This window comes from Janthinobacterium sp. GW821-FHT03A03 (assembly GCF_059421435.1).
Genome location: NZ_JBWKUZ010000002.1, coordinates 619,675 through 663,518 on the forward strand (window position 1 = coordinate 619,675; position 43,844 = coordinate 663,518).

Below are 43,844 nucleotides of genomic sequence, written 5' to 3' on the forward strand. Positions count from 1 at the left end.
GGCTGGACTTTCCGCGAAAATGGCAAGAACGTGATTTTGAAGGTGGCGGGCAACATGGTCTGCAACGACGGCGAAGTGCTGCACGACTGGGCGCTGGCCGGCAAGGGGCTGGCATGGCGTTCGATGTGGGAAGTGGGCGCGGAGATCGAATCGGGGCAGCTGGTGACGGTGCTCGACCAGTTTGCCGCGCCGGGCAACGACATTTATGCCGTGTTCGCCCAGCGCCGCCATTTACCGCTGCGCATACGGGCGTTCGTGGATTTTTTACGGCACAGTTATTCGCAGCCGGACTACTGGCGCGAACGCGCTATTTGAAGACGCGGGACCAAACCTGCCGCGCGGCGCTTGTCACGGGGCGATTGGGCGCCGTGACGCTCGCGGCCTAGACGTGGGTGCGTAGGCCGGCGTTGGTCGGCTTAGCGCAGCGTAAGCCGACAACTGCCAGCACGGTAGCGACAGAGAATGCGAGCATACATGTCGGCTTACGCGCAAGCGCTAAGCCGACCTACCAGACAGCCGCGGAAGCGAAGCCAAGCGACAATGCACGCGCCAAACATCCGCAAAAGCCCACAAAACCCCTGCCTGAAGGAAATTCAGGCGAAAAAAAATCCCCGGAGACCGAGGATTTCTTTATTTCGTTTGATCCAGCGTATTAGATTGGCTGAATGTTCGAAGCTTGCTTGCCTTTAGGGCCAGCGGTCACTTCAAAAGAAACGCGTTGGTTCTCTTGCAGGGACTTGAAGCCGTTCGACTGGATAGCCGAGAAGTGAGCGAACAGATCTTCGCCGCCTTCGTCAGGGGTAATAAAGCCGAAACCCTTCGAATCATTGAACCATTTTACGATGCCAGTTGCCATTACAATTTCCTATTTCAGTTAAGTTGGGCTTGCGCCCGTTATATCGTTTGAAGCAAGAAAGAAATGACAGACAAACTGCACTACTACCTCGAATCCAACGATGCCCAATTATACCAACAAAACTGAGAAAAACCATTCTTTCGCAAAATAAACTTGCGAACACTGCTTTAATAGCCAAATCCCCGTCTTGCGGCGCCCTGTACCAGCGGCATGGACACACTATATCCTAATCTGCGACGTGGATGCTTTGCGTTGCATCAAATGAATCATTGCAACCACAAGATCGAAAAATGGTCACTCAAGTGCTGAAATGGGTGGCGGCCGCATCGCGCTCCGCCCAGCGCAGCAGCGCCCCCACCTGCCCGCTCAGCGCCGGCCACTCGGCCAGCACCTGTCCGGGCGCGTTGAGCTGCAGGCGCACCAGCTGCTCGATGCGCCGGCATTCCTGCCCCAGCGCGGCAAAACCGAAGGTGGCGGCCGAGCCGGCTACCGCATGCAGGGCGCGGTGCAGCTGCGTCAGCGGTTCCAGGCGCGGCCCTTCGCTGTCGCAGCGCGCTTGCGCCTGCGCGATCGCCTGCATCAGGGCCGGCACGCCAGCCGCATATTTATCGTTCAGGGCGCGCAAACGGGCGCGAAAATCCGGGTCGATCAAGGTTGCCATCGCGATACTCGCCGTCTATGCGCTTACTTGGTGCCGAAGATGCGGTCGCCGGCGTCGCCCAGACCCGGCACGATGTAGGCGTGCTCGTCGAGGTGCGAATCGAGCGAGGCGCAGAACATCTTGACGTTCGGGTGCGCGTTCTGGAACACGGTCACGCCTTCCGGAGCGGCCACCAGGGCCAGGAAGATGATCTGCTCGTCCGTCACGCCGCGCTTCTTCAGCACGTCGACGGCGTACACGGCCGAATTGCCGGTCGCCACCATCGGGTCGCACAGGATGAAGGTGCGCTCGTTCAGGTCCGGCAGGCGCACCAGGTATTCCACGGGCATGTGGGTAGCCGGGTCGCGGTACACGCCGATATGGCCGACCCGGGCCGATGGCACCAGGTTCAGCAGGCCGTCGCTCATGCCGATGCCGGCGCGCAAAATCGGCACGATGGCCAGTTTCTTGCCGGCGATAACGGGCGCATCGATGGTCACCAACGGCGTCCTGATTTCGCGCGTGGTCAGCGGCAGGTCGCGCGTGATTTCATAGCCCATCAGCAAGGTGATTTCCTTGAGCAATTCACGGAAGGTGCGCGTGGACGTGTCGTGCTCGCGCATGTGGCTCAGTTTGTGCTGGATCAAAGGGTGATCGGTAATGAACAAATTCGGGAAGCGCGGATCTTGTTTCATATTGTTTTTCTTTCTCTGCTCTGGCGCGGCGGCAAGCATGGCCGCAAGCGCGCTGTGTATCGATAAAATGATGGATTGCAGCATTATCCCAGCCCGCGGCCCGCCTGTGGCCGGAATTTTGAAATAATTGCGGACGGCGCCCGTCAATACTCGCGCAGGGCGCGCGCCAGGATGGCCGCGCAATCGGTGCCGGCCGGCAAGCGCCCATATGTGCCGCCCGGCGCCTGCACCAGCCGCGACTCCATGAAGGCCTGTGCGACAAACGGCGGCGCATGGCGCAGCAGCAGGCCGGCCTGCACGGCCAGCACGATGCGCTCGGAAAGTTGCCTCGCGCCAAATTCGTCCATTTGCGGGCCGTCCAGGTCAGCCAGCAGGCGCGTGCGGTAGCCGGCAAAGGCGGCATCCGCGTCGCCGGCCAGCGCCAGTTCGGCCGCCAGGGCGTCGCGCGCGGCCGGCGACTTGCCGAAGGCGCGCAGGACATCGAGGCACATGACGTTGCCCGAGCCTTCCCAGATGGAATTGACGGGCAGTTCCCGGTACAGGCGCGCCAGCGGCGCGTCTTCTACGTAGCCGGTGCCGCCCAGCACTTCCATGGCCTCGGCGCCGAAGCCGGGGCCGCGCTTGCAGATCCAGTATTTGCCGGCCGGCGTGAGCACGCGCGCCAGCGTCGCCTGCTGCGCATCGTCCTTTTCGTCGAAACAGCGGGCCAGGCGCAGCGCAAACGCCGTGGCGGCCTCCGATTCGAGCGCCAGGTCGGCCAGCACGTTCTGCATCAGCGGCTGCGCGACGAGCGGCTTGCCGAAGACGGCCCGCTGGCGCGCATGGTGCAGCGCCTGCGTCAGGGCGGCGCGCATGATGCCGGCGCTGCCCAGCACGCAATCGAGGCGCGTGTGGCTGGCCATTTCCAGGATGGTGGGAATGCCCCGCCCCGGCGGGCCCACCAGCCAGCCGTAGGCGTTGGCGAACTCCACTTCCGACGAGGCATTCGAGCGGTTGCCCAGCTTATCCTTCAGGCGCTGCACGCGGATGGCGTTGCGGCTGCCGTCGGGCAGGTAGCGGGGCAGGAAAAAGCACGACAAGCCGCCCTCGTCCGCCTGCGCCAGGATCAGGTGGGCGTCGCACTGCGGCGCCGAAAAGAACCATTTGTGGCCGACGATGCGCCAGGCGCCGCCGGCCTGCTCGCCGAACAGGGCTTGCGCCTCGGCCGGCGGCACGGGCGTGGCCCGCGTGGTATTGCTGCGCACGTCGGAGCCGCCCTGCTTCTCCGTCATGCCCATGCCGACCAGGGCGCCCCGCTTCTGCTCCACGGGCAGCGAACGGGGGTCGTAGTCGCGCGACAGGATCTTCGGCAGCCAGCGCGCGGCGATTTGCGGCAGATCAAGGGCCTGGCGCAGGGCCGGCACCGAGGCATACGTCATCGTCACGGGACATTGCGCGCCGTTTTCCACCTGCCCCACTAATAGATAGGCGGCCGCGCGCGCCACCTGGGCGCCGGGGCCGGGCGCGGCCCACGGCGAAGCGTGCGCGCCGGCGCCCACGAGGATGGCCATCAGTTCATGCCAGGCCGGGTGGAACAGCACCTCGTCGATGCGCCGGCCGGCGCGGTCGAACTGCTGCAATTCCGGACCGTGCCGGTTCGCCTCGCGCGCCAGCGCATACGTCCCGGCGCGGCCCAGCTTCTCGCCCAGCGCATCGAGTTCCTGCAGCGCCGCGCCGCCGCCCTCGCGCAGCAGGGCCTCGATCAGGGCCGGATCGCTGGCGAACAGATTGACGTTTTCGAACGGCGTCGCCTGGTTGAAAACTTCATGCGTGTCAAAGGCATTCATGGGTATCTCCATCGCGATTTGTTATCATGGCGCCTTGCCGCGGCAGGCGCACCGTCCTCATCGTCTGCCAGCCAGACTAGCGCAAACGCGCCAGCGGGGCAAGCGCGCCACCGCCGGGTGTTTGCGGACGGATTAAAAGCATGCTGATTTTTTTCATGAAAGACAGGAATATTTACAAAACCTGAAGCAATGTTGCTCTATTTCATGTATTGCTGTGCTTTTCAATGATACATTTCGTGTGGATCGCGTTCCCGTAGTCACTCTTGCCCGATACCCGGGCGCACTGCAATATGCATTATTTCCGTTGGCGCCATGCAATACGCAGGCGCCGGCACTGATAAAGGTTAAATCCAGCACGATGTTTTCCAGTACCCCATCCGCCGCCCACCGCGAGGCCCGCCACGAGTTGGACAACCTCATGGAAGAGGCTGGCGACGTCGTGTTCCGGCTCGATGCGGACGGCCTGATCCTGTTCGCCAGCAGACGCGCGGCCACCCTGTTCGGCGCGCCACTGGGCCTGTCCGGCCATTTGCTGCTGCCATTGGCGGCCGAAGCGTCGCGCGCGGCGCTGCAGGCGGCGCTGGAAGACGCGCTGGAAGAACCGGGGCGGCTGGAAGTGCGGCTGCAGACGCCGGACCAGGAGATCTGGTTCGAGCTGCGCCTGTCTTCCTATATGAACGCGGCCGGCGTGGCCGAATTGCTGGTGGTCGGGCGCGACACCTCGGCCCAGCACAATACGGAAGAACGCCTGCGCCACATGGCCACGCACGATGCGCTGACCGGCTTGCCGAACCGGCTGCTGCTGTCGGACCGCATCCGCATGGTGATCGCCCAGGCCGCCCGCTCGGGCCAGGGCTTTTCCGTGGCCACCATCGGCCTCGATGGCTTCAAAAAGGTCAACGACGGCCTGGGGCACCCGGTCGGCGACGCCGTGCTGCGCCTGGCCGCGGCGCGCCTGCGCAAGACCCTGCGCGACAGCGACACCCTGGCCCGCGTGGGCGGCGATGAATTTGTCGCCGTGCTGCCCGGCAGCGCCACCGACGCGCAGATCAAGCTGGTGACGGGGCGCCTGCTGGCCACCCTGCAGGCGCCGTTCGAAGTCGAGGGACATACGATCTACGTGGGGGCGTCCGTCGGCGTATCGATTTATCCGCTGCATGCGGAAGACGAAGTGCGCCTGGTGGCGCTGGCCGATGCGGCCATGTCGCGCGCCAAGGAGACTGGCAAGGCCCGCTGCCTCGTCTACAGCCCGCGCCTGAATGGCCCGTCGGAACACGACATTTCTCTGGAAGCGGCCATGTTCCACGCCGTGCGCGAAGGCGAATTCCTGCTCTTCTACCAGCCCATCGTCGACGCGCACACGCGCCAGATCCAGGGCTTTGAAACCCTGATGCGCTGGAAGCACCCTACCCTGGGCCTGGTGCCGCCCGCGCGCTTCATCCCGATCGCCGAGGCGAACGGCCTGATCAACCTGCTGGGCGCCTGGGCCCTGAAGGCGGCCTGCGTGCAGCTCAAGCAGTTCCAGGAAGTGGCCAGGCGGGCGCTGTACATTTCCGTCAACATCAGCCCGCGCCAGTTCCGCAACGATAAATTCCTCGACGTGCTCGACGACGCCATCGCCTTTTCGGGACTTTCGGGCGAACACCTGGTGCTGGAGATCACGGAAGGCACGCTGATGATCGATCCCGTGCATGCGGAAACCATCCTGTGCAAGATGACGGAGCGCCGCGCGCGCATCGCCATCGACGATTTCGGCACCGGCTATTCCTCGCTGGCCTACCTGAAGCGCTTCCCCATTTCCGTGCTGAAGATCGACCGCACCTTCATCAAGGACTTGCCCGAATCGAGCAAGGACGCGGCCATCTGCAACACCATTCTCGACCTGGCCAAGCACTTGAACCTGTCGGTGGTGGCCGAAGGCGTGGAAACGGAGGAGCAGATGCACTTCATGGAGTCGCGTGGCTGCCAGTACGTGCAAGGCTACCTGACGGGCAAGCCGATGCCGGCCCACGCCGCGCTGTCGGCCTTGAGCGAAAAAACCTATGCGGCGCTGGTGCCCACGCCGTCTGCCAATGAACCGCGCGGAGGTGTGCAATGAATCCCGGTCATTTCACGGCGCCGACCCAGCTCGGCAAAAACACCCTTGACCTGCTGTGGGCGCGCACGCGCCAGCAGGGCGACATGCCCGGCTTCGCCAAAGCCATCAGCGCCATCCTGGGCGCCATGCGCGGCGAGGATGACCACGAATTCGACATCACGCAAACGGTGCTGTCCGACCCTGTCCTCACGCACAAGGTGCTCAGGCTGGCCAACAGCGGCATGTACTCGGCCTTCGGCCAGCGCGTCAACACGGTATCGAAAGCCGTGCTGGTGCTGGGCATCGACGCCATCGGCCACCTGGCGCTGGGACTGAAGCTGATCGAGGAGCTGTCGCAGGCGTCGCCCGACTCCGTCAGCGCCCACGTGGAAATGGAAAAGGCCGTGCTGGCCGGGATGGTGGCGCAGCAGGTGGCCACCAGCGCCGGCAGCCTGCAGGCCGAGCAGGCCGTCGTCTGCTCGATGCTGCACACCCTGGGACGCATGATGGTGACGTTCTACATGACGGACTTCTGGGCCCGCATGCAGGCGCACGCGGGGCCCGGCAACGAGGCGGCCGCCGCGCGCGAAATCCTCGGCCTGTCGCTGCCGGAAGTGGGCTATGCCACGGCCGCCCACTGGGGCTTGCCGCAGCACCTGATCAACGGCATGCGCCCGATGGACCCGTCGCCGGACAACGCGCCCGTCAGCGGCGCCGACTGGATGGCGGGCCTGTCGACCATGGCGGCGCGCTGCGCCGACTCGCTGTGGCACGACGACGCGGCCGGCGCGGCGCAGGTGCACGCGCTGATCGACGACTATGCGGGCACCCTGGGCATCGCGGCGACGGACCTGGTGGTGGCGGTGGACAAGGCCAAGGCCATGGCGGCGGCCGATCTGTCGATCGCGCCCCTGTCGAAACCGGCGGAACGGCGCGCGCGCCAGCTGGCGTCGACGCGCATGCGCGCCGAGGGCAACCGCGTGCTGATCGGCGGCCTGGCCGACCTGCGCGGCGCCATCGGCAGCGCCAGCCCCGGACAAATGGTGTCGATGGCGCTCGAAACGCTGCACCAGGGCTTCGATTTTTCGCGCTCGGTGGCGTTCGTGCGCAATCACAAGGATCACCTGTATTCGGCGCGCGTCAGCATGGGCGAAGGCATGTCCGACCTGCAGGACCTGATGGTGTTTGGCGACGCGTATGAGCCGAACGTGTTCCACGCGGCCCTCAACAGCGACCGCGTGATCTTCATCGACAATGCGCGCGACCCGAAATTTGCCGCCAAGCTGCCGCAATGGTGGAAAGCGACGCTGTCGGAAGCGCGCAGCTTCGTCGTGCTGCCGCTGTCGGCCAACGGCCACCCCACGGGATTCTTGTACGGCGACTGGGACGACAGCTTCCCGCCGATTCAATTGAACCAGACGGAATTCAACCTGATCAACGATATCCGGGCGTTATTGGTGCAGTCGGTGGAGATGCGCCATCAGCTCGAGCTGGTGGCAAATAAGGTGGCGTGAGAACACCTGACCAAACCTGCTGCGCGTCGGTATAGGCGGCCTGCGATGCTCACCGTACTATCGTACGGTTGCGCTTCTTAGCCACCTCTCCCTTCCGCTCGCTACGGTTTTGTCAGGTGTCGCAAGTGTCGTTGTTAAACGAGAAAACGACCATCCAGGTCGCAGGTCGGATCAGGGCCGCAGGCCCGTGATCCGACAACATTCAGCTTATTTCAACTTAGGCGTCGATACCGACACATCGCCGCATTGCGCGCGGTGCATCAGGGCGTGGTCGATCAGCACCAGCGCCAGCATGGCTTCGGCGATCGGCGTGGCGCGGATGCCCACGCAGGGGTCGTGGCGGCCGAACGTTTCCACCATCACGGGATTGCCCTCCTTGTCAATCGAGCGGCGCGGCGTGCGGATCGACGACGTCGGCTTGATGGCGATCGAGACGCTGACATCCTGCCCCGTCGAGATGCCGCCCAGTACGCCGCCCGCGTTATTGCCGATAAAGCCTTCCGGCGTCAGTTCGTCGCCGTGCTCGGAACCCTTTTGCGCCACCGAATCGAAGCCGGCGCCGATTTCCACGCCCTTGACGGCATTGATGCCCATCATGGCGTAGGCGATGTCGGCGTCGAGCTTGTCGTAGATGGGCTGGCCCAGGCCGACAGGCACGTTTTGCGCGATCACGTCGATGCGCGCGCCGATGGAGTCGCCGTCGCGGCGCAATTGATCCATGGCCGCTTCCATGCGCGCGATCAGATCGGCGTCAGCGCTGGCGGCAAAGAAGGGGTTCGCATGCACGTGGTCCCAGGACTGGAACGGCACGGCAATGTCGCCCAGCTGGCTCATGCAGCCCTTGAACGTGGTGCCGTACTGCTGCAGCAGCCATTTCTTGGCAATCGCCGCCGCGCCCACCACGGGCGCCGTCAGGCGCGCCGAGGAGCGCCCGCCGCCGCGCGGGTCGCGCACGCCGTATTTGTGCCAGTAGGTGTAGTCGGCGTGGCCGGGGCGGAAGCTTTCCGCGATATTGCCGTAATCCTTGCTGCGCTGGTCTTCATTGCGGATCAGTAACGCGATGGGCGTGCCCGTCGTCACGCCCTGGTACACGCCGGAGAGGATTTCCACCGTATCCGATTCCTGGCGCTGCGTCACGTGGCGCGAGGTGCCCGGCTTGCGGCGGTCCAGCTCGGGCTGGATGTCGGCTTCGGACAGGGTCAATCCCGGCGGACAGCCGTCGATCACGCAGCCGATGGCCGGACCGTGCGATTCGCCGAAAGTGGTAACAGTAAACAGCTTGCCAAAAGAATTGCCGGACATAGTAGGAAGTGGTGAGGACTGGAAAACTCAATTCTACCAGCCTGCGGGGCATGCCATGCCGCTAATGCCGCAGCAAGGCCGATATTGCCCCGCTAAAATCGCCATTTTCAAATACCGTGTTTTTTTTCATATAAAAAACACCAAATATGAGTTGCAATCATGCAATTCAAGAAATATTGCCCTACGGAATAGGCTTAAAAAAACATTTTGCTTATTAAATAGCTATATACTTGGACGATGGACCATCAGAAAATGTGCGAGCCTCGGCAGCACCTGAGTGCTACATTTTCGATGCGACCTGAGTGCATCAGAAATGGCCAGGGCTAGGCGCACCGCCGAAGACAGTACGCAAGTATGGCGAGGCGGTGCAACAACGCCATGGACATTTCTGATGTGCTCACATCCCGTACTGAGTCATCCTGGAGAAGCTATACATGCCCGCACCGATCATCCCCCTTGACGCCAACAAGGACGATCACGACGACCTGGTATTCCTCGATGAACAACCAGCGGCGCCGACGACGGCCGCAGCGCGCAGCGTCTGGCGGGTGATGATCATCGACGACGATGAAGACGTCCACTCCACCACCACTTTCGCCCTGGGCAACCTGGAAATGCAGCACCGCCCGCTGGAATTCGTGCATGCGTATTCGGCCGGCCAGGCGCGCGAACTGCTCAAGCATGAAAGCGACATCGCCGTCATCCTGCTCGACGTGGTGATGGAGCAGGACGACGCGGGCCTGCACCTGGTGCGCTACATCCGCGAAACCCTGAAAATGACGGATGTGCGCATCATCCTGCGCACGGGCCAGCCCGGTTATGCGCCGGAAATCGACGCCATCCGCGATTTCGACATCAACGACTACAAGACCAAGTCCGAGTTGACGCGCATAAAGCTGTTTACCACGGTGACGGCGGCCATCCGCTCCTACGAACAGATACGCTCGATCAGCAGCAGCCGGCGCGGCCTGGACCAGATCGTCCACGCCAGCACCCAGCTGATGGCGCTGCACGGCGTGCAGAATTTCTCGGCCGGCGTGCTGGCGCAGATCGCCGACCTGCTGGGCATCCGCGCCGACGGCGTGCTGTGCGTGCAGGACTTGCAGGACAGCGGCGGCAAGGAGCTGCTCGTCGCGGCCTGCACCGGCAGCTTTTCCGGCCTGCCGCACAGCGCCCTGTGCGGCGTGCAGAACCCCCGCGTGATGGCCGCCATCGAGCATACGCTGGCGCAGCGGCGCAATGTGTATGCGCACGACTATGCCACGCTGTATTTCGCCGGCAAGGCCAGCCGCGACGCGGCCGCCTACCTGCTGCTGCCGCGCCCCCTCTCGGCCATCGATGAAAGCCTGCTGGAAGTGTTCTGCAGCAACGTCGCCGTGGGTCTCGACAACGTCGAGCTGGTGTCGCACCTGCATAATGCAGCCTTCTACGATCAATTGTCGAAGCTGCCCAACCGCACGCGCCTGGTGGAAATCCTCGACGCCACCCTGGCCGGTCCGGCGCGCGACGACGCCACCCTGTCGCTGGTCGACCTCGACCACTTTGCCGAAACCAACGACGCGCTGGGCCACCAGTTCGGCGACATGCTGCTCGTCGCCGTGGCGGGCCGCCTGCAAACCCAGCTCGGGCCGCAGCTGACGGTGGCGCGCCTGGGCGGCGACATCTTCTGCGTGCTGGGCGACTCCTCGCAAGTCAATCCGGCCAATATCCTGGCCCTGTTCCAGACCCCGTTCAGCATCGACGGGCAGGACGTGCAATTGTCCGCCACCCTGGGCCTGGTGCGCCTGGGCGAACACACGGGCACGGGCGCCGACGCGCTGAAAGACGCCGACATCGCCCTGAAACGGGCGAAAAGCCAGCAGCGGGCCGGCCACTTCTATTTCTCGCGCAGCATGGGCATCGAGATCCGCGAGCGCGTGCGCATGATGCACGCGCTGCGCACGGCCTTCAGCCAGGACCAGCTGTTTGTCGTCTATCAGCCGCAGATCGACCTGACCACGCGCCGCCCCGTGGGCGCCGAAGCGCTGCTGCGCTGGCAGACGCCGGACGGCAAGTTCATCTCGCCCGACCGCTTCATCCCGATTGCCGAGTACTCGGGCATCATCATCGACCTGGGCGAATGGGTGCTGCGCACGGCTTGCCGTGAACTGGTGCTGCTGCGCGAACAGGGCCACCGCAACTTCGTCATGTCCGTCAACGTGTCGCAAGTGCAGTTCCGCCACCCGCTATTTTTGGAAATGCTGCGCGCGGCGCTGGAAGAGACGCAGGCGCCGCCCGAGTTCATCGAGCTGGAAATCACGGAATCGATGGCCATGGAAGAGCCCGATTTATTGATCAAGATGTTGTGGCAGATCAAGCAGACGGGCGTGAGCATCGCCATCGACGACTTCGGCACGGGCTTTTCGTCGCTGTCCTACCTGCAGCGCCTGCAGGTTGACCGCCTGAAAATCGACCGCGCCTTCGTCACCGAGATCACCGGCTCCGCGCGCGGCAGCAGCATTGCCGAAATGGTCATCCAGCTGGGCCGCAACCTGGGCCTGGCCGTCATCGCCGAAGGCGTGGAAGACGAGCGCCAGGCGCAGATTTTGCAGGCGCTGGGCTGCCCCATGGCGCAAGGTTTCCTGTTCGCCCGCCCCATGACGGCCACGGCGCTGGGCACCTGGCTGAACAACGAGGCGCTGCAAGGGGCGGCGTAGGCGCCGCCTTGCTCCTTTGCAATACAAAACGCCGGCGGTTGCCGGCGTTGTTTTTACTGCATTATTGCATTTCAGTCTGTTGTTTCGGCCGGCCAGTCGCGGATGTAGGCCTTGAGCATCTGGTTTTCAAAGCTCTGCGCTTCGAGCACGGCGCGCGCCACGTCGTAGAAGGAAATGACGCCCAGCAAGGTCTTGGCATTCATGACAGGCAGGTAGCGCGCATGCTTTTCCAGCATGATGCGGCGCACTTCGTTTACTTCCGTATCGGGCGTGACGGTGATCGGGTGATCGTCCATGTGCTTGCGCACGGTGCCGCCGCCGATCTGGCCCGCGTTTTCATGCAAGGCGTTGAGCACCTCGCGGAAGGTCAGCATGCCGACCAGGTCGCCAAATTCCATGACCACCAGCGAACCGATGTCTTTTTCAGCCATGGTATTGGCCGCGTCAAGCAGGGGCTGGTCAGGCGTGACCGTGTAGAGGATGTTGCCCTTGACTTGGAGAATTTCAGATACTTTCATATTGGCCGTCCTGTCCGCGTGATTGGTATTTTAGTTATTCTAAGCCCTTACTGCGACTGTAGCCTATGCCTGCGGAAAAATCCAGCCTTGCGCGTAATCAAATCGAGGGGGATTGCAAGCAACAAGATGCACTATCAAGACGTCTGGCAAAAACGTAGCGAGCCGATGCGCGGCGTGGCCGGGATGCGCAGTGGTTTTGCTTGGACGTCGTCAGCCTCTGCGGCGGAACCAACCGGCAATGGAAAGACGCTGGCGCGCCGTCGGCAGCACTTCGTGCAGCATCTCGCCCGACAGGAACATGGCCATGCGCCCCGCTTGCGGCAAGATATCCACCTGACCGCCATCGGGGTGCAAGCGCAGCGCGCCGCCGTGCTCGGGCAGCCAGTCCTCGTTCAGGTAGAGCACGACGGACACCGTGCGCTTGTCGTCGTCGCGGAAACGGTCCAGATGAGCCCGGTAAAAGGCGCCCGGTGCGTACAGGGCGAAATGGCTTTCGTACTCGTCCAGCCCCAGGAACAATTCCCGGTTCAGGGTCTGGCGCAGCGCTTCCATGTGCTGCAGATAGCTGTCGCAGGCGCCGGACCTGCCCGTTTCCAGCCATGCGATATGGTCGCCGCGGATATCCGGCTGCAGCAGGGGTGCATGGCCGCTGCCCACGCCGGCGCCCTTCATCTTGCCGCTGAGCATGGATTGCACGCACTCGGCGGCCAGCTGGCGGCTCAGTTCGGGGGGAATGAAATGCTCCTGCATGACCCAGCCTGCGTGGCAGAGGCCGTCGACTATGGAAGGTCCGGGTACGGCAAGGTCGCCGTCGAACGGTAATGCGGGCATACGATTTTCCTGGTGGACATGCAATGAGAGTGCGCCTGAAGTCCAGGATTTCGCTGACGTGCCGCTGCCCGCCTCGCGGCGCACGCGCGAGGGCCGGTGCAGCGCGAAAATCGCTGACCCGATATCCTACCACCGCCGCGCCGCGCCAGTCACTTTTTTTCGACTTCAGGTTACCCTGGGCGCGCGCCGCCACGGCGCCATGCGCCCTGCACGCCCGCCCTTTTGTTCCTTCCTGAAAAAGGTTACGATCTTGCCACTATAAAACTTGGCGGAGACACCATGAGCGGCCCGAAATACCCCGGTTTTGACACCTTGTCCCTGCATGCGGGCGCCGCGCCCGACCCGGCCACGGGCGCGCGCGCCACGCCCATCCATTTCACATCCTCGTTCGCCTTCAAGAGTTCGGAGCACGCGGCCTCGCTATTTAATATGGAGCGGGCCGGCCATGTGTACTCGCGCATCTCGAATCCCACCAACGCCGTGCTCGAAGAGCGCATCGCCGCCCTCGAAGGCGGCGTGGCCGGCATCGCCACGGCCAGCGGCCAGGCCGCCATGCACCTGGGCCTGTCCACCATCGCCGGCGCCGGCTCGCACATCGTTGCCTCGCGCGCCCTGTACGGCGGCTCGCACAATCTGCTGGCATATACATTAAAACGCTTCGGCATCGACACCACCTTCGTCGACCCGCGCGACGTGGACGCCTGGCGCCGCGCCATCCGCCCGAACACGAAAGTGCTGTTCGGCGAAACCCTGGGCAATCCCGGCCTCGACGTGCTGAACATCCCCCAGATTGCCGCCCTGGCGCACGAGCACCAGCTGCCGTTGATGGTCGACTCGACGTTTACCACGCCCTATTTGCTGCGCCCCTTCGAGCATGGCGCCGACCTGGTGTTCCACTCGGCCACCAAGTTCCTGTGCGGGCACGGCACGGCCATCGGCGGCCTGCTGGTCGACGGCGGCATTTTTGATTGGCAGGTGGCCTACGACAAGACGGGCCGCTTTGCCGAACTGTGCGAACCGTATGAGGGCTTCCACGGCATGGTCTTCGCCGAGGAATCGACGGTGGCGCCGTTCGCCCTGCGCGCGCGGCGCGAAGGCTTGCGCGATTTCGGCGCCGTCATGAGCCCGCACAACGCCTTCGCCATCCTGCAAGGCATCGAAACCCTGGGCCTGCGCATGGACCGCCACGTGGCCAACACGCGCAAGGTGGTCGACTTCCTGCTGGCCAATCCGGCCGTGGCATCGGTGTCCTACCCGGAACTGCCGTCGCATCCCGACTATGAACTGGCCAAAACCCTGCTGCCGAAAGGCGCGGGCGCCGTCTTCACCTTCAATCTGCGCGGCGACCGCGCGGCGGGCCAGCGCTTCGTCGACAGCCTGAAAGTATTCTCGCACCTGGCCAACGTGGGCGACGCCAAGTCGCTCGTCATCCACCCCGCCTCCACCACGCATTTCCGCGTGCCCGACGAACAGCTGGAACAGGCCGGCATCACGCAGGGCACCATGCGCCTGTCGGTGGGCCTGGAAGACGCCGACGATTTGATCGAAGACCTGGCCCGTGGCCTGAAACTGTCGCAGAAAGGCGCCTGACATGCTGCTCACCATCGACAACACCGCGGCCTACTGCTACACGGGCGGCAAAGCGTTTGATCCCAATCAACCCACGGCCGTCTTCATCCACGGCGCGCAGAATGACCATAGCGTATGGGCCCTGCAGACGCGCTATTTCGCCCACCACGGCTGGAATGTGCTGGCCGTCGACTTGCCGGGCCACGGCCGCAGCGGCGGCGCGGCAAAGGATACTGTCGCAGAACTGGCGCGCTGGGTCCTGGCCGTGCTGGACACCGCCGGCGCGGCCAGGGCCATGCTCATCGGCCACAGCATGGGCTCACTGATCGCGCTGGAAGCGGCGCACCTGGCGCCGGATCGCGTCAGCCACCTGGCCATGCTGGGCGCCACCTATCCGATGAAAGTCTCGCCGGCCCTGCTGGAAACGTCGCTCAACGATGAACAGGCGGCCATCGACATGGTCAATATCTGGTCGCACTCGTCGATCGCGCAAAAGCCGTCGTTTCCCGGCCCCGGCTTTTACGCCATGGGCGGCGCGCGGCGCCTGAAGCAGCGCATCGCCGCCCTCAACCCCGATCACGTGTTTCATACGGATTTTTTTGCCTGCAATGCCTACGCGAACGGCGAAATCGCCGCCGCTTCGGTACACTGCCCGACTTTATTCATTTTCGGCGCGCGCGACATGATGACGCCGCCCAAGTCGACCCGGCTGCTGACAGCGGCCATCGCGCATGGCACGGTGGTGCAGGTCGACAGCGGACATGAATTGATGGCCGAGCAGCCGGACGCCGTGCTCGACGCGCTGTTTGCGTTTGCGCAAACGGCAGCGGCATGAACGCTTTTTTTAGGATAGATGCACATGTTGTTGAATACCCTGTTCGATGAATTGACCGGCCGCGGCAGCGGCACGGAGGCGGAGCGGCATGAACGCTACAACTGGCTGCAACAGCTGCGTTTCAATAACCCGCAGGCGGACGAAAACGGCCCCATGGCCGGCATCCCCGGCCACCACTGGTTCCGGCTGCCGCAGGCGCTGACAGTGGCGGGCCAGGCGAGCGACCTGCTGGTCGGCACCCTGAACGCCCAGTACCTGGTCTTCGCGGGCCGCCACGCGGCCGCGTTTGCGGCCGAACTGGGCCTGCAATACGATGCCAACAACCGCATCGACCGCCCCGGCGGCATCGACGAACTGCTCGACGCCTATGAAGAGCAGGCAGACGGCAGCTGGAGCACCCTGCCGAACGAAGCGCCAGCGCCGCCGCTGGCGGGCTGGGACGATGTGTACTTCCGCGTGCGCGACCTGAGCGACGGCAAGGCCATCCAGAGCGTGACCACCATCGCCTACGAAAGCAGCCGCTTTCCAGGCTACACCCTGCTGGGCACGACCCTGGTGGGCGCCGGCGCCATCGCCCACGACGACGAGACGGCGGCATATTTGCAGCAAATCTTCGCCGACTGGGCCATCCAGCGCGAATGCGCCGATGTCTGTCTGCCAGCGCAGGAACCGTGGCCCCACGCGCCGCGCCAAACGCCGCCCGCGCCTTTCGCTACCCCCTTCGATTTTGCCCGCAACCTGGCCTATCTTGACGTCCTGCTGGCCGCCTACGGACGCGCGCAGGCACAGGCGCAAATCGATGGCGGCGATGACGCCTACTGGGCGTGCGCCGCCGCCAGCGTGGCTTACCAGATATTCTCGCTGCGCTACACGGCCGGCCTGCCCTTGCCTGACGTGGAGACGGCGCTGGAAGCGGCCGTCGCCGCCTGCGAAACGGCGCGCGCGGCCCTGGCCGCCGCCTACGATGACGATGCCTTGCCCGCCTTTGATTTCGAACAATTGACGGATTACGCGCGCAACCTGCAGTTGCTGGGCGCGGCCCTGCTGTTCGGCCGCCACGACCTGGCCAAGCGCCTGGCCGCCCTGCAGACGGCCTTCGATGGCGAAGACGGCGTGGTTGAGGCGCTGCTGTCGACCATCGATGCGCAGCGTCCCGCCGTCGACGAATGGTATTTCGCCGAACCCTATTCCGCCCTGTTCGAGTGCCTGGACGCGGACGACCCAGCGCAGCGACTCGAACACCTGCGGCACTACCTGGCCGGCTGGCATGGCGCGCTGGTGCACGAAGACTGGTTCAACGGCCATTTGCGCGCGCAAGGCCTGGGCGGCTATTACGGCCTGTGGGCCTTCGAGGCAGCCGCCGTGGCCAAACACCTTGGCCTAGAGCGCAGCGCGCTGGCCCACTGGGTGATGCCGCCCACGCCCTGAATGCCCCGTTTACTCTTAGATAAATATCAATGATCAATACCGCAGCCCTGTTCAGTACCGCATTCTTACCCGGCCAGGACGGCTTCGACACCGAGACGATCACGGGCCTGGCTGAATGGCGGCTGGACGTGCCCGTGCTGTTCAAGCTGCTCATCGGCGCCGGCACGCAAGCCGTCGCCTGGCCCATCTACGGCGATGGCGAAGACTGCCCCTGCGTGCTGGCCGCGCCGATGGCGCAGGCGCAGGCGAGCTGGCAAGCATTATCCACGCTCATGGACCGGCCGCGCGACGCGGCCGCCATCGTCGCGCGCGGCGCCATCAGCAGCCTGCTGGCGGGCGGCCAGCCGTGGCTGATCCTCGATTGCGTGCAGCTGATCCCCCACGATATCGGCACGCCGGAATACGCGGCCGGACTCGACGCCCTGCGCGCCGAAGCGCACGCCCTGCATGCCGCCCTGCTGCGCGGCGACAAGGCAGCGCTGGCGCCCCTGCTGGCCGCCGGCGCCGCCTCGCCCGCCACCGGCTACTGGTCGGCCACGGTCGAGGCGCAGCTGGCCGATGTCGAGGAACTCGGCGCGGACGCACTGCCTTTCCTGCAAGGCCTGGAAGTGATGGGATGGGAGGAGGACGCGCTGTGCTATGCAGTCAGCGCCGCCGCTGAACCGGACGTCACCGGCCTGGTCACGCCCTATGGCCGCTGGATCGTGCCGCTGTCGCAGCGCTATGTGGAGCTGGGCGTTTACTACGCGGACGATGGATGGATTACCTTTGCCACGGCGGACGCCCCCGATGTACACGGCGTGCTGGACCTCAACGGCACGGTGGTGCTGCCGCCGTCCCCCGGCGCCCTGTACGTCATCAGCCCGCATCTGGTACAGCAAATCGCCCTGGACGGCGCCAGCCGCTTGCTGCGCCTGCCCGACGGCGCGCTGCTCATCGACAGGGTGGATAACATGTGCCAGCGCGACGACGGCTTGATCGACATCGAGCGCCAGACAGGCGAGACAAACGATGACGACAGGCGCAATGTGCATGGCGTGATCGACAAGATGGGCAAGGTTATCGTGCCGCCCGCTTACTGCTCCGTGCAGGATTTCGGCACGAAGAAAAAAATCGCCATCGTCAGCCAGCGCGTGGCCGGGCGCTTCCTGTTTGGCCTGATCAATAGCCAGGGCGAGCTGCTGGCGCCCTGCCAGTACGAAGCCATCGACTGCGCCACCACCTCGTCGCCGCCCAAATTGCGCAAGAACCTGATCTTCGCCATCGATGCGCAGGGCCTCGCGTGCATGCTGGCCCTGGACGGAAAACCGGCGTTTACGCCCTTGTATCCGCCCGCCCACCATCTGCGCGGCGTGGCCGTGCAAAGCGACTTTTTATACGTGGTCAACGATGGCATGGCCTGGAGCATGGATTTCGCGGGCCAGTTGCTGGAACAGCTCGACACGGTGGAAAACTTCAAGGCGGCCATCGCGGCTCAGTTGAGCGAGGCCATGGGGCTGGGCAAGCAAAAGCCCGAGAAACAGGCCGCCAAGCGCCGCAGCTTTACGCCGGCGCAGATCCTGGCACAGGCCGACCGCGAGCAGCTGCGCGCCCTGGCCGCGATGCTCTTGCTGGGCGATGCGGCACTGGCCGCGCGCTGCGTGGACATCACCCTGGAAGAGCTGGCGGAAGACGACCCGGAAGAGGAATACGAAGGCGATACGCCCGAGGCGGCCTGTTTCTTCCTGCTCTGGTCCACGGCCGCCGATGCGCTGGGCCACGGCACCACCCTGGACTGGAAAGCCGTCGATGAAGTGCCGCGCATCGCCCAGCATATCGGCCTGCCAGCACTGCGCGATTTTGCCTGGACAGAGCGCAAGGATGGCGACGCGATGGCCGACGGCCTGGCCGCCATCGCCGCCCACCTGGCGCCCCATCATCTGCGCCTGGTCAACATGCACGGTGGCGAAGACACGTATTATCTGGGCGTGGTGCGGGCGCAGGACGCAGCCGCGTTCAGCAAGGCGGCCTTGCAGGCGACCCTGCGGCCGGTGCTGCTGTGACGGCTTGCCAGCCCGTCTGCTGATATTGCACCCGGCCGGCAACATGGCGCGCCGTTGCCGGCCAGGGGCGTCCTTACTTGACGGAGCGATCGAACAGCGCCTTGTCAAAACGCAGGGTAATGACTTCGGTATCGTCCGGCTTGCCTGGCTTGCGGCCGTCTTCACCGGGGTAGTTCGTGTCAATTGCCACGACCAGCGTGTGGGCATCGAGGACTTCAACGCTCTCCACCGAGTCGAAAGGCATGCTGAACTTACCCACGGGCATATTGCTCGCCTGCCCGCCGATGCCTTTGGGGTCGGCGATGTTCAGCAAGTCCACCAGCAGCGTTTTCCTGAGGGCGCCATCAGCCTCTTTCTCCTTCAGGTCGACCAGGTACAGGCGCTTGATCACGGCCTTGGTGCCCCAGAAGCCGTCGCGCTCGATCAGCACGAACTTGCTGCCGCCGACATTGCTCATGTCGCCGATCACGACGCCATTATCCTTGGCCGCGCCATCCTTGCGGTACACGAGGTTCTTGCCCGTGTAGCGCATGGCGGCGGGGTCGAACTCGAAGATGTTCAGGTAGCGCTCGTCCGCGGCAACGGGCCGCAGCGATGGGTCGCTTGGCGCCGCTTCCGGCACCGCGTAGAGCAGGCTGCGGTCGGCGTTATAGGCCAGGCTTTCGAAGCCGCGGCTGCCTGACAGGGTGATGCTGGCGCCCTTGGCCAGCACTTCCGGATTGGCCGGGCTGCGCAGGAAGGGATGGGGAACAGGATCGCCCATGAGCGTGCCGTTTTTGTCGAAGTGCAAGATATACGGACCGAACTCCTCGCCCACGAAGTAAGTACCATCGGCGGCGCGCGCGAGCGATTCAATGTCGAAGTCAAAACCGGTCAGCAGGCGGCCCGCGCGAATGCGCGCATCGACGGCGATACCGCTGTCGGAAAAGACCAGCCCGCCGGAGGTGTTGCTCGGGTAGTTGACATAGTCGGCCGTGATTTTCAGATCGACGCCCTTGCCGTCGTTTAAGAAACCCCTGGCGTCGTTGAAGGCCAGGAAGCTGTTGATCTTGATGCTGCCCGGCGTCTTGCTGGCGTCTGCATCCGTGCGGAAGTTGATGCTGACGTTATACAGGCCGAGCACGAAATCGGCCGAATTGCCCTTGGCGCCGTAGCCATTGTCGGCCATGGCAGTCCAGTTGCCGTCGTCATTCCTCAGCAGAGCGGAAAAGCCAGGAATCGGCACGCCATTGGCAAACGGCGGGCTGACGCCAAGCGCCGCGGCCGTGAACTGTCCGGAAATCGGCCCCGGCCAGCGCGCCGTGTCAGGCAACGCTGCCCAGCCGACAAGCTGGTGCGGCAGTCCCTCCCCCTCCTTGGGCACCGCGTCGGGAGCTGCAGAGGAACTGCCGCCGCAGGCAGCCAGCATGCCGCTGACCATCACGATGGCCAAGCCGCGGCACCAATTCAAACCGCTCAAATGACAACGCATATTTGCTTCCTCTACAAGATGAATGGAGAGGAAAGCTTACCGGCCTTCGGTGACCAGTCTATGACATGCGTCGCTATCGCGCGGGGCAGATGCAGGCAGCGCGCGCACCGCCCGGGCCCGTCAATTGCAGCGCACTTCCCCGAAATGCTGCGCCAGGCTCAGGCCCAGTCCCTGCTCCACGGCGTTTTCCACCTGCGCGGCCAGCGCGGCAGCCTCTTCCGCCGCCTTGATGTCGCGCTCGTTGGTGGAGCCGGCCGGATAGCCGGAGTTCACGCGCATGCCGCCGAAGACGAACAGGCGGTAGACGTCGGCCAGCGTAATGCGGTTGACGTTGCCCAGCAAGACCCAGTGGTCGGAACTGTCGGCCACGCGCTTGCCCCACTGCACGCGCACGGCGCCATCCACGTTGACTCGTCCCACCCAGCCCTGCTGCACCATCTTGTCGAGCAGGGTTTCCATTTCCTCGAAGCCCAGGCGCGTGCTGCGGCGGATCTCGGCCGCGCCCACCAGGGCCGAGTCGGCGCAGTGGCAGGCGCGGTGCAGCACTTTCAGGATGGCGACGGCGTCGACGAATTCGCTGCCGGGCGCCGCCTCGTACCACCAGCGCTCGTATTTCACGACGGGCAGCGCCGCCACCAGCAAGGCGCCCACCAGCGTGATCATCCAGCTCAGGTATATCCACACGAGGAAAAGCGGCAAGGCGGCCAGTGCGCCGTAGATGCGCGAATACGTGGGAAATTCCTGGATGAACTCGCCGAAGCCGCGTTTCGCCACCTCAAAGGCCAGCGCTGCCAGCAAGCCGCCCCAGGCCGCGTCGCGCCAGTCCACGTCGCGGTTCGGCACGGCGATGTACAGCAAGGTGAAGGCCAGCATGGTCAGGCCGACCGACACCAGCGTATAAAACACGGCGCCGAGGAAAGGCACGGCGCCCACCACGCCGCTGGTGGCCATGAAGACGCGCGACGTCACCGTCAGCGACACGCCCACCAGCAGCGGGCCCAGGGTGACGATGGCCCAGTAGACAAGCAAACGCTTGGTCCAGCGGCGTTCCTGGCGCACGCGCCAGATGCGGTTGAAGACGCGCTCGATCAAGCCCATCATGCCTACCGACGTGACGATCAGGGCGCCCGCGCCGATGGCCGACAAGCGCGTGGCCTTCGAGGCAAATGTCGTCAAATAACCGAGGATGGTGTTCGAGATGCCCTTGGGCATCACGCTTTGCACGAAATAGTCTTCCAGCGCGTGGCGGAAGGTATTAAACAGGGGGAAGGTGGTGAAAATGGCCAGCGCCAGCGTGAGCAGGGGCACCAGCGCGAACACGGTGGCGAACGTCAGGCTGCCGGCCACCTGCGGCAGGCTCTCCTCGCGCACGCGGCGGCGCGCGAACTGCAGCAGGTCGCGCGTTTCGGACCAGGTCAGGCCGCGCACGGCGGCCAGTCCCATGCTCAGGGCGCGCCACAGGTATTGAAAGATGGGGAATATATATTTTGAAAACATGTGCAAAATCAGAACGGCGCCATGACAGCAGTCGTATCAGGCTGTAAAGCGCCCTATAATACCAATGATGAAGCCAACCAATCTGATTATTCTCGTATTGTTTTATTCACGCCATGGCGCCACGCGCCAGTTGGCCGAGCTGATTGCCCAGGGAGTGGAAAGCGTGCCCGGTTGCGACGCCCGCCTGCGCACCGTGCCCGCCGTCTCCACGGTGGCCGAGGCCACGGCGCCCGAGGTGCCGCCGGACGGCGCGCCCTACGTGGAACTGGACGACCTGCAGGAATGCGCAGGCCTGGCCCTGGGCTCGCCCACGCGCTTCGGCAACATGGCCGCCGCCATGAAGTACTTCTGGGACGGCACGGCCAGCGACTGGCTGGCCGGCAGCCTGTCCGGCAAGCCCGCCTGCGTGTTCACGTCCACGGGCAGCCTGCACGGCGGCCAGGAATCGACCTTGCTGTCGATGATGATCCCCCTCTTCCACCACGGCATGCTGGTCATGGGCCTGCCCTACACGCACCCGGAACTGATGACCACCTCCACCGGCGGCTCGCCCTACGGCGCCACGCACTGGTCGGGCATCGCCGGCGACAAGGCCGTCAGCGACGATGAAAAGCGCCTGGCCGTGGCCCTGGGCCGGCGCCTGGCGGAAAACGCCGTGAAACTGGCGGGCGCATGATGCACGGCGTTCTGCACAAGTATTTTCACTGGGGCGCCATCGCCAGCCTCGCCACCCTGATCGTCTGGTGCCTGGCGTGGGAAACCGTCGTCGCGCCCCTGCATCCGGGCGGCTCCTGGGTGGCCCTGAAAGCGGCGCCCCTGCTCATCCCCCTGTATGGCGTCATCAAGCGCGACGTGTATACCCTGCAATGGTCGTCGATGGTGATCCTGCTGTATTTTACCGAGGGCGTGGTGCGCGGCTACAGCGACACGAACCCTGCCTCGGCCCTGATGGCCTGGGGCGAGGCGGCCATCGTCTGCCTGTATTTTGTCTGTGCCGTGCTGTATCTGCGCCCGTATAAAAAGGCAGCCAGGCGCATGGCCAGGGAACTGCTGGAAAAAGTGAATAAAGTGAGCATCAAGAAATGAGTCTACAGCCCATGCATGACCAAGCCGACTTCCTCGCCGCCTGCCGCGCCCTGCTGGGCGGCAGCTACGTCCTCACCGAGCATGCCGACATGGCACCCTTCCTCACCGACTGGCGCGACCGGTTTACGGGCAAGGCGCTGGCCGTGCTGCGTCCCGCCAGCGTGGACGAAGTGGCCGGCGTGCTGCGCGCCTGCGCGCAATGGAAGATTCCCGTCGTGCCGCAGGGCGGCAATACGGGCCTGGTGCTGGGCAGCATTCCCGACGCGGCCGGCACGGCCGTCGTGCTGTCGCTGGCGCGCCTGAACGCCATCCGCGCGCTCGACCCCGTCAACCGCACCATCACGGTCGACGCCGGCTGCATCCTGCAAACCATCCAGGAAGCGGCGGCCGCCGCCGGCTGTTTGTTCCCCTTGTCGCTGGCGGCCGAAGGCAGCTGCACCATCGGGGGCAACCTGGCCACCAACGCGGGCGGCACGGCCGTCTTGCGCTACGGCAATACGCGCGAGCTGTGCCTGGGCCTGGAAGTGGTCACGCCGCAGGGCGAGATCTGGAGCGGCTTGCGCGGTTTGCGCAAGGACAATACCGGCTACGACTTGCGCGACCTCTACATCGGCGCCGAAGGCACCCTGGGGGTCATTACCGGCGCGGTCATGAAACTGTATCCGCAGCCGAAGGCCTGCATCACGGCGCTGGCCGCCATGGACTCGCCCGCCCACGCCCTGCGCTTGTTAAGCCTGATGCAAGACCATTGCGGCGCCAGCCTGACGGGATTTGAACTGATGTCGCAGTACTGCCTGCAACTGGTGGCCGAGCAGTTCCCCCAGCTGCCGCGCCCTTTCGCGCAGCAGCACGGCCAGTATGTGCTGCTCGAGCTGTCCAGCAGCCAGTCCGAGGCGCACGCCGTGGAACTGCTGGAAGCGAGCATCGGCGCGGCCCTGGAAGAAGAGTTGATCGCCGACGCCGTCGTCGCCAGCTCCGTGGCGCAGTCCGAAGGCCTGTGGCAGCTGCGCGAACATATTCCGCTGGCGCAGGCGCAGGCGGGCAAGAACATCAAGCACGATATCTCGCTGCCGATTTCCCGCATCGCCGACTTCATCGCCGTCGCGGATGCGGCCCTTGAGTCAGCCTTCCCCGGCTGCCAGCTCGTGTGCTTCGGCCACCTGGGCGACGGCAACCTGCATTACAACGTGGCGCCGCCAGCCGGCATGACGGACACGGTATTCCTGTCCAACCAGGACGCCATCAACCGCATCGTGCATGACCGGGTGGACAGCTTTGGCGGCTCGATTTCGGCAGAACACGGCATCGGCGCCCTGAAAAAGGCCGATCTCGCCCACTACAAGTCGCCGCTGGAACTGCGGCTGATGCGCGCCGTGAAGCAGGCGCTGGACCCGCAAAACATCATGAATCCGGGGAAAATCCTGTGAAAGCGCCGTCCATCCTGCTCTGCGCCATGGCCTTGCTGGCCGGCTCCGCCAGCGCGCAGGGCGTCTACAAATGCGTGAAGGACGGCCAGACCAGCTACAGCGAAACGCCGTGCACGGACGGGCAGCTGCAGATCATCGAAGTGCCGCCGCCACCGGCCGCCGTCGACAAGGGCGCGGCCACGCGCCAGGAGCGGGTGGCCAGCCAGCTGGAATCGGCGCGCAGGCAGCGCGAGCAGCTGGAAGACCAGGCGCGCGAGCGGGCCGCCAGGCAGAAGGAAATATATGACAAGCACTGCGCCCAGCTGCGCCTTGAGCAGAAATGGGCGGCGCAGGACGCCGTCGGCGCCGGTGATAAAACCCGCAATGCGGCGCAGCTGAAGGCGCGGCGCGCCGGCGAGCGCCTGGCCGTCGAATGCCTGAATTGAGCGTGCCAGAGGCAAAGCGGACGTCGCAAGGCCTGCTGTCGCGCTGGCTGCTGCTGGGCGAATGGCGCGCGCATCCCGTGCGCGCCGTCGTCGCCATCCTGGCCATCGCCGTCGGCGTGTCGCTGGGCTTTGCCATCCATTTGATCAACGCGGCCGCCTTCAATGAATTTTCCACGGCCGTGAAAAGCCTGTCCGGCCAGGCCGACGTGCAGGTGACAGGGCGCGAAGCGCTGTTCGACGAAGCCGTCTATCCGTGGCTGGCGCAGCGCGACGGCGTGGCCGTGGCCTCGCCCGTGCTGGAACTGCAGGCGGGCGTGACCGGCAAAAGCAGCAACGATGGCGCCCCGCTGCACATCCTGGCGCTCGACGTCTTCCGCGCCGGCTTCATCTCGCCCGACCTGATCGGCGCGCCGGCCGAGGGCCAGCCCTTCGACACCCTGTCCGACGACGCCATCTTCCTGTCGCCGGCCGCCTTGCGCTGGCTCAATCTGGCGCAGGGCGACAATCTGTCCCTGCAAGCGGGGGCGGGCAGCATCTCCCTGCGCGTGGCCGGTTCGCTGCAGCGCGCGCGCGCCGGCCAGCGCATCGCCGTGATGGATATCGGCGCGGCGCAGTGGCGCTTCAACAAGCTGGGCAAGCTGTCGCGCATCGACTTGAAACTGCGCCAGGGCGTCAACCGCGACGCCTTCCAGGCCGCATTGGCGAAGGAACTGGAAGCGCGGTACCCGGGACGCTTCCAGGTGGGCCAGCCCAACGACGACAAGCAGAATAGCCGCAACAATAACCTCAGCCGCGCCTACCGGGTCAACCTGACGGTGCTGGCCCTCGTCGCCCTGTTTACGGGCGCCTTTCTGGTCTTTTCCACGCAGGCGCTGTCCGTCATCCGTCGCCGCAGCCAGTTCGCGCTGCTGCGCGTGCTGGGCATGGAGCGGGGAACCTTGCTAGGCCAGGTGCTGCTCGAGGGCGCCAGCCTGGGCGTCGTCGGCGCTGGCCTGGGCATCGCGGCAGGCTATGCCATGGCCGCCGTGGCCCTGCGCTTTTTCGGCGGCGACCTGGGCGCCGGCTATTTCGCGGGCGTGCAGCCGCAGGTGCAGTTCACGCCCGTCGCCGCCTTCGTCTACTTTGCCCTGGGCCTGGGCGTGGCCTTGCTGGGCTGCGCCGCGCCCGCGCTGGAAGCGGCCCGCGCCGCCCCCGCCATCGCCCTGAAATCAGGCAGCGAGGAAGTGGTGACGACGCGCCTGGCGAAAACCTGGCCCGCACTGGCTTGCCTGCTGCTGGCCGGCGCATTGACCCTGCTGCCGCCCGTGTTCGAGCTGCCCCTGTTCGGCTACCTGTCCATCGCGCTGCTGCTGATCGGCGCCATCGCCCTGATGCCGCAGCTGGCGGCCGTCGTCTTCCGCGCCCTGCAAGCCGCCTGGCTGCGCACGCAAGCGAGCCAGCACGCGCCCGTGCGCAGCCTGACCCTGGCGCGCCTGGCGAACGCCTCGGGCCAGGCCGGCATCGCGCTGGGCGGCGTGCTGTCAAGCTTTAGCCTGATGGTGGCCATGGCCATCATGGTGTCGAGTTTCCGCGTCTCCGTCGACGACTGGCTGCTGCAGATTTTGCCGGCCGACGTGTATGCGCGCACCTCGGCCAGCAGCACGGCGGCCCTGAATCCGCGCGAACAGGATGCCATCCGCGCCCTGCCCGGCCTGGCCAGGGTGGATTTCCAGCGCGTGCGCAGCCTGTCCCTGGCCGCCGAGCGCCCGAACGTGATCCTGCTGGCACGCCCCATCAATCTGCGGGACCCGGGCAAGAGCATGGTGCTGGTGGGCGACACCCTGCCCGTGCCGGCTGGCCAGAGGCCCGTGTGGCTGTCCGAAGCGGCGGCCGACCTGTACCGCCACCGGCCGGGCGAGCGCATCGCATTGCCGCTGGCGGGCGGCCTGCACACGTTCTTCATCGCCGGCGTCTGGCGCGACTATGCGCGCTCCTCCGGCGCCATCCAGATGCCGCTGGACGACTACCGCGCGCTGACGGGCGACATGGACGTGAGCGACGCGGCCCTGTGGCTGGCCAAGGATGCCACGGGCGAGCAGCTGCAGCAGCGCCTGAAAGCGCTGCCCTTCGGCGCCAGCCTGGAAGTGTCGAACCCGTCGGCCATCCGCGCCCTGAGCCTGCAGATCTTCGACCGCAGCTTCGCCGTCACCTATCTGCTTGAAGCCATCGCCATCGTCATCGGCCTGTTCGGCGTGGCCGCCACGTTCTCGGCGCAAACGCTGGCGCGCGCCCGAGAATTCGGCATGCTGCGCCATGTGGGCGTGACGCGCGGGCAGATTTTAGCCATCCTGGCGCTGGAAGGGGGCGCGCTGACGGCGCTGGGCATCGCCACCGGTTTTGTCCTGGGCCTGTTGATCAGCTTTGTGCTGGTGTTCATCGTCAATCCGCAATCGTTCCACTGGACCATGCAGCTGCACCTGCCCTGGCCGTTGATCGCCACCGTGGCCGCGGCCCTGCTGGCGGCCGCCGCCCTCACTGCCCTCATCGCGGGGCGCCAGGCGCTGTCCGCTGGCCCCATCCGCGCCGTCAGGGAGGACTGGTAATGCGCCGTTTGACTTGTTTATTGTTGTTCTGCAGCGCCGCCGCCGTCGCCGCGCCGCCCGCCTTCGCCCCCGTCACGCCGCTGGCGGCCGGCCAGACCCTGCGCCTGCCGCACGATTTCGGCGCCCACCCTGCCTACAAGACGGAGTGGTGGTACGCCACGGGCTGGGTCAAGACCGCCGGCGGCGAGCAGCTGGGCTACCAGGTGACCTTCTTTCGCAGCGCCACGGCTGCCGATGCGATGAATCCCAGCGCCTTCGCGCCGAAACAGCTGATCATCGGCCATGCCGCCCTGTCCGACCCGAAAGTGGGCAAGCTGCTGCACGACGAGAAAAGCGCGCGCGAAGGTTTCGGCCTGGCCTACGCCAGGGTGGGCGACACGGACGTGAAACTCGACGGCTGGCGCATGCAGCGGCAAAAGGACGGCAGCTACCGGGTCAGCCTGGCCGCGCGCGATTTTTCACTGCAGCTGACCCTCGCGCCCACGCAGGCCGTGCTGCTGCAAGGCGTTGGCGGCTACTCGCGCAAGGGCGCCCGGCCCGCGCAATCGAGCTACTACTACAGCGAGCCGCAGCTGCGTACCACGGGCACGATCGCCCGCGCGGGCGGCAAGGCAGAAGCCGTGACGGGCGCCACCTGGCTCGATCACGAGTGGTCGAGCCAGGTGCTTGATGCGGATGCCAGCGGCTGGAACTGGATAGGCGCCAACCTCGACGACGGCGGCGCCCTGATGGCCTTCCAGATCCGCAGCAAGACAGGTGCTAAACTATGGGCGCACGCGACATGGCGCGATGCGTCCGGCAAGATGACGCAGTACGCGCCCGGCGATGTCGATTTCACGCCCACGCAGCTGTGGCGCTCGCCGCGCACGCAGGCCGAATACCCGGTCGCCACCGAGATCCGCACCGGCGCCATGCGCTGGCAGATCAAGCCCTTGCAGGCAGACCAGGAACTCGATTCGCGCCGCTCGACGGGCGCCGTCTACTGGGAGGGCGCCGTGACGGTGGCGCGCGACGGCCAGCCCGTGGGGCGCGCCTACCTGGAAATGACGGGCTACGTGCAGCCGATGAAGTTATAAGCAATTGTGAACATGTAAGACCGGATACAGTACCTACCAAGCGAAAACCAATGACAACCAGTACAGATACAGGCAATACCAGCAGCACAGCGACAAGCGCAGCCCCTTCCCCCGACACCGGCGCCAGCCGTGAACTGAAAAAAGGCAGCCTGGCGGCCTTCAAGGGCTTGCTGCCCTTTCTGACGCCGTACCGCAAGCAGTTCTTCCTGGCCGGTATCGCGCTGGTGGTGGCCGCCGCTTCCACCCTGGCCATCCCCGCCGCCTTCAAGCAGATGATCGACCTCGGTTTCGGCGGCGCGGCCGGCTCGAAAAGCATCCAGCATGTCGACCTGGTGTTCCTCGCCCTGTTCGGCGTGGCGTCCATCCTGGCCTTGGCCACGGCGGCGCGCTTTTATACCGTGTCGTGGCTGGGCGAACGGGTCACGGCCGACATCCGCAGCGCCGTGTACCGCCACGTCGTCACGCAAAGCCCCCAATTCTTTGAAACCACGCAGACGGGCGAAGTCCTGTCGCGCATCACCACCGACACGACCCTGATACAGGCCGTCGTCGGCACCAGCATCTCCATGGCGCTGCGCAACGTGCTGCTGTTCCTCGGCGGCCTGGTGATGCTCTTCGTCACCAGCGCCAAGCTGGCCGGCATCATCATCGGCCTGTTGATCCTCGTCGTCGTGCCCATCATCGTCTTTGGCCGCAAGGTGCGCAAGCTGTCGCGCGATTCGCAGGACCGCATCGCCGACGCCTCGGCCATGGCCGGCGAAATCCTCAACGCCATGCCCACCGTGCAGGCGTTTACGCACGAGAAGATCGAATCGAAGCGCTTTGGCGACTCGGTCGAAGGCGCTTTCATGACGGCCATGCGCCGCATCCGCGCGCGCGCCCTGCTCACCGTGATCGCGATTTTGCTGGTCTTCGGCACCATCGTCTTCGTCCTGTGGCTGGGCGCGCGCGCCGTGCTGGAAGGCGCGATGACGGGCGGCGACCTGGGCCAGTTCATCCTGTACGCCTCCATCGTGGCCGGCGCCATCGGTGCGTTGTCCGAAGTCATGGGCGAAGCGCAGCGCGCCGCCGGCGCCACCGAGCGCCTGCTGGAATTGATGGCCGTCAAATCGGAAATCGAGTCGCCGGCCACGCCCCTGCCGCTGCCCGCGCGCGCCGCGAATGGCGCCGCCTTGACATTGACCGACGTCATGTTTTCGTATCCGTCGCGCCCCGACACCCACGCGCTCGACCACGTCAGCCTCGACATCCGCGCCGGCGAAACGGTGGCCGTCGTCGGCCCTTCCGGCGCCGGCAAGACCACCCTCTTCCAGCTGTTTTTGCGTTTTTATGACCCGCAAAGCGGCAGCATCCGCCTCGACGGCGTCGACATCAAGCAGCTCGACCTGCACACCCTGCGCGATGCCATCGGCATCGTGCCGCAGGATACGGTAATCTTCTCGGCCGATGCCATGGAAAACATCCGCTACGGCCGCGCCGGCGCCAGCGACGAGGAAGTCATCGCGGCCGCAAAAATGGCGGCCGCCCACGAATTCATCGAGCGCCTGCCGAACGGCTACAAATCCTTCCTCGGCGAACGGGGCGTGCGCCTGTCCGGCGGCCAGCGCCAGCGCATCGCCATCGCCCGCGCCCTGCTGAAAAACCCGCCGCTGCTGCTGCTCGACGAAGCGACCAGCGCGCTGGACGCGGAATCGGAACGCCTGGTGCAAAAGGCGCTGGAAGCGGCCATGCTGGGCCGCACCACCGTCATCATCGCGCACCGCCTGGCCACCGTGCAGCGGGCCGACCGCATCGTCGTCATGGAAGACGGCAGGATCGTCGAAACGGGCACGCATGCGTCGCTGGTCGCGCTCGGGGGCATCTATGCCAATCTTGCCGCACTGCAATTCCATCACGTACAGCTCAATCCAGCGGAATAATCATGAACGCACTTTTCCACGCCAACCTGGGCATCACCGATTTCTGGACCTTTTTACTGGGGACCATCTTCATCGTCATCCTGCCCGGCCCCAATTCCATGTACGTGCTGTCGGTCGCCGCCCAGCGCGGCGTGCGGCCCGCCTACCAGGGCGCCTTCGGCATCTTCGCCGGCGACCTGATACTGATGGTGCTGTCGGCCTGCGGCGTGGCCTCGCTGCTGAAAGCCAGCCCGGCCCTGTTCTATGTCGTGAAATACATCGGCGCGGCCTACCTGGGCTGGATCGGCCTGCAGATGCTGATAGGCTGCTGGCGCAAGCTGCGCGCGCCCGCTCCCGCCGAAGGCGAGGCGGCGGCCGCGGCTGCCCCCGTCAAGGAAAGCGAGCCGTTCCGCAAGGCCCTGATCATCAGCCTGATGAATCCGAAGGCCATCCTGTTCTTCATCTCGTTTTTCATCCAGTTCGTCGATCCGGCCTTCCCGAACCCCGTGCTGTCCTTCATCGGGCTGGGCCTGATCTGCCAGGTGATCAGTTTTACCTATCTGACGGCCATCATCTTTGTCGGCGCCCGCCTGGCCGAGACCTTCCGCCGCCGTCGCCGCCTGTCGGCAGGCATGGGCGGCGGCGTGGGCGCCATGTTCATCGGCTTTGGCGCGAAACTGGCCACGGCCACACTGTAACTGTACCGGAGATGCGCCGTGACCGCCTTGACCGAGATTGAACTGCGACAGCGTTGCCACACCGTCCTGCCGGGCCACCGCCAGCCCGCCCCAAGCGCCACCTTCGCCGCCATGGCCGCCTGGTGCGAGACGAACGGCATCGCGCACGACACCTACGGCGAAGGCGCGCTGATCGAACAGTTCGAGGACAAGATCGCCGGCCTGCTCGGCTTCGAGGCGGCCGTGTTCTGCATCACGGGCACCATGGCGCAGGTGACGGCCCTGCGCCTGGCCTGCCAGGACCGGGGGTCTTCCCTGGTGGCGCTGCACCCGACGTCGCACATCCTGCGCCACGAGCGGGGCAACCATGAATTGCTCGACCACTTCAAGGGCCTGATGCTGGGCGACCCGCACCGTCCGTGGACGGTAGACGACCTGCGCGCCGTGCCCGATGCGCTGGGCGCCGCGCAGGTCGAGCTGCCGATGCGTGAAATCGGCGGCCAGTGTCCGTCGTGGGAGGAGTTGAGCGACATCAAGCGGCACTGCCGCGAGCGCAATATCCATCTGCATATGGATGGCGCGCGCCTGTGGGAAGCGCAGGCCGGTTTCAAGCAGCCCCTGTCCGCCATCTGCGACGGCTTTGACTCCGTCTACGTGTCGCTGTACAAAGGCATCGGCGGCCTCGGCGGCGCCATGCTGGCCGGCAGCCGCCCGTTTGTCGAGCGGGCGCGCGAATGGTTCCGCCGCCAGGGCGGCAACATCGTCCACCGCACGCCCTACGTGGTGGCCGCCGCCATGCAGTTCGATGCGCGCCTGGCCGCCATGCCCCGCTATTTCGCGCGCACGCAATGGCTGTACGCGCTGCTGCGCGACTTTCCGGCCATCGCCGTCAATCCCGCCCAGCCGCAGGCCAACATGCTGCACCTGCACCTGCCCCTGCCGCGCGAGCGGGCCATCGCCATCCGCAACCAGGCGGCCGAAGACCACGGCATCTGGCTGTTCGGCCGCGCCAGCCACGCGGCACTCCCCGGGCACAGCGTGGTGGAATGGTATGTGGGAGACAACCTGCTGGAACTGCCGGACGACAGCGTGCGGCATGCCTTGCGCCTGCTGGACCAGGCCATGCGCGCCAGCGCATAATCGCGCAGGCCCGCGCAGGTCGGGTTGGCGCACGGCGCGCAAGCCGACACCGCCACCATCGTGACCAAAAAAAAGCGCCCGGAGGCGCTTTTTTCATTCATGGCCGCCGGGTCGGCCGCCACTACCTGCTTAGAACTTGTAGTTATAAGCGAGACCGATCAACTGCATGCGGGTCTTGAACAGGCCCTTGGTGGTTTCACCGTTGCCGGTGCAGCCAGTCTTGACAGGCGAGCAGTCGTTTGTGTAGTTGACGTCAGCATCCTTGAAGTCGATATAGCTGTAGGCCAGGTCGATCGAGGAATTGGCGTTCAGCTTCCAGTTCGCGCCGATCGAATACTGCATGCGGTCGCTGTCCGGCAAGGCCGGGTGGCGCAGTTCCGCGCTGCGCACTGGCGCCTGGTCGTGGGCGATACCGGCGCGCAGCATCAGGCTGTCGCTGTACTTGTAGTTGGTGCCCAGCGAGACGCGATAGGTGTCTTTCCAGTTCTGGCGGATGCGCTCGGCGCCTTCGGCCGTCGGCGGGAACTGGATGTCCAGGTTCTGCAGGCGCGAAGTACGGGTCCAGGTGACGTCGCCCATCAGGGCCCACTTGTCATCCATCTGGTGGAAGGCGTTGACCGACAGGGTTTCCGGCGTGCGCAGTTCCACCAGCGCCTCGGAATTGACCTTGTTCGATGCCTTGGCGATGAAGGCGTTCACGGCCGGGTTGCTCGTCACTTGCGAGAAATCCCAGATGGTGCTGCCCTTGAGCTTGTGCGAGATCGACGAACGGTAGGCGATGCCGAAACGCGTGCCTTCGTTCAGCTGGTACAGGTAGCCCAAATTGAAGCCGAAGCCCCAGTCATGGCCATCCATCGATGCGTGACCATCATTGATCGGGCCCTGCAGCGCGGCACCGGCAGCTTGTGCGGCTGCCAGGCCCTGGGTCTTGGCGATATTGGCCAGGAAGGCCTGCGATGCGGTCGGCGCAAATTTGCCCAGGAAAGCGACCGAACCAGGCACGTCCACGCCCTGGCCCAGTTCCGCCTTCATGTATTCAGCCGTCACGCCGAAACCGAACGAGTGATGCTGGTCCAGCTTGAACGACACGGAAGGATTCAGGGCGATGGCTTCGAGCTTGATATTGGTGATCGCATAGCGGCCATACCAGTCATTGCCGTAGTCGAGCTTGGCGCCATACGGCACGAACAGGCCCGCGCCGACCGTCCATTGATCGTTGATTTTCTTGCTGGCGTACAGGGCAGGCGCGAATACGGCGTCCGGCGCATAGTCCTTGGTGGCGCTGAACGGCTTGTGATTGTCAGGGACGGGGGCGAAGAAGGACTTCGAACCCGAATCCGTATAGGTCGAATGCGGCACCACCAGGGTGCCGCCGCCGACGAACTGCGTGCCTTCCAGGCGCGACAGGCCGGCCGGGTTGTAGAAAATGGTGGAAGCGTCGGCCGCTTCGGCGCCGCTGGCGTCAGCCGTGCCCTGGGCGGACACGCTTTGCGAGCCGAAACGGTAGCCCGATGCCTGGGCGGTGGAAGCGATGCCGGCGCATGCGACGGCGATGAGGAGGGGCAGATATTTATGTTTCAAGTTAGTCTCTCTTTATTATATGGATGGTCTTCGTCACATTGTCCCGGGCGGCTCAACCTCACCCGTCCTGCACTGTTCTTGCCGCCGTGAACTCCAATCCACTGACGGCATGTGCGAAGCATATAATATTTTCGAAAAAAAAGCGAACGATCGCTCTTTTTACGAAACAGTGTTGTTTTCCTCACCTTGCACGACGCTGTACGGCGGCAATACCGGCGCCGGCAGCGGGATCAAAAACCGCTTGCGCATCAGCGCCAGCATCTGCTCGGCCGGCACGGGGCGCGAGATGAAATAGCCCTGCACTTCATTGCACTGCAGGCCGCGCAGGATATCGAGCTGTTCGCGCGTTTCCACCCCTTCGGCCACCACGCTCATGCCCAGCGCATGCGCCATCGACAGGATGGCGCGCACGAAGACCTCGCCCTGCTCCGAGCGGCCCAGTTCCATGGTGAAGGCGCGGTCGATCTTCAGGCCGTCCATGGCAAACTTCTGCAGCTGCGACAGCGAGGAATAGCCGGTGCCGAAATCGTCGACCAGCAGGCGCACGCCCAGCGCACGGATGGCCGACAGCTGCTCCACGGCGCGGTTCTGCTCATCCATCATGGCCGATTCCGTGATCTCCACCTCGATCATGCGCGCGTCGATGCGGTGGCGCGCCAGCGCGGACGCCAGCACCTGGTGCACGTCGCCGCGGCCGAACTGGCGCGCCGAGACGTTGATGGACACGGGCACCAGCTCCTGTCCTGCCGCCTGCCAGTGCGCCATCTGCAGGCACACTTTTTCGATGACCACCTCGCCCAGCTGCGAAATGAGGCCGCTGCTCTCGGCCACGGGAATGAATTCCAGCGGCGGCACCATGCCGTGCAGCGGATGGCGCCAGCGCACCAGCGCCTCCATGCTGCACAACTGCCCGCTCAGGGCGTCGACCCTCGGCTGGTAGACGACGAGGAACTGGTCCTGCTCCAGCGCCGCCACCAGGCTTTGCTCCAGTTCGCGGCGGTTGCATATGGTTTCGAACAATTCGGGCTGGAAGAAGCGATGGTGGCCCTTGCCCGCCACTTTCACGGCATACATGGCGATATCGGCGTTCTTCAGCAGCACGTCCGTCTCGGCACCGTCGCGCGGATACAGGCTGATGCCGATCGAGGCGCCCATCTTGTGGCGTTCGCTGCCCAGGTAGAACGGCTCGTCGAAGGCGATGGCGATGCGCTGGGCCACCTGCTCGGCGCGGCTGTCGTCCTCCACCGGGTCGAGCACGACGACGAATTCGTCGCCGCCCAGGCGCACCACGTGGTCGCCCGGCCGCAGCACGGCCTTCAGGCGCAAGGAGGCGGCGCGCAGCACCTTGTCGCCCTCGGCGTGCCCCTGCGTGTCGTTGATATCCTTGAAGCCGTCGAGGTCGATGAACAGCAGCGCCAGCATGTGGCCCGTGATGGCGGCGCGCGCCAGCGCCCCGGGCAGGAATTGCTGCAGCCAGTAGCGGTTGGGCAAGCCCGTCAAGCCGTCTTCGTTGGCCAGGCGGCGCAGGTCGCGCTCGTGCTCCTTGGCCGTGCTGATATCCTGCAGGGTGACGGCCAGGCGGTCGCCGCTGCGCACGAGCCGGCGGCGTATCCAGCGCAGCTTGAATGGGTTGCCATCCGGCAATTCAATCTCTTCCTCGGAAAAGCCCGACTGCATGGCGGCCCGGTAATTGTGCATCAGGTCGCGGAAATACGGTTCGTGCGCGCGCGACTGCAGGCGCATGCCCAGCAGCTGCTCGCGGCGCACGCCGAAATAGCCGGCGCCCGGCTCGTTGCAGTCGACGATCTCGAAGTCGGCAATGGCGCAGTCGCCGTCGCGCAGGGCGGCAATGATGTAAAAGCCGTCGCTCGTGCCCTCGGTAGCCATGCGGTAGGCGTTGCGCACGCCTTCGGACTGGTGGTGGCGCCAGGCCAGGCGCAGCGACAGCACGGTGGCGACGACGGTAAAGGCCAGCAGCAGCAGGGTCACGGCCAGGGCGATGCCCGTGTAGATGGTGCGCGTTTCCTCGTAGGGGTGCAGCATTTCGCTGTCGGCCAGGCCCACGACGGCCGTGAATGGATAGGCTTTCAGCGCCTGCCAGCCCACGTAGCGGTTTTGCTTGTCGGAAAAAGCGAAGCGGCCGCCCGACTCCATGGCGCCGCCGTCCGTTTCCAGGAAGCTCGTATCGAGGAAGGGCGCACCGCCATGCGCCCCATGCACGGGCAGCACGCGCGAGCCCAGGCGCATGCTGAACAGCTCGCCCTCTTCGCCCACCATGGCGGACATGCCCAGCTTGCCGAAATTGACGCTGTCATAGAATTCGGAGAAATAGCTGGAATGGATGGAAATGAGCAGCACGCCGTCAAAATTGCCATCCTCGTCTTCCAGCCGGCGCGTGAAGTGCACGAGGGTGTCGGCGGGGCCGGCGGCGGACGGGAGCGCGTTCGCCCGTCCCAGGGCGATGCGCAAGGCGCTGGAATTGCTGCGCCAGTGGCGCAAGAGGAAATCGCTGCGCTCGTTCGTGCGCAGCCGCGTCAGAGGCGCCGTAGCCGTCACGGGGTGGCCCTTGCGGTCGAGGATGGCAACGATGGCAAATTGCGGCAAGGCATACATGCCCTGCGTCTTCAGCTGATCCAGGCGCAGGTGGCCGCGCGAGTTTTCCCATTCATACTTGAGCTGCAGGGTCAGCTGGTCCATCTGCTCCAGGGTGCGCAGCAGATACTGGCTGTAGGCTTTCGACTGCGAGGCCACGCTGTCGAGCGCCTGCTGCTGCGCCACCTTTTTTTCCGCCTCCAGCTGCAGCAGGGTGGCCATCCACAGCACGGCGCACAGGGCCAGGCACAGCATGGGCCAGGCGAGGATCAGGCGCAAGTTAGCCTTGAGAAAGTCGGCCCTGCTCATTTCCACCACGGCGGCGTTATTATTATTTACAAATTGTCGCAAAAACATGGTGCCAGCATCTGCCGTTTCTATATTTCTTTAGGGACACACAAATTACCACAGAGTCATGTTTACAGGGGATATGAGCGTGTAATTATGTGCGTATCCCGCATCCCGCCTGTCGCGCCTGCGTTACAATCACCATCCTTACCGTTGGAGAAATACATGCAGCAATATCAAGATTTGATCAAGACCGTGCTCGAAACGGGCAGCTGGCAAGACAACCGCACGGGCATCCGCACCCTGAGCGTGCCGGGCGCCATGATGCGTTTCGACTTGGCTAACGGCAATTTCCCTGCCGTGACGACCAAGAAACTGGCTTTCAAATCCGTGATCGGCGAATTGTGCGCCTTCCTGCGCGCCTCGCGCAATGCGGCCGAATTCCGCGCGCTGGGCTGCAAGGTGTGGGATCAGAACGCCAATGAAAATGCGCAATGGCTGGCCAACCCCTACCGCGAGGGCGAGGACGACCTCGGTCCCGTGTACGGCGTGCAGTGGCGACTATGGCCCGCATATAAATTGCTGGACGCGGCCAAGCCGGCGCAAATTGCCGACGCACAAGCCAACGGTTACACACTGGTCGCCCCCATCGTCGAAGACGGCGTGCAAAAAGTCTTGCTGTACAAGGCCGTCGACCAGTTGCGAGAATGCCTGGACACCATCATGACGAACCCGGGCAGCCGGCGCATCCTGTTCCACGGCTGGAATCCGGCCGTGCTGGACGCCGTCGCCCTGCCCGCCTGTCACTTGCTGTACCAGTTCATCCCGAACGCCAGCACGCGCGAAATTTCACTGTGCTTATATGTGCGCAGCAACGATATCGGCCTGGGCACGCCGTTCAATATCGCCGAAGGCGCCGCCCTGCTGCATCTGGTGGCGCGCCTGACCGGCTACACGCCGCGCTGGTTCACGTATTTCATCGGCGACGCGCACATCTATGAAAACCACCTCGACATGGTGGAAGAGCAACTCAAGCGCACGCCGTTCCCGGCGCCGCGTTTCGTCATTTCCGAACGCGTGCCCGACTACGCCAAGACGGGCAAGTACGAGCCGGAATGGCTGGAAAAGATCGAACCGTCGGATTTCTCGCTGGAAGGCTATGAACACCACGCGCCCATCAAGGCCGCGATGGCCGTCTGATGGCGGTCTCGCCGCTGGCCGCGCTGCACCGCAAGCTGTTTGACGAAACGGACGGCGTCAAGTTTTCCAAACTGAAAGACCGGCTGCTGAAAAAGCATGCTGCCGACGAGCGGCAAGCCGTGCTCGACATCCTGATCGCCTACGCAAGGGAAGGCCAGCTGCTGCACTGGCGCGCCTTCCTGATGAGCGATATCGTGCATCTGGTGGAAGGCAGCCAGCATGCGGCATTTTTTGCATGGGCACTGGGGCAGCCGGAACTGGCCTACCGGGCCGTCGACGGCTTGCTGAAAAGTATCGGCGTGGAAGCGTATGCGCCGCTGGTGGCGCTGGCGGCGTCCGGCGCCACGCGCCTGGACGTGCGCGCCAGGGCGATCAAGAGCCTGGCCGTGTTCAGCCGCCAGCCGTTTGACCAGGGCTTGCCGTCCGATCCCGGCCACTGGAAGGCGGAACAGCTGCGACTAAGCGCCGTGCTGGCCTGGCAAGCGGACGGCTATCCTGACGGTGCAGGCTACAAGGCGCCCGCCACGCATGAGACGCTGACCCAGCCGCTGTCGCGCCTGGAAATGGCTGCCGCCTTCCTGGAGCGCAACCTGGCGCTGCGGCGCCAGCGCGAACAGGACCTGGCGCAACCGTCGAACTGGCTGACGGTCGCCAGCGCCAAGGACATGGCCGGGATCGACGCGCAATGGGTCTTGCCGGAGATCTACCGCCGCTTCCTGGAATGGTATTCGCCGCTGCGCGTACATGTCGACGGCAAACGCTTCCCCCAGGGCCTGCACCTGTACGGCGCGGCCGAGCTGGTGAAGGCCCAGCACGGCTACTCCGTCCATGCCGTGAGCCTGCGCACAATCGCGGCCTGGCCGCCGAAGCTGGTGGTCATTGCCGATGCCGGCGGCGATCCGTACTGCGTGCACCTGGAAGAAAGAAGCATCGACGGCGACTTGCCCGTGTACCGCGCCGAACATGGCACGGGCGGATGGCGCTTCGAGCTCCATACGGACGATTTCATCGGCTTCCTGCACGAGATCGCGCTGGCGGCCTAGCCCGCGTCGCCTGCCGGTCCTCCCGGGCCGGGACCGCCCGTGCCGCCTGGCCCCCGCCCGCCCGGCGGACCGAAGCGCGGTTCGCGCTCGCCCTCTTTCGCCGCCGGCGCGGCGCCGCCGAGGCGGTACGACAGCCCCACATAAATCATGCGTCCATCGAAGCGCCGCGTGCTCGTCTCGCGCAGGGACGCGCTGTTGATGACGGTTTCCATCTTGTTGCTGCTGAACACATCGGTGACATTCATGACCAGGCTCAATTGCGGCGTCACCGCGTGGCGTAGACTGAGGTTCAGGGTATTGTTCGGCGAACGGTAGCCCTGTCCCGACAGCATCTTGCCTTGCATTTGCAGGGCCAGTTGCAGCTGGTTGGCCGGATCGATCTGGTAATTGAGGCGCGCGCGGCCGCTCAGGGCGTTGGCCGTGCGCGTGCTGCGGTTGCCCAGGTCGTCGGAACTGGTCTGCTGGCTGCGCGCCAGGTTGCCGCTCGTGTTCAGGGTCAGCGACGGCGTGAGCTTGCCGCTGACGCTGAACTCCAGGCCGCTCGAATGGCTGCCCTCGCCGTTTTCGCGCGTCGTCAGCAGCACGTTATCGCTGATAAAGTAGCGGTAATCGACGATAGCGTCCGTGTCGCGGCGGTGGTAGGCGCGCAAGCTGCTTTCCAGGCCGGCGATCTTCGTTTCATAGCCGACCTCGAACGAATCCGTCTGCGTGGGTTTCAGCTTCGGGTTGCCGGCCGACACATTGAACTCATCGCGGTACACGACGTACGGGTTCAGGTCGCCCGCGTTCGGGCGGCGCAGGCGGTGCGCATAGCTGAAGCGCAGATTGCTCTCGTCGCTGACCTTGTAGGTGGCGAACAGGCTGGGAATATAGTTGACGTAATTGTTGCCGGCCTCGACGCCGCCCGTGATCTGGCGCACGGTCAAGTCCGTGTATTCGGCGCGCACGCCGGCCAGCGCGCCCCAGCGCTCGCTCAGGCGCATCTGGTAGGAGCCGTACAGCGCCACGGTGCGCTCGTCCATCTCGAAACGGTTGCTGCGCATGCGGTTGACGGTCTCCAGCAGGCTGCCCGGATGGATGTCCGTATATAGAGTGTCGAAACTGCTCTGGTTGTCGGCCACCTTGTAGCCGAGCTTGGCCGTGCCGCCTGCCAGCGGACGCTCGTAGTCGCCGCTGAAGTCGACGATGCGGTTGCCCGTCTCGCTGTGCTGGCGCGCGCGGCTGTCGTAGGCGTTCACGGGCGCGACCGCGTAGGTATTGGCGTAATCGCTGTCGCTCTCGTTGGTCGACGACGACACGCGCAGGTCGATCTTGAGGGTTTCGCCCGGCAATTCTCCCTTGTGGTCGTAGCGCGCGCCCCAGCCGTAGTTGCGGCTGTCGCCATTGCGCACGGTGCTGCGCACATAGTCGGCGATGGTGCTGCCCGTGCTGTCGCCGTTGATATAGCGGTCCAGCGAGCGCTGGTCGTTGCTGCGGCCATTGTACGAAACGCTGGCGGCCAGGGTGTCGTTGGCGTTCACGTTGTAATTGACGGTGCCGTGCAAACCCAGCGAGTCGTTCAAGCCGTTGCTGGTGGAATGCTGGCTGCTGGGGGCGAAAGCGCCCGTGCCGCGCTCCAGGCGCTCGCGGCTGACCTCGGCCACGGAATTGCGGCCGTCGTGGCGCACATTGATGCCGCCCTGGTAGCCCCACGGCCCTTCGTTGTAGCTGCCGGAGACGGAGCTGTTGTAGCGCCCGGCAATGCCCGCATTCGCATTCACGGTGGCAAAGCCGCCCGGCTTGCGGTTGCGCCGCATCACCAGGTTCAGGATAGGCCCGCCGCCCGCCTCGTTGCCGAACTGGGCGCCGGGATTGTTGATCACTTCCACCGATTCGATATCGTCGGCCGCCATGGCGTTCAGGGTGGCGCCGCGCGCATCGCCCTGCAGCATGGCCGAGGGCTTGCCATCGATCAATATCTGCACATTGCTGCTGCCGCGCAGGGACACGGAACCGTCTGGATCGACGGCAACGGATGGCACATTGTTCAAGGCGTCGGCTGCCGTGCCGTTGCTGCTGCCGACATCGGACTTGACGTCGTAGACTTGCCGGTCGATGCGGCCCGTGGGACGTTCGGCCGTCACGCTGACGGACGGCGGCGCGTCCACGGCGGGCGCCTTGGCAGGCGGCTTGACGACGGTATCACCGGTAATGGTTTGCGCCTGGACAGCGGCGCCGGAGACGAGCAGGCTGCCGCCCGCCAGGCAATGGAAAAAAAGTTTATGCATTTGGCTAAAGATAATCGAGACGCTACGGATGAGGCACTACGCCGCAGCGTGAGAGCACATGCCAAGCATGCCACGATTGCAAGGAGCAAAGCAAATGCGAACCATTGTTATTTACTTCAATTTACAAATCTCCGGCGCTTGTGGCATTCCAGCCTCATGCCATGCAGCTTGCGCTGCCCGGGATATCTCCGCAGCCCGTAAGTGTCGCAAGCACCGTGTTGCCATGGCCGGCACCCGCGTCGCGCACGTATTTGGGGGCCTGGCGCAGATGGGGGCAAGCCGGTCCGCTGCGCGGACATGGCGCGAATCCAATCGCATTGCTGCCGCTTCGCCGGCCGCGCAACGAGCCGTTTCTCGAACATGGCGAAGTAGCGTCAAGTGTTCGCCGGCCTCAAAAACGGTACGCCAGGCTCGCCAGCAAGGTCGGAGTATGGGTCGACGATTCTGTCTGCGACGCCCCTCCGCGGGTACGCCAGGCCAGCGTCACGCCTCCAGTCCATGCGGCGCCTGCGTACCGAACGCCGACGCCAGTGCCGGCCAGCGTGCGCCGGTTGCTCGTGCTCGCCCAGGCGTCCTTGCTGATGTCAATTCGCCCCATATCGTAGAAGACGAACGGCACCGCCGCCCCGCTTGTGTAGCGTACCTCGGCCTGTGCCAGCCAGCCGCTGTCACCGTACGCTTCACCGTTCGGATACGCGCGCACACCGTTCACGCCACCAATGCCCAGCTTCTCAGACGGGTCGAGGTTGTTCCCCGCGCGCTGCACCGAGAGGCGACCATAGAGGTCAATCTTGCTATTGAGGGACTGAAGACGCGCCAGATCGATGTTCAGCTTGGAGAAACCGCCGGCCGTGCGGGCGCTTGCACTGTCCATGGCCTCGCTTGCCTTATCCAGTCCGAGGCGCCCATGCACCCACGAGACGACGCCGTAGGTGATGCCGGCGTAAATGAATTGGTCGCGCACGTCAAACGAGACACTGACCGGCACGACTGTACTTCGCTTGTCACTGGACGACGACGTCGCCCCTTGGCGGTCCTGCAGCGACTTGCGGTCGACGCTTGCCGAGACAATCAGATTGCGCGACTGCGAGCGGATGATGGGATAGCTCATCCCGACGCTCGCCACGTCCGCCGTGCCGCGGGCACCGAGGGCCGCGAAGCTGCCGGCAAGTTCGTAGTACGAATGCGTGTAACTGGCGCGTCCGCGCAAGCCGCTGTAGCCGAGCGGTGCCGCATACGCCACCGATCCGAACCACATTTGGGCGTCCGTATATAGCGCCTGCAGGGAAAGCTGATCACCGAGCATGAACGGACTGTCGGCATCCAGGCTCGCGTGGAGACGCATGCGGCCAGTCGCCCGCGTACCAAAATTGTCTAGCCCCGCTTCCCCCTTATAGCGATGGTCCCTTTGCACATCGACGATCAAGTCGCCGGTGCCGACCTCCTTTCCAGGGCGCATCAGCGGCGCCGTGACAATGCCTGGCTGATCGTTCAATAGCAGGGTCGTGCGCTCCAGCATATGCGCCTCGATCAAGGTGCCCTTCGGCAGTGCCGACAGGAAGCCTTGCGCCCCTGACGTCAATGCTCCATCACCTGTCGCCTGCACAAGACCATAGCGACCTTCGAGGATCTCGATGCGCAGTTCGCCAGCGGACAGGTCCTGTTGTGGCAGGTAAGCTCGCGCGAATGGATAGCCGGCCTGCTGGTAACGGGAGGTAATGTGGGTGGCGAGCGCGGACAGGCCGGCGAAGTCATATGTCTTGCCAGTGACAGGGCCAAGGCCGGCGAGCAGCTCCGTACTCGGGATCTGTGTGTTGCCGTTTATCGTCACGCGCTGCAGCGTTATTTGCATGCCACCGGAAACCTGGTGCGCCGGTTGAGGCGCAGGCAGCACGCGCAGCGTGGGTGCCGCGCGGCTGGTCGGCTGCGGCAGCGTACGCGCATTTTCCTGCAGCAGTGTGCCCGCGTCAGGCACTTGCTGGGCAAGCGCGGGCATGCAGCTCGTGACGAACAGCGTCATCGGCAAAAGAGTGGATGAATGCTTCATGGCGTACTCATGATCAGGGTGTGTCAAAGACTGTTCGGCGCCGGGGCGTTGTCGGTATCGCTGCTTGCGCTGGCAGGCATGCGGATGCCGCCAGATACGACCATCACATCGAGATACTTGACATCACGGTTGGCACCTGCACCTTGGCTCGACGATTGGCGACGCTGCGGGGTGCTGGCCGGTGCTGCATTGGCACCGGCCTCCCCGCCCATAGCAGTCTGCGCTGTGCCTGACTGCGGCGCGGTCACGCTTTCAGCCACGGCGACATAAGCCAGCCCGCCTACCGCGGGCGCGACAAACGACGACGCAATACCTACCGCCTGCGGCGTGATCGTCGCCGCTGCGGCAGTAGCAGATGAGTTTTCCCGGGCCGGTGCCGTCAATATGCTGCCTGTGCTTGAGCTTGACGCAGGCATGACGTAGTTGCCGGCATCGGCACCGATCAACGTGAGACCAGTGACGCTGACCGGAATGGCAATACCGGGGGCTGACTGTGCGAATTTCGCCGTGGCCGACGTGGCATCGAGGTTAATGATATCGTTGGCGACGAGCCCTGCAAGCGTTCCTGGCGTTGAAATCGTCGCCGCCGTCGTGCCATCAGCCGTTTTATCGGCAACGGCGAGACCGCTCACGGTAACAGGCTTCGGCGTGATGGCCGCCGTCACGCTGGCGGGCGCATTCACGCTGTAGTTCGCCGCCAGGCCTGTGCCGTCGCCCA

General features: G+C 64.8%; 33 protein-coding genes (1 of these 33 running past the window's edge). 19 read left to right on the forward strand and 14 right to left on the reverse strand.

What is annotated here, in order from left to right:
- On the forward strand, nucleotides 1-315 hold the 3' portion of the coding sequence (locus tag AC07VI_RS09430; protein WP_086146490.1) for a LysR family transcriptional regulator. It extends 597 nt beyond the left edge of the window; only the last 315 of its 912 coding nucleotides appear in the window; its start codon lies beyond the left edge, outside the window; its stop codon occupies nucleotides 313-315.
- Between the two features lie 337 nt (nucleotides 316-652).
- Here AC07VI_RS09430 and AC07VI_RS09435 read toward each other — a convergent pair whose 3' ends face one another.
- From AC07VI_RS09435 to AC07VI_RS09450, 4 genes are all read right to left on the reverse strand, one after another.
- Entirely contained in the window at nucleotides 653-856 is a 204-nt protein-coding gene (locus tag AC07VI_RS09435) for a cold-shock protein (RefSeq protein ID WP_010398811.1), read from the reverse strand.
- Between the two features lie 298 nt (nucleotides 857-1,154).
- On the reverse strand, nucleotides 1,155-1,517 hold the full coding sequence (locus AC07VI_RS09440) for an Hpt domain-containing protein (RefSeq protein WP_086146489.1): 363 nt from the start codon (nucleotides 1,515-1,517) through the stop codon (nucleotides 1,155-1,157).
- Nucleotides 1,518-1,540: 23 nt separating this feature from the next.
- Complete coding sequence (gene upp, locus AC07VI_RS09445; protein ID WP_086146546.1) at nucleotides 1,541-2,191, reverse strand: uracil phosphoribosyltransferase; 651 nt, start codon at nucleotides 2,189-2,191, stop codon at nucleotides 1,541-1,543.
- Between the two features lie 143 nt (nucleotides 2,192-2,334).
- Nucleotides 2,335-4,017 (reverse strand): isovaleryl-CoA dehydrogenase, encoded by a 1,683-nt coding sequence (locus tag AC07VI_RS09450; protein ID WP_492994568.1) that lies wholly within the window; start codon nucleotides 4,015-4,017, stop codon nucleotides 2,335-2,337.
- Between the two features lie 418 nt (nucleotides 4,018-4,435).
- Here AC07VI_RS09450 and AC07VI_RS09455 point away from each other — a divergent pair, with 418 nt between their 5' ends.
- Together AC07VI_RS09455 and AC07VI_RS09460 are read left to right on the forward strand one after the other, a co-directional pair.
- Nucleotides 4,436-6,115 carry a putative bifunctional diguanylate cyclase/phosphodiesterase gene (locus tag AC07VI_RS09455; protein ID WP_494808782.1) on the forward strand — a complete coding sequence of 560 codons (1,680 nt, stop codon included), beginning with the start codon at nucleotides 4,436-4,438 and terminating at the stop codon, nucleotides 6,113-6,115.
- A complete protein-coding gene (locus AC07VI_RS09460; protein WP_086146486.1) occupies nucleotides 6,112-7,608 on the forward strand; it encodes an HDOD domain-containing protein in 1,497 nt (498 codons plus the stop codon). The genes AC07VI_RS09455 and AC07VI_RS09460 overlap by 4 nt, the downstream gene beginning before the upstream one ends.
- A gap of 207 nt (nucleotides 7,609-7,815) precedes the next feature.
- On the opposite strand, the gene aroC is transcribed toward AC07VI_RS09460, so the two are convergent.
- Nucleotides 7,816-8,910: a chorismate synthase gene (gene aroC / locus AC07VI_RS09465; protein WP_086146485.1), complete on the reverse strand. Its 1,095-nt coding sequence runs from the start codon at nucleotides 8,908-8,910 to the stop codon at nucleotides 7,816-7,818.
- 434 nt (nucleotides 8,911-9,344) lie between these two features.
- On the opposite strand from aroC, the gene AC07VI_RS09470 reads away from it, so the two are divergent.
- Nucleotides 9,345-11,606, forward strand: a complete 2,262-nt coding sequence (locus AC07VI_RS09470; protein WP_086146484.1) for a putative bifunctional diguanylate cyclase/phosphodiesterase — start codon at nucleotides 9,345-9,347, stop codon at nucleotides 11,604-11,606.
- 71 nt (nucleotides 11,607-11,677) lie between these two features.
- Here the strand turns inward: AC07VI_RS09470 and AC07VI_RS09475 are convergent, their stop codons facing one another.
- Together AC07VI_RS09475 and AC07VI_RS09480 are read right to left on the reverse strand one after the other, a co-directional pair.
- Complete coding sequence (locus AC07VI_RS09475) at nucleotides 11,678-12,124, reverse strand: CBS domain-containing protein (protein ID WP_010398828.1); 447 nt, start codon at nucleotides 12,122-12,124, stop codon at nucleotides 11,678-11,680.
- A gap of 210 nt (nucleotides 12,125-12,334) precedes the next feature.
- Nucleotides 12,335-12,955 (reverse strand): 2OG-Fe(II) oxygenase, encoded by a 621-nt coding sequence (locus tag AC07VI_RS09480; RefSeq protein WP_086146483.1) that lies wholly within the window; start codon nucleotides 12,953-12,955, stop codon nucleotides 12,335-12,337.
- 279 nt (nucleotides 12,956-13,234) lie between these two features.
- On the opposite strand from AC07VI_RS09480, the gene AC07VI_RS09485 reads away from it, so the two are divergent.
- Genes AC07VI_RS09485 through AC07VI_RS09500 form a run of 4 tightly spaced genes read left to right on the forward strand, consistent with a single transcriptional unit; the run spans nucleotide 13,235 to nucleotide 18,829 of the window.
- Nucleotides 13,235-14,545 (forward strand): O-acetylhomoserine aminocarboxypropyltransferase, encoded by a 1,311-nt coding sequence (locus AC07VI_RS09485; RefSeq protein WP_492994574.1) that lies wholly within the window; start codon nucleotides 13,235-13,237, stop codon nucleotides 14,543-14,545.
- Nucleotide 14,546: 1 nt separating this feature from the next.
- Nucleotides 14,547-15,359 (forward strand): alpha/beta fold hydrolase, encoded by an 813-nt coding sequence (locus tag AC07VI_RS09490; protein ID WP_086146481.1) that lies wholly within the window; start codon nucleotides 14,547-14,549, stop codon nucleotides 15,357-15,359.
- A gap of 24 nt (nucleotides 15,360-15,383) precedes the next feature.
- Nucleotides 15,384-16,787: a PoNe immunity protein domain-containing protein gene (locus AC07VI_RS09495; protein ID WP_492994576.1), complete on the forward strand. Its 1,404-nt coding sequence runs from the start codon at nucleotides 15,384-15,386 to the stop codon at nucleotides 16,785-16,787.
- Between the two features lie 29 nt (nucleotides 16,788-16,816).
- Entirely contained in the window at nucleotides 16,817-18,829 is a 2,013-nt protein-coding gene (locus tag AC07VI_RS09500; protein ID WP_492994578.1) for a DUF6630 family protein, read from the forward strand.
- Nucleotides 18,830-18,902: 73 nt separating this feature from the next.
- Here the strand turns inward: AC07VI_RS09500 and AC07VI_RS09505 are convergent, their stop codons facing one another.
- Both AC07VI_RS09505 and AC07VI_RS09510 read right to left on the reverse strand, forming a co-directional pair.
- Nucleotides 18,903-20,288, reverse strand: coding sequence for an esterase-like activity of phytase family protein (locus AC07VI_RS09505; protein WP_494808783.1), 1,386 nt, complete (start codon nucleotides 20,286-20,288; stop codon nucleotides 18,903-18,905).
- A gap of 132 nt (nucleotides 20,289-20,420) precedes the next feature.
- The gene (locus AC07VI_RS09510; protein ID WP_226935948.1) at nucleotides 20,421-21,797 is read right to left on the reverse strand and encodes a YihY family inner membrane protein; all 1,377 of its coding nucleotides are present in this window, start codon (nucleotides 21,795-21,797) and stop codon (nucleotides 20,421-20,423) included.
- A 67-nt stretch (nucleotides 21,798-21,864) separates the two neighbouring features.
- On the opposite strand from AC07VI_RS09510, the gene wrbA reads away from it, so the two are divergent.
- From wrbA to AC07VI_RS09555, 9 genes are read left to right on the forward strand one after another with little or no spacing between them, the layout of a single operon-like run.
- Nucleotides 21,865-22,473, forward strand: a complete 609-nt coding sequence (gene wrbA, locus AC07VI_RS09515; protein WP_086146544.1) for an NAD(P)H:quinone oxidoreductase — start codon at nucleotides 21,865-21,867, stop codon at nucleotides 22,471-22,473.
- Nucleotides 22,473-22,883: a DUF2069 domain-containing protein gene (locus AC07VI_RS09520; RefSeq protein ID WP_172404792.1), complete on the forward strand. Its 411-nt coding sequence runs from the start codon at nucleotides 22,473-22,475 to the stop codon at nucleotides 22,881-22,883. Before wrbA ends, AC07VI_RS09520 begins: the two co-directional genes overlap by 1 nt.
- Before the next feature lie 11 nt (nucleotides 22,884-22,894).
- The gene (locus AC07VI_RS09525; RefSeq protein ID WP_226935946.1) at nucleotides 22,895-24,310 is read left to right on the forward strand and encodes an FAD-binding oxidoreductase; all 1,416 of its coding nucleotides are present in this window, start codon (nucleotides 22,895-22,897) and stop codon (nucleotides 24,308-24,310) included.
- The gene (locus AC07VI_RS09530) at nucleotides 24,307-24,735 is read left to right on the forward strand and encodes a DUF4124 domain-containing protein (RefSeq protein WP_086146475.1); all 429 of its coding nucleotides are present in this window, start codon (nucleotides 24,307-24,309) and stop codon (nucleotides 24,733-24,735) included. The genes AC07VI_RS09525 and AC07VI_RS09530 overlap by 4 nt, the downstream gene beginning before the upstream one ends.
- Complete coding sequence (locus tag AC07VI_RS09535; RefSeq protein ID WP_492994583.1) at nucleotides 24,723-27,317, forward strand: FtsX-like permease family protein; 2,595 nt, start codon at nucleotides 24,723-24,725, stop codon at nucleotides 27,315-27,317. The genes AC07VI_RS09530 and AC07VI_RS09535 overlap by 13 nt, the downstream gene beginning before the upstream one ends.
- Nucleotides 27,317-28,393, forward strand: coding sequence for a lipocalin-like domain-containing protein (locus AC07VI_RS09540; protein WP_492994585.1), 1,077 nt, complete (start codon nucleotides 27,317-27,319; stop codon nucleotides 28,391-28,393). The genes AC07VI_RS09535 and AC07VI_RS09540 overlap by 1 nt, the downstream gene beginning before the upstream one ends.
- A 50-nt stretch (nucleotides 28,394-28,443) precedes the next feature.
- On the forward strand, nucleotides 28,444-30,312 hold the full coding sequence (locus tag AC07VI_RS09545; RefSeq protein WP_086146472.1) for an ABC transporter transmembrane domain-containing protein: 1,869 nt from the start codon (nucleotides 28,444-28,446) through the stop codon (nucleotides 30,310-30,312).
- A 2-nt stretch (nucleotides 30,313-30,314) separates the two neighbouring features.
- Nucleotides 30,315-30,989 carry a leucine efflux protein LeuE gene (gene leuE, locus AC07VI_RS09550; protein WP_086146471.1) on the forward strand — a complete coding sequence of 225 codons (675 nt, stop codon included), beginning with the start codon at nucleotides 30,315-30,317 and terminating at the stop codon, nucleotides 30,987-30,989.
- Nucleotides 30,990-31,016: 27 nt separating this feature from the next.
- The gene (locus AC07VI_RS09555) at nucleotides 31,017-32,108 is read left to right on the forward strand and encodes a threonine aldolase family protein (protein WP_492996342.1); all 1,092 of its coding nucleotides are present in this window, start codon (nucleotides 31,017-31,019) and stop codon (nucleotides 32,106-32,108) included.
- Nucleotides 32,109-32,237: 129 nt separating this feature from the next.
- Here AC07VI_RS09555 and AC07VI_RS09560 read toward each other — a convergent pair whose 3' ends face one another.
- Both AC07VI_RS09560 and AC07VI_RS09565 read right to left on the reverse strand, forming a co-directional pair.
- Complete coding sequence (locus AC07VI_RS09560) at nucleotides 32,238-33,689, reverse strand: OmpP1/FadL family transporter (protein ID WP_086146470.1); 1,452 nt, start codon at nucleotides 33,687-33,689, stop codon at nucleotides 32,238-32,240.
- Between the two features lie 159 nt (nucleotides 33,690-33,848).
- Complete coding sequence (locus tag AC07VI_RS09565; protein ID WP_492994587.1) at nucleotides 33,849-36,638, reverse strand: bifunctional diguanylate cyclase/phosphodiesterase; 2,790 nt, start codon at nucleotides 36,636-36,638, stop codon at nucleotides 33,849-33,851.
- A gap of 156 nt (nucleotides 36,639-36,794) precedes the next feature.
- On the opposite strand from AC07VI_RS09565, the gene AC07VI_RS09570 reads away from it, so the two are divergent.
- Both AC07VI_RS09570 and AC07VI_RS09575 read left to right on the forward strand, forming a co-directional pair.
- Nucleotides 36,795-37,769 (forward strand): thymidylate synthase, encoded by a 975-nt coding sequence (locus tag AC07VI_RS09570; RefSeq protein ID WP_086146469.1) that lies wholly within the window; start codon nucleotides 36,795-36,797, stop codon nucleotides 37,767-37,769.
- Complete coding sequence (locus AC07VI_RS09575; RefSeq protein WP_099420618.1) at nucleotides 37,769-38,812, forward strand: SMI1/KNR4 family protein; 1,044 nt, start codon at nucleotides 37,769-37,771, stop codon at nucleotides 38,810-38,812. Before AC07VI_RS09570 ends, AC07VI_RS09575 begins: the two co-directional genes overlap by 1 nt.
- Here the strand turns inward: AC07VI_RS09575 and AC07VI_RS09580 are convergent.
- From AC07VI_RS09580 to AC07VI_RS09590, 3 genes are all read right to left on the reverse strand, one after another.
- Nucleotides 38,809-41,079, reverse strand: coding sequence for a TonB-dependent receptor domain-containing protein (locus AC07VI_RS09580; RefSeq protein ID WP_492994590.1), 2,271 nt, complete (start codon nucleotides 41,077-41,079; stop codon nucleotides 38,809-38,811). The genes AC07VI_RS09575 and AC07VI_RS09580 overlap by 4 nt on opposite strands.
- Nucleotides 41,080-41,470: 391 nt before the next feature.
- A complete protein-coding gene (locus AC07VI_RS09585) occupies nucleotides 41,471-43,126 on the reverse strand; it encodes a ShlB/FhaC/HecB family hemolysin secretion/activation protein (RefSeq protein ID WP_492994592.1) in 1,656 nt (551 codons plus the stop codon).
- Nucleotides 43,127-43,149: 23 nt separating this feature from the next.
- Nucleotides 43,150-43,844 (reverse strand): YDG domain-containing protein (locus AC07VI_RS09590; RefSeq protein ID WP_494808784.1); only part of this gene is annotated, 695 nt, incomplete at its 5' end.

Excerpts from the sequence above, each read along its gene's own strand:
- AC07VI_RS09435 (WP_010398811.1), bottom strand. The coding sequence starts at position 856 with ATGGCAACTGGCATCGTAAAATGGTTCAATGATTCGAAGGGTTTCGGC.
- AC07VI_RS09440 (WP_086146489.1), bottom strand. The coding sequence starts at position 1,517 with ATGGCAACCTTGATCGACCCGGATTTTCGCGCCCGTTTGCGCGCCCTG.
- upp (WP_086146546.1), bottom strand. The coding sequence starts at position 2,191 with ATGAAACAAGATCCGCGCTTCCCGAATTTGTTCATTACCGATCACCCT.
- AC07VI_RS09450 (WP_492994568.1), bottom strand. The coding sequence starts at position 4,017 with ATGAATGCCTTTGACACGCATGAAGTTTTCAACCAGGCGACGCCGTTC.
- AC07VI_RS09455 (WP_494808782.1), top strand. The coding sequence starts at position 4,436 with ATGGAAGAGGCTGGCGACGTCGTGTTCCGGCTCGATGCGGACGGCCTG.
- AC07VI_RS09460 (WP_086146486.1), top strand. The coding sequence starts at position 6,112 with ATGAATCCCGGTCATTTCACGGCGCCGACCCAGCTCGGCAAAAACACC.
- aroC (WP_086146485.1), bottom strand. The coding sequence starts at position 8,910 with ATGTCCGGCAATTCTTTTGGCAAGCTGTTTACTGTTACCACTTTCGGC.
- AC07VI_RS09470 (WP_086146484.1), top strand. The coding sequence starts at position 9,345 with ATGCCCGCACCGATCATCCCCCTTGACGCCAACAAGGACGATCACGAC.
- AC07VI_RS09475 (WP_010398828.1), bottom strand. The coding sequence starts at position 12,124 with ATGAAAGTATCTGAAATTCTCCAAGTCAAGGGCAACATCCTCTACACG.
- AC07VI_RS09480 (WP_086146483.1), bottom strand. The coding sequence starts at position 12,955 with ATGCCCGCATTACCGTTCGACGGCGACCTTGCCGTACCCGGACCTTCC.
- AC07VI_RS09485 (WP_492994574.1), top strand. The coding sequence starts at position 13,235 with ATGAGCGGCCCGAAATACCCCGGTTTTGACACCTTGTCCCTGCATGCG.
- AC07VI_RS09490 (WP_086146481.1), top strand. The coding sequence starts at position 14,547 with ATGCTGCTCACCATCGACAACACCGCGGCCTACTGCTACACGGGCGGC.
- AC07VI_RS09495 (WP_492994576.1), top strand. The coding sequence starts at position 15,384 with ATGTTGTTGAATACCCTGTTCGATGAATTGACCGGCCGCGGCAGCGGC.
- AC07VI_RS09500 (WP_492994578.1), top strand. The coding sequence starts at position 16,817 with ATGATCAATACCGCAGCCCTGTTCAGTACCGCATTCTTACCCGGCCAG.
- AC07VI_RS09510 (WP_226935948.1), bottom strand. The coding sequence starts at position 21,797 with ATGTTTTCAAAATATATATTCCCCATCTTTCAATACCTGTGGCGCGCC.
- wrbA (WP_086146544.1), top strand. The coding sequence starts at position 21,865 with ATGAAGCCAACCAATCTGATTATTCTCGTATTGTTTTATTCACGCCAT.
- AC07VI_RS09520 (WP_172404792.1), top strand. The coding sequence starts at position 22,473 with ATGCACGGCGTTCTGCACAAGTATTTTCACTGGGGCGCCATCGCCAGC.
- AC07VI_RS09525 (WP_226935946.1), top strand. The coding sequence starts at position 22,895 with ATGCATGACCAAGCCGACTTCCTCGCCGCCTGCCGCGCCCTGCTGGGC.
- AC07VI_RS09535 (WP_492994583.1), top strand. The coding sequence starts at position 24,723 with ATGCCTGAATTGAGCGTGCCAGAGGCAAAGCGGACGTCGCAAGGCCTG.
- AC07VI_RS09540 (WP_492994585.1), top strand. The coding sequence starts at position 27,317 with ATGCGCCGTTTGACTTGTTTATTGTTGTTCTGCAGCGCCGCCGCCGTC.
- AC07VI_RS09545 (WP_086146472.1), top strand. The coding sequence starts at position 28,444 with ATGACAACCAGTACAGATACAGGCAATACCAGCAGCACAGCGACAAGC.
- leuE (WP_086146471.1), top strand. The coding sequence starts at position 30,315 with ATGAACGCACTTTTCCACGCCAACCTGGGCATCACCGATTTCTGGACC.
- AC07VI_RS09565 (WP_492994587.1), bottom strand. The coding sequence starts at position 36,638 with ATGTTTTTGCGACAATTTGTAAATAATAATAACGCCGCCGTGGTGGAA.
- AC07VI_RS09570 (WP_086146469.1), top strand. The coding sequence starts at position 36,795 with ATGCAGCAATATCAAGATTTGATCAAGACCGTGCTCGAAACGGGCAGC.
- AC07VI_RS09575 (WP_099420618.1), top strand. The coding sequence starts at position 37,769 with ATGGCGGTCTCGCCGCTGGCCGCGCTGCACCGCAAGCTGTTTGACGAA.
- AC07VI_RS09580 (WP_492994590.1), bottom strand. The coding sequence starts at position 41,079 with ATGCATAAACTTTTTTTCCATTGCCTGGCGGGCGGCAGCCTGCTCGTC.
- AC07VI_RS09585 (WP_492994592.1), bottom strand. The coding sequence starts at position 43,126 with ATGAAGCATTCATCCACTCTTTTGCCGATGACGCTGTTCGTCACGAGC.